Raw genomic sequence first — 57671 nt, 5'->3', positions numbered from 1 at the left:
TCGACTCCTTGAGCCGCTGCACGAAGGTGATGCCCATGTGGTTGACCAGGTCGTTGGCGATCTGGGTGCTGACGATTTCGCGCTTCAGGCGATGGCTGCGCATGGTCTTGGAGAACTTGGCGCCCAGCGACGGCGGGAATGCGGTTTCCATGTCACGCGCCAGGTAATCGTCATCCGGCACGCGGGACTCAAGCAATGCTTCGTTGAGGTCGATCTTGCTGTACGAAATCAGCACCGACAGCTCCGCACGGCTCAGACCCTGGCCTTGGGCAACCCGCTCGGCGATCTGTTCTTCGCCAGGCAGGAACTCGATGGCACGGTCCAGCTTGCCGCGCGCCTCCAGATCGTTCATCAGACGCTTGTATTCGGCGATCCGGTCGTAGGCACGCCGCGCCGCCAGCGACAGCGCCTGGGTCTGCTTGTAGTTGTTGCCCAGCACCAGGTTGCCGACTTCGTCGGTCATGCTTTCCAGCAGCTGGTTACGCTGCTTTTCGGTCATGTCGCCGGCCTGCACCACTTCGTTGAGCAGGATCTTGATGTTCACTTCGTGGTCGGAGCAATCGACACCGGCCGCGTTGTCGATGAAGTCAGTGTTGGTGGCGCCGCCATTGAGGCCGAACTCGACACGGCCCAGCTGGGTCATCCCCAGGTTGCCGCCCTCGCCCACCACCTTGCAGCGCAACTCATTGCCGTTGACGCGATGCGCGTCGTTGGCCTTGTCGCCCACATCCGCGTGGCTTTCTTCACTGGACTTGACGTAAGTCCCGATACCGCCGTTCCACAACAGATCCACCGGCGCCTTGAGCAGTGCGTTGAGCAACTCGGTCGGCGTCAGTTTGTCGGCCTTGATGTCGAAGCGCTCTTTCATCTGCGGGCTGATGGCGATGCTCTTCGCGCTGCGCGGGAAGATGCCGCCACCGGCGGACATGATGCTGGTGTCGTAGTCGGTCCAGGCCGAGCGCGGCAGGTCGAACAGGCGCTTACGCTCGGCGAAGCTGGTGGCCGGGTCCGGGTTGGGATCGACGAAAATATGCAGGTGGTTGAACGCCGCCACCAGTTGCAACTTGTCGGACATCAACAGACCGTTGCCGAATACGTCACCGGCCATGTCGCCGATGCCAACCACGCTGATGCTGTCTTGCTGGACGTTGATTTCGCGTTCACGGAAGTGACGCTGTACGCCCACCCACGCGCCTTTGGCGGTAATGCCCATTTTCTTGTGGTCGTAACCGGCCGAACCACCGGAAGCGAACGCATCGCCGAGCCAGAAGCCGTAGTCGATGGCGATGCCGTTGGCGATATCGGAGAAGGTCGCGGTCCCTTTGTCCGCTGCCACGACCAGGTAAGGGTCGTCGTCATCATGGCGTACCACGTTGGCCGGCGGCACGAGCACGCCTTCCTTGAGGTTGTCGGTAATGTCCAGCAGCCCGGAAATGAAGATCCGGTAGCACGCGACGCCTTCGGCATGGATATCATCGCGGCTGCCGCCCAATGGCAGGCGTCGTGGCAGGAAACCACCCTTGGCGCCGACCGGTACGATAACCGAGTTTTTCACATGCTGGGCTTTTACCAGGCCCAGCACTTCGGTGCGGTAGTCCTCTTCACGATCCGACCAGCGCAGGCCGCCCCGCGCCACATTGCCAAAGCGCAGGTGCACGCCTTCGACCCGCGGCGAGTAAACGAAGATTTCGAACTTGGGCACCGGCTTGGGCAGCTCGGGGATCAGGCGCGGGTTGAACTTGAAGCTGAAGTAGCTCTTGTTCTGCCCGTTGGCGTCGGTCTGATAGAAGTTGGTACGCAGCGTCGCTTTGATCAGGTCCAGATAGCGCCGCAGGATGCGGTCTTCGTTGAGCACTTGAACGTCGTCCAGCGCCGTCAGGATGGCCTGCTCCAGACGCAGTTGCTTGTCGTCCAGATCATCGGAACCCAGCTTGCGCGCCAGATAGAAGCGGGTCTTGAACAACCGCGTCAGTTCTCGCGCGATATCGGTGTGGTTGTTCAGGGTGCTGGCGATGTAGCCCAGGTCGAAGCCCAGGCGGATCTGCTTGAGGTAACGGGCGTAGGCACGCAGCAATGCCACGTCGCGCCACGGCAGACCGGCGGTCAGCACCAGACGGTTGAACGCATCGTTTTCGGCATCGCCCTTGACGATATGGACGAATGCGTCCTGCAAGGTGTCGTTGAGCTGCTGGATATCCAGGTTCAGCCCTTCGCCGTAGGAGAAAGCGAAGTCGTGGATCCAGAACTCGCGACCGTTGGCGTGATGCAGGCGATACGGGAATTCACCCAGTACACGCAACCCGAGGTTTTCCAGGATCGGCAGCACGTCCGACAGCGCCAGCGGCGTATCGGCGTGATACAGCTTGCAGTGCAGTTGCTGACGGCCACCGGCCAGCGGCTGATAGAAGCTCATGACCAGCGGGTTGGTTTCACTCAGGCTCAGCAGGTGCTGCATGTCGACCACCGCCGAATGCGCGGCAAAGCGCTCGCGGTAGCCGGCCGGGAAGCCTTTCGGGAAGTCGGCCAGCACGTTGGTGCCGTGGGCCTCGCCGAAGCTTTCCACCACCAGACTGGCGTAGTCGTCTTTCCACGAACGGCAAGCCTGGATGACTTCGTTTTCCAGCTGGACCGGGTCGATATCCAGGTTGACCTTGGGATCGACGCGCAGGATCAACTGCACACGGGCCAGGACCGACTCGGAGAAGAAAGTCCAGAACTCGCAGTCGCTGGCCTTGAGGCGCTCCATCAGCACTTGCTGGATCTTCTGGCGCACTTCGGTGGAGTACACGTCGCGCGGTACGTAGGCCAGGCAGTAGCAGAAGCGGCCGTACGGGTCCTTGCGCAGGAACACGCGGATCTTGTTGCGTTCCTGGATCTGCACGATCGACATCACGGTGGTGAACAATTCATCCACCGGCGTCTGGAACAGGTCGTCACGAGGCAGCACTTCCACTACCTGCGCCAGTTCCTTGCCCAGGTGCGCCTTGGCGTCGAACCCGGAGCGGCGCTCGATTTCCGCGACCTTGCGACGGATGTACGGAATCTGCCGCACGCTCTCGCCATACACCGAGGAGGTGTACAGGCCCATGAAGCGGCTTTCCTTGATGACATTGCCGGCAGCGTCGATCTGGCGGATCGAGACGAAATCCGGATACGCCGGGCGATGCACGCGGCTTGGCTGCGCGGCCTTGGCGAAGGACAGCAGCGTCGGTTCCTTGAGGTAGTTCACCGCATAGTCTTCGATATGCAGTTCTTCGCGGGTCAGGCCGGGACGCAGCAGCCGGGCCAGGCCCAGGAACGAGGACTCGTCGTACACCAGCTCGCCGCCATCGGCACCGCTGTTGACCACGAACTCTTCGTAGCCCAGAAAGGTGAAATGGTTGTCCACCAGCCAGTGCAGGAAGGTCTTGATCTCGGCCTTCTCTTCCTCGGCGACCGCGTATTCGCTGGTGTCGATGCCGGCCAGCAGCTCGTGCAGGCGCGCTTTCATCGGCTCGAAGTCACCGACCGCCGCACGCACCTCGCCCAGCACCTGCTGAAGCTCGCGGGCCAGCACGTTCATTTCGGTGGCATTGGCGCAGCGGTCGATCTCCAGGTACATCAGGGATTCCTGGAGAATCCCCTCACCGGCGGTGCCCTTGGGCAGCAGTTCCTGCAACTGGCCGCCCGCGCCACGGCGCACACTCAATACGGTGGTCTGCAGGGTGTGGATGCTGTAGCCACGGCGGTTGAGTTCGGTCCGCACCGAATCCACCAGGAACGGCAGGTCGTGATGCAGCACTTCGACGGCGGTGTGAGTCGATTGCCATCCATGACGCTCGTAGTCAGGGTTGTAGACCCGGACCTGCGGGCTGGAGTGCTCGAAGCGCTCAAGCAGACGCCAGGCCGACAGGGTGCAGCCTGCCAGGTCGGACAGCCGACGCTGGGTCAGCTCGTCCAGGGAAATGATGCCGAAGAATTGTTCGGCGAACAGCGCCACTTGTGGCAGTGCCTGTTCGCTGATGTGCTGAGCCAGTGCCGCTTGCAGTTGATGCTGGAAGTCGGACTTGCTGGCTGCGGTGAAGAACGCCATCTGTGGTACTCCGCTTTGGCTTTTATTGGAGAGGCTTGGAGCAACTGCCTCGACCGGCTGTGCCAATGCATCCATCTGGCATGGACACGAGCCCATCGAGTGTAAAACCAAAATCCGTTCCCGGGTGTGTCCGGGTAAGCAGATTCGACTGTCGATGTGACCGTGGAAACCGGCAAAGCGCACAAACCAAGGCGTCGCCCACGACCGTTCATCACCGCCCAGCTTACGAGAGCGGCACCGGCACTACTTACGAGGCTGCGACATATTCGGTCATCGCCATGCAGGCGCAGCGGGACGATGGTGCCAATCTCCGACAAAAAAAACCGGACGGTGGCAGAATCCCAGCCTGCCTACCGCCCAGGAAATCTCACCATGCAAATCAAGACCGCGCTTCTGCTCGCCAATCCTTGCGACGACGAGAACGACGACATGGCGTTGCTGTGCTGCCATGACGAGAATCACGAGCTGTTTTCCCTGGCGCGTTTTCCGGATGAAGACGAAGTCGAGATCACGGTGTGCGACGACACGGTGTATGTCACGAGCCTGAAGGTGACCTTGAGCGCCACGCAACTGGTGGTGGAAATCTCGGCCGAAGATGCAGAAGCCCTGGGTGGCGATACCCGGTACGAGATTGTGCATGGCACCGATCCGGGCGAGTGGGCTGAACTCCAGGAAACGCTGCGGATCATTCTCGACAATGTCGGTACATATGTCTGTGAGATCAACTGAGCCGCGCGTATAGACTGAGCGCTCGCACCCAGGAGGCTCCCATGATTTCCATCTTCGATGCGCATTGCCACATCATCGACCCGCGCTTTCCGCTCAAGGCCAACGACGGCTACCTGCCCGAGCCGTTACCGGTGGTCGACTACCTCGCACAAGTCACCCCGCTGGGCATCGTCGGCGGCGCGGTGGTGTCCGGCTCGTTTCAGGGGTTCGACCAGGGCTACCTGCTCAACGCGCTGCGCCAGCTGGGGCCGGGCTTCGTCGGCGTGACCCAGCTGCCCGCCACCGTTACCGATGCCGAACTCGACACCCTCAATGGTTTCGGCGTCAGGGCACTGCGCTTCAACCTCCGGCGCGGCGGCTCCGAACAGCTGGATCAGCTGGAAACCCTGGCCCGACGCGTGCACGAACGGGTCGGCTGGCATTCGGAGCTGTATGTCGACTCACGGGAGCTGACGGATATCGAACAGCGCCTGCGTGACCTGCCGGCCATCAGCATCGACCATTTGGGCCTGAGCGCCGAGGGCCTGCCTGCCCTGCTGCGTCTTGCCGAGCACGGTGCGCGGATCAAGGCCTGCGGCTTTGGCCGGGTGGACTTCCCCATTGCCGAGACGTTGCGCAACATTCAAGCGGCCAATCCCGCTGCGCTGATGTTTGGCACCGACCTGCCTTCGACCCGCGCGCCTCGCCCCTTCCGGCCTCAGGATATCGTTCTGCTCATCGAGGCCCTGGGTGAAACGGGTGCGAAACGTGCCCTGTGGGACAACGCGGCAAAGTTCTACCGACTGTAGATCGCCATGCGCATGCGGTGCCGAACATCGCCTGCGATGACGGCGCCGGGCGAGACTTCCTACAGGCGATCTACAAAGCTTGTCAGACAATTCTTAAAAAACAGCGGTACAGGTCCTGAAATCCCACAAAAAAGCCCGTAGTCGTTAGTCGATCGTACCGGGATGGATTAAAGTATCGCCCCCAGCCTGACTGTCATCTGACACAGCTGATTACCTTGCCAGGAACCGTTACCGATGGAACATCGTGAAGCGTTGATCGCGCTGCGAACATTTCTTTCAACGCAAATCCTCGGCCAGGAAAAACTGATCGATCGCTTGCTGATCGCGCTGCTCGCCGACGGCCACATGCTGGTCGAAGGCGCTCCGGGGCTGGCCAAGACCAAGGCCATCAAGGAACTGGCCGAAGGCATCGAGGCGCAGTTCCACCGCATCCAGTTCACGCCCGACCTGCTGCCCGCCGACATCACCGGTACTGAAATCTATCGTCCGGAAACCGGCAGCTTCGTGTTCCAGCAAGGTCCGATTTTCCACAACCTGGTTTTAGCCGACGAAATCAACCGTGCCCCGGCCAAGGTTCAGTCGGCCTTGCTCGAAGCCATGGCCGAGCGCCAGGTGAGTGTCGGGCGCAGCACCTACGACCTTTCACCGCTGTTTCTGGTCATGGCGACCCAGAATCCGATCGAGCAGGAAGGTACGTATCCGCTGCCCGAAGCGCAGCTGGACCGGTTCCTGATGCACGTCAAGATCGGTTTCCCGGACGCCGCCGTCGAACGCAAGATCCTCCAGCAAGCCCGAGGCGAAGCCCTCAACGGCGAAACCAAGCCGGAGCGCCGCGTCAGCCAGCAGGCGATCTTCGCCGCACGCAAGGAAATCCTCGGCCTGTACATGGCCGACGCGGTGGAGGAATACCTGGTGCAGCTGGTCATGGCCACCCGCACGCCGGCCAAGTTCGATCCCGAGCTGGCCGAATGGATCGGTTACGGCGCCAGCCCACGGGGCTCCATATCCCTGGACCGCTGCGCCCGGGCCCACGCCTGGCTGGCGGGGCGCGATTTCGTCAGCCCGGAAGATATCCAGGCGGTGCTGTTCGACGTCCTGCGGCACCGGATCATCCTGTCGTTCGAGGCCGAGGCGGCCGGCGTCGACCAGGACCGTGTCATCCAGCGCATCCTCGACGTCGTCGCCGTCGCCTGACGCCATGCAACCCTACCTGATCTCACAGCCAGGCATTCGGGTCAGCCTCACCGAGCTGATCGAGATGCGCCATCGCGTCCGCGAAGTGCAGCTGTTCTCGTCGCCCGGCCGGCGCAGTTCCCTGATCGGCCTGCACCACTCCAAACTGCGCGGCCGCGGCGTGGATTTCGATCAGGTGCGGGTCTATCAGGCCGGCGACGACGTGCGCAGCATCGATTGGCGGGTGACCGCGCGCACCCAGGAACCGCACACCAAGCTGTTCCATGAAGAACGCGAACGGCCGATCTTCATCCTGGTGGAGCAGAGCCGCCGCTTGTTCTTCGGCTCCGGCCAGACGTTCAAGTCGGTGCTCGCTGCCCAGGCCGCGGCACTGATCGGCTGGGCGGCACTGGAGCATAACGACCGGGTCGGCGGTCTGGTATTCGGCGACAACGAGCATTACGAGATCAAACCGCGACGCAGTAAACAAAGCCTGCTGCAACTGCTCAACCGGCTGGTGCGGGTCAACCAGTCGCTGAACACGGAAATTCCGGCCGAACGTGACGCGTTCGGCACCGCACTGCGGCGTGCCCGGGAAGTGCTGCGCCCCGGCAGCCTGGTGATCGTGTTGTGCGACGAGCGAGCATTGAGCGACGGGGCCGAGCAGCAGCTGGCCCTGCTCTCCAAGCACTGCGACCTGTTGCTGCTGCCGTTGTCCGATCCGCTGGACCGCGCCCTGCCCGCCGCCGGCCTGCTGCGGTTCGCCGAGCGCGGCGCAGAACTGGAGCTAGACACCCTGGACCCCGAGCTGCGCCGCCAGTACCGCGCCCAGGGCGAAGCGCGCAGCGCACGCTGGGAGTTGCTGGCGCAAAAGCTGCGGGTGCTGTTGATGCCACTTGATACCCAGCAAGGCCTGGTCGAGCAGTTGCGTGACTACCTTAATGCCCAGCGCCCGGTAAAACCCAAATGAACCCGCTCGATCAATTGCAACCGCTGATCAGACCCGCGCCGGTGCAATGGTGGCCGCTCGCGCCGGGCTGGTGGTTGCTGTTGTTGCTGATCCCGCTGCTGGCCTGGGCCATCTGGCGGTTCCGCGGTGCGCTGCCGGTGGTCAAGGTCCGGCAGCGCCGCGACGAACAACCTCTGGACCCGGTACGCGTCGCGGCCCTGGCCGAACTCGCCAGCCTGCCCAAGCCCTACGACGGTGCGCCAGCCGGGGCCTGGCTGCAACAGATCAATGGGTTGCTCAAGCGCCTGTGCCGCAACCATTATCCCCACAGCCAGAGCCATACGCTCAACGGCCGCAAGTGGCTGGCATTTCTCGACAACCGCTGTCCGGCCGCCGGCCTGACCCGCTGGATGATCCTCGTCGAAGGCGCCTACAAACCCGAATGCAAGCTGGACGACAAGGCGATCACCGGCCTGACCCAGGCGGTCGACACCTGGATTCGCAAGCATGTTTGAATTCGTCTGGCCCTGGGTGTTCGCGCTGCTGCCGCTGCCGTGGATCATGCGCCTGGTGCTGCCTGCCGCCGACACGGGCGAAGCCGCGCTCAAGGTCAGTTTCCTCAATGAGCTCGAAGGGCTGAGCGGGCGTCGGGCCAGAGGGCATTTGCCGGCCTGGCGCCAGCGCGCACCGTTGCTGCTGATCTGGCTGTTGCTGCTGTTCGCCGCCGCCCGCCCGCAATGGCTCGGTGAGCCGTTGCCGGTCGCCGCCAGCGGCCGCGATTTGCTGGTGGCCGTGGACGTCTCCGGTTCCATGGACTACCCGGACATGCAGTGGAAGAACGATGAGGTCAGCCGACTGGTGCTGGTCCAGCACCTGCTGGGGGATTTTCTGGAAGGCCGCGAGGGTGATCGCGTCGGGCTGATCCTGTTCGGCAGCCAGGCATTCGTCCAGGCTCCGTTGACATTCGATCGGCGCACCGTGCGGGTGTGGCTGGATGAAGCGCGGATCGGCATTGCCGGCAAGAACTCCGCCATCGGCGATGCCATCGGGCTGGCCCTCAAACGCCTGCGTCTGCGGCCGGCCCACAGCCGGGTGCTGGTACTGGTCACCGACGGCGCCAACAACGGCGGGCAGATCGATCCGATTACCGCCGCCCGGCTGGCCGCCGAGGAAGGCGTGCGCATCTACCCCATCGGCATTGGCGCCGACCCGGCGGACAGTGGCCTGCAAGCCTTGCTCGGCCTCAATCCCAGCCTGGATCTGGACGAACCGACACTCAAGCAGATCGCCGAACTGAGCGCAGGCCGCTATTTCCGCGCGCGCGATGGCGATCAGCTGGAGCAGATCCGCAAGACCCTCGATGCCCTGGAGCCGGTGGCGCAACAGCCGACCCAGGCCCGCCCGGCAATTGCGCTTTACCATGCGCCGCTGTCGGCGGCCTTGTTGCTGAGCCTGATGCTGGTACTGCGCGATCTGTGGCCCAACCATGCCACGCAACGCCTGCTCGCCCGCATGCGCGCGCTGCCCTGGCGTGCGTCGCTGGAACGCCTGCGGAGGCCGAAATGATCGCGCTCTGGCCGCACTGGTTCCGCCCCTGGTGGCTGCTGATCGTGCCACTGCTGGCGCTGCTGCTCTGGCGCCTTTGGCATCGGCAGAGACGCACCGGCCGCTGGCAGTTGATCCTGCCGCCCGCCTTCCATTCGGTGCTGCTCGACGGCGGCAAGGGCAGCAACGGCAAATTGCCCTGGATCGCGCTGGGCCTGGCCTGGGCGCTGGCCCTGCTGGCATTGCTCGGCCCCAGCTGGCAGCGGGTCGAGCAAGTGAGCCAGAAACCGGTCGATCCGCTGGTGGTGCTGCTGGAACTGACGCCGCAGATGCTGGCGACCGACACGCCGCCCACCAGGCTGGAACAGGCGCGGCGCAAGCTTGTGGACCTGCTGCGTCTGCGCAGCGACTCGCAAACCGCGATCATTGTCTACGCCGGCAGCGCCCATACGCTGGTGCCGCTGTCCGACGACCTGGTCACCAGTCATAACCTGCTGGAGGCCATCAAGCCGTCGATCATGCCGCAGGCCGGGCAGCGTGCCGATCTGGCGGTCGGCAAGGCGCTGGACCTGCTCCGGCAGGCCGACCTCGGCCAGGGCCGAATCCTGTTGATCGGCTCGGCGCTCAACGAGCAGGAACGCCAGGGCATCCGCCAGTTGTTGCGGGGCGACACACCGCCATTGCGGATTCTGGGCATCGGCACCGCCGAAGGCGCGCCGGTGACCCGAGAAGACGGCAGCCTGCTCAAGGACGACCAGGGCGCGATTCTGGTGCCGCGTCTGGACAGCGCCAGCCTCAATGACTTTGCCGAGCAGATCGGCGCCGCGTATCGCCAGGCCAGTGCCGACGACGATGACCTGCGCAGCCTCGGCCTGCTGGCGCGCCCGCCGCAGGTGCGCAACGACGGCCAAGTCGTGCAACTGGATACCTGGGCCGATCAGGGCCACTGGCTGCTCCTGCCGTTGTTGCTGCTTGCCGCCTGCGCGGGCCGTCGTGGATGGCTGTTCTGCCTGCCGCTGCTGTTCATGGTTCCGCAACCCAGCCAGGCGTTCGAGCTACAGGACCTGTGGCTGCGCCCCGATCAGCAAGGCCAGCGCCTGCTGGAGCAACGCCGTCCGGCCGAAGCGGCACAGCGTTTCGAAGATCCGCGCTGGAAAGGCATCGCACTCTTTGAAGCCGGCGACTACGCCGGCGCCGCCCAACGCTTCGCCGAAGGCGACAGCGCCGCCGACCATTACAATCGCGCCACCGCCCTGGCCCGTGGCGGCGAACTGGACGCGGCGCTGGATGCCTTCGATCAGGCGCTGGAACGCCAGCCGGATTTCCCCGCGGCACAGTACAATCGCGAACTGGTCCAGAGCCTGCGTGAACAGACGCGCGACGAGGAAGACCAGGAGCCCGAGCCGGCAACTGACGACGCCGCGGATGAAGGCGGTGAGTCCGGTGAGTCGCAGCAGAGTCAGGCACACTCTTCATCCGAGGGCGATGAACAGGCCTCCGAGCCGGGCGAGCAAAGCGCCAGCGAAAGCCCGCCACCCGATTCCACCGGTCAGGCCGCCAGCGGCTCGTCCCTGGACGACGAGCTGACCACTCGCCCGCCGATCCGGCCCGCCGACAGCCAACTGACCGGCGAGCGGCGCCAGGAACTGGAGCAATGGCTGAGGAAGATCCCGGACGATCCGGGTGAACTGCTGCGGCGTAAATTCCGCTATGAACAGCAACATCAGGAAAAGACCCGATGAGTCGCGTGTACACCTTCATGAGCGGTCTGCTGCTGGCGCTGCTCACCCTGACGAGCCAGGCGGCCGATCTGAGCGCCAGCGTCGATCGCACGCGCCTGATCGCCGGCGAGACCGTCGAGCTGACTCTGGAAACCAGCGACTTTACCCAGTTCGGCAAACCCGACCTCAGCGCCCTGGAGGCTGATTTCGAGGTCCGCGACTCGCGCCAGCTCAACCGGCTGACCACGCTGGACGGTGCCACCGAGGCCACTACCCGCTGGATCATCACCCTGCTGCCGCGCAAGACCGGCAGCGTGGTGATTCCCGCGTTGCAGCTGGGCGAACTCAAGAGCCAGCCGGTCACCCTGCAAGTGGTCCAGGGCGGCAGCCAGGAGGCCGGCACCGAACTGGCGCCGGTGTTCATCGAGGCGACCCTGGATCACGAGTCCACCTACGTGCAGGCGCAGGCGGTGCTGACCCTGCGCATCTATCACTCGGTGTCGCTGTTCGACGACAGCAGCATGTCGCCGTTGCAGATACCGGAGGCGCGGATCGAAAAACTCGGCGATTCGCGCACTTATGAAAAGCTGATCAACGGTGTGCGCCACGGCGTGATCGAAATGCGCTACGCCATTTACCCACAGCAGAGCGGTGTGCTGGTGATCCCGGCGCAGGTGTTCACCGCGACGCTGGTCCAGACGCCCGGCGAAAACCCGCAACAGAATGCCAACCCGTTCGGGCCGCAACCGGGCAGGCTGGTGCGGGTCAACTCCGCGCAGGTGCCGCTGACGGTCAAGCCCAAGCCGGCGGATTACCCCGCCAACGTGCCCTGGTTGCCGGCCAGTAGCCTGACCCTGGAAGAAAGCTGGAGTCCGGAACCGGGCAACAGCCAGGTTGGCGATTCCCTGACCCGCACGCTGGTGCTCAAGGCCGAAGGCCAGGCCGGGTCGCAACTGCCGCCTTTGCCGGCCACCGACGTGGTCGGCCTGCGCCGCTATCCGGACCAGCCGCAACTGAACAACCTGACCAGCGAGCGCGGCCTGATCGGCACCCGCGAGGAACGCGAGGCACTGGTGCCCAATCGGGCCGGCGCCATCGAGTTGCCTGCCGTGGACGTGACCTGGTGGAACACCCGCGAAGACCATCTGGAGCACACCAGCCTTGCCGCGCGAACCCTGCAGGTCAGCGGCAATCCGGGGCTGGCGGTGGACACCCCGGTCGATGGCGAGAACGGACTGACAGTCATAGGCCCACCGGTCTGGCCGTGGCAGATGAGCACGCTGTTCTTCGCCTTCACCACCCTGGTCGTCACGATCCTGTGGTGGCGCGCCCGTGGTCAACCGGCGGTGGCGAAAACGGTGCAGGCCGGGCCCAGCCCGCGCACGGTGCTGGACGATCTCAAGCGTGCGAGCCTGGCCAACGATCCGCAGGCCACCCGCCAGGCGCTGGACGCCTGGGCGCGCCAGCAACCTGAAACCCTGGCCGACATGGCCGCGCGTTTCGTACCGCTGTCCGATGCGCTGGACGGCCTGAATGGAGCGCTGTACAGCGAAACCGGCCAGCTCTGGCTGGGCGAAGACCTGTGGCGCGCGATCCGCACCCTGCCCGCCGCCGAACGTATTCAAGACCAGACCGGCGACGCCGGCCTGCCGCCGTTGTATCCGAAGTGAGGCTTCTTCGCCTATAGGAGCCAGCTTGCTGGCGATGGCTAACTGTCAGACACCAAAGACAGTCGTCCCCACAGAGATATCGCTCCAACGGCTAATTCTTATCAAGGTAATCCAATGCGTCTGTTTCACACCTCCGACTGGCATCTGGGTCAGAACCTCCACGGTCAGGAGCGGGATTTCGAGCATGCCTGCTTCCTGACCTGGCTGCTGGCCCGCCTCGCGGAGCGGCAACCCGATGCGCTGCTCATCGCCGGCGATATCTTCGACACGGTCAACCCGCCGGTCAAAGCCCAGGAGCGGCTCTACGACTTCATCGTCAACGCCCATGAGCAGCAGCCGTCGCTGACCATCGTGATGATTGCCGGCAACCACGACTCCGGATCACGAATCGAATTGCCCGCCCCGCTGATGCGTCGCCTGCGCACCCACGCGCTGGGGCGTGTGCTGTGGCTGGATGACGGAACCCTGAACGTCGACCGCCTGCTGTTGCCGCTGCCCGATGCCCAAGGTGAGATTCGCGCCTGGTGCCTGGCGCTGCCGTTCCTGCGCCCTGCCGAGGTCACCGGCGCGGCACTGGGCGACGATTACCTGCGCGGTATCGGCCGGGTTCATGAAATGCTCATCGACGCCGCGAATCTCAAGCGCGAGCCGGGACAGGCCCTGATCGCCGTCAGCCATGCGCACATGGCCGGCGGTTCGGTCTCGGAAGACTCCGAACGCAGTCTGATCATCGGCAACGCCGAAGCACTGCCCGCCAGCCTGTTCGGCCCGAGCATCACCTACGTCGCCCTCGGTCACTTGCACAAACCGCAGCGGGTCAACGGCGAAGAACGCATCCGCTACAGTGGTTCGCCGATCCCGCTGTCCTTCTCGGAAATCGGCTATCAACACCAGATTCTGGAAATCAACTGCGACGGCGAACAGCTGACCAGTGTCGACACCTGCCTGATACCCCGCGCGGTCAACCTGCAACGCCTCGGCCCTGCGCCGTTGGCCGAACTGTTGCTGCAACTCAAGGACCTGCCGGACGTGGACCTGCTGGCCGACCCCGAGCGCCAGCCCTGGCTGGAAGTGCGCGTGCGGCTGGACGAGCCGCAACCGGACCTGCGCAATCAGATCGAAACCGCGTTGCAAGGCAAGGCGGTGCGTCTGGTGCGCATCGGCGCCGAATACGCCGGCAAAGGGGGCGCGGACGGCGAAGACGGCGAACAGGCGCTGATCGAACTCGACCAGCTCAGCCCCCAGGAACTGTTCAGCCGTGCCTGGCTGGACAACTACGGCAGCGAGGTGGATGAACAGACCCTGAGCGACTTCGCCGAATTGTTGCGTGACGTCCAGCAGGAGACCGAGCAGCCATGAAGATTCTTGCCATTCGCCTGAAGAACCTGGCATCCCTGGCCGGCCCATTCGAACTGGATTTCACCGCCGAACCCCTGGCCAGCGCCGGTCTGTTCGCCATCACCGGCCCCACCGGCGCCGGCAAGAGCACCTTGCTTGATGCGTTGTGTCTGGCGCTGTTCGGCGCCATCCCGCGCCTGAGCAATATCGGTCAGTCCAAGGTGCCGGACGTCGACGGCGACATCACCACCAGCGACCCGCGCACCCTGCTGCGGCGTGGTACCGGCAGCGGCTATGCCGAGGTGGATTTCGTCGGCATCGACCAGCGCCGCTATCGCGCTCGCTGGGAAACCAACCGCGCCCGGGACAACGCCGCCAAAAAACTCCAGGCCAGTCGCCAGACGCTGACCGATCTGGACAGCGAGCAGATCCTGAGCAACCAGAGCAAACGCGAATTCGAGCAACTGATCGAGGCGCGGCTGGGCCTGAATTTCGAACAGTTCACCCGAGCGGTGATGCTGGCCCAGAGCGAGTTCAGCGCCTTCCTCAAGGCCGACGACAAGGAACGCAGCGAGCTGCTGGAAAAACTCACCAACACCGCGATCTACAGCCAGTTGGGGCGACGGGCCTACAGCAAGAGCAAGGAAGCCGAAGAAGCGCTCAAGACCCTCAAGGATCAGGCTGGCAATCTGATGCCGCTGGAGCCTGAGCGACGCGCCGAGCTGGATGCAGCAATGGACGCGGCCCAGCAACAACTCAGACTGCATCAGGCGCAGCAGCGCCAGCTGGAGCTGCGCCAGCAATGGCTGACCGAACTGAACCGCTTGCACGATGAGCAACTCAGTGCCGCAGACAGCCTGGGCGCTGCCCAGCAGGACTGGGACAACCTCACGACCGAACGCCAGACCCTCGGCCAGCTGGAACGACTCGGCCCGCATCGCCATCGCTTCGCCCGCCGGCTGACGTTGCTGGCGCAGTTGACGCCGTTGGCCAAACAGATTCAGGCGCATCAGCAACAGCACATCCGCCTCGACGCCGAACGGCAACGTCTGGAAGCCGAGCGCAGCAACGCCCAGACCGCCCTGCTCGATGCCCAGCGCCAGCAGACAGAAGCCCGGCCGCTGTTGCAGCAGGCGTTCGACGCCCAGAGCACCCTGAACCGGCTGGCACAGGAGCTGGCCCGGCAAACCGAGCTGCACGGTCAGGCCGAGCAGCACAGCCGTGAAGGCCAGACCCGCGTGCAGACGTTGCTGGACCAGCAGCATCAGGTCGAGCAACGCCTGGAACGCATCACCCGGCAACTGGCCCAAAGCGAAGACCTTGCGCCACTGGCCCAGGGCTGGAGTGCCTGGCGTGACCGCCTCAAAACCCTGACCCTGACCACCAATCGCCTCAAGCTGGGGCAGCAGGAGTTGCCGGCGCTGGAACAGCGCGCCGCGGCCGCCGACCGGGAACTGGCCGAGCAGCGCAGTGCGCTGGAGCTGCTGTATCGCGAAGCGGATTGCGAAGTCGAAGCCGTAACCGAACAGCTGCAGATCCTCGGCAGCCTGTTGCAGGACAACCGCAAGCGGCATCGCGCCTACGAAGACCTCGCCCGACTTTGGGCCAGCTGGGAAGACGTCGACCGCCAGTTGCAAGCCCTCGGCCTGGAGCAGGAAAACGCCCGGCAGGAACGCGAACGCCTCAATGGCGAAGGCATCCGGGTCCGTGACGAGCTTAAAGTCGCTGAACAGACCCTGGCCGTCATCCAGCAATTGCTGGAACGCCAGCGCCTGGTGCGCAGCGCCAGTGTCGAAGAGCTGCGCAGCCAGTTGCAGGACGATCAGCCCTGCCCGGTCTGCGGCAGCGCCGACCATCCCTGGCACAAGCCCGAAGCGCTGCTGGTAAACCTGACTCGCCACGACGAGGACGAGCAGGCCGGTGCGTCGAAAGCAGTGGAAGTGCTCAAGGAGCACTACACGCAGCTGCGCGAACAAGTCGGCGGCGTCATCGCCCGTCAGAAAGAGCTGTTGCGCCAGCAGGAGCAGCTCAGCCGACAGCATCAGGCGCTGACTCCGGACCTGCAAGCCCATCCCCTCGCCGCCCAGTTGATGGACCGCGATCCGGCCCAGCGCCAGGGCTGGTTGCAGCAGCATTCGAGCCAGTTGATCGAAGTCATCAGTCGCGACGAACAGCGTCAGGAAGCCTTGCTGCGCCTGCAAAAAGACGCTGCGCGCCTGCAACAGCAGGTCCAGACAGCGCAGCAGGCCAGCCAGACGGCGACCCTGCATGTGGCTGATCAACTCAAGCAACTGGCCGCCGACCGTGCCCGCGTCGACGAAGAACTGGCCGCGTTTGCGCCGTTGGTCACCCTTGAGGTGCTCGAAGGTTTGCGCAACGACGGCGCGGCGGCGCTGATGCAACTGGAACAACGGGTGAGCCAGCGGCTGGACCAGCTCCAACAGCAGGCCGACGAGCAGCAGGAACACCGCGAGCGGCAGCCCAGGATTGTGCAGCAGCAGGCCGAACTCAACAGCCTTCTGAAAAGCCAGGCCCAGTTGCAGCAGCAGGTCACGACGCTAGCCGAACAACGACAAGCCAGCCAATCGGCATTGGGCGAGCTGTTGGGCACGCACGCCGATGCCCAGCAGTGGCAGCAGGCGCTGGAACAGGCCGTTGAGCAGGCCCGCCACGGGGAAGCCGCCGCCGGCAAGACGTTGCAGGACGTTCAGGCCAAGCTGATCCAGCTCGCCGCAGAACTCAAGGCGGCCCGGCAAGAAGAGCAGGCCCGGCAACTGGAACTGGACGAACTCGACGGCCAGATCAGTGAATGGCGCAGCAGCCACCGCGAACTGGACGATGCCGCGCTGGACACCCTGCTGACTTACGACGACGCGCGTATCGAGCAACTGCGTCAGCAGCTGCACGCCAGCGAGAAAGCCGTGGAACAGGCCAGGGTTTTGCTGCAGGAACGCCAGCAGCGACTGCAACAGCACCAGGCTCAGCACCGCGATGCTGTGGATCAAACGCAACTCAGTGAAGCCTTGGCCGACGGTGAGCAACGGTGTGCCGCCAGCGAACAGCAATGCGCCGACCTGCGCGCCCGCCAGAGCGAAGATCAACGTCGGCACGAGGCCAGCAGCGAGTTGCAGGGGCGCATCGCCCAGGCTACTGCCGACTATCAGCGCTGGGCCAGGCTGGCCACCCTGATCGGCTCGGCCGAAGGCGACAAGTTCCGCAAGATCGCCCAGGCCTACAACCTGGACTTGCTGGTCCACCATGCCAACGCGCAGCTTAGGCAACTGGTGCGCCGCTATCGCCTCAAGCGCGGCGGCAGCATGCTCGGTCTGTTGGTGCTGGACACGGAAATGGGCGACGAACTGCGTTCGGTGCATTCACTGTCCGGCGGCGAGACCTTTCTGGTGTCGCTGGCCCTGGCCTTGGGCCTGGCATCGATGGCATCCAGCACCTTGCGCATCGAGTCGCTGTTCATCGACGAAGGCTTCGGCAGCCTGGACCCCGAGTCCCTGCAACTGGCCATGGACGCGCTGGATGGCTTGCAGGCGCAGGGTCGCAAGGTGGGCGTCATCTCCCACGTCCAGGAAATGCACGAACGAATCCCGGTGCAGATCAGGGTCCGGCGCCAGGGCAACGGGTTGAGCACGATCGAAGTCGAGGGGTAGCGTTCATACGGGCGCGGCCTGTGGCAGCGGCGGTGACGGTCAATGGCCCGTCGCGGACAAGTCCGCTGCTGCACCCGGTTAAACCGCAGGGAGCGTGGTCGCCATCGACTTCTCTGCCTGGGAACGTTCGATAGCATGGGCGATTCCATGCCGGCACTCGATACTCCTGGCGATGCCGCCCGCTGAACTCTGGCCGGCACCCAACAAGGTGCTGCCATTGATCATCACGGCCAACCCGGCGGTGACCCAGATGCCCGGACCGCTCATGACGCACGCTCCTGCACCGGCTGAACGGATGCCAGCCCGGTTACGGATGGTTCTTGAGCCAGCGTCCTGAGTTGTGGATTCATGCTGGTGATGGTGACCACTGCGATGAACACGACGTAAAGGGAAATCGCGATATACGCGCCCTGCTTGATGGAATGAAGGATGGCAGTGGCCATGGTTGTAACTCCGTAACTGTTTTCCTGACCACAGAATGATGGAATAACGAAGTAGTGAGAAACCATGATTGCGCATAGCAGTTATCAGTTTGCTTGATTATTTAACGGCACTATCCGGTCAATAAATAATGAAATGGTCCAGACGCAAAAAACCCGTCACTGACCAGTAACGGGTTTTGACCGCAACCTGCGCTTTCGCGAGCAGGCTCACTGAACAGAAGATGCATGGCCTGCCACGTACCGGGCAGTGGGTCGCATCGACCTGTGTGGGCGAACATGCTCGCGAAAGCGCTATTGCGGGCCTTTCAAATGAATCCATTCGCCGTGATCGACGGTGATCGTTGACGGGGAATGGATTCAGTGGCATTCACTGTTGCGACTTGTGATCCAGCGCGGCGTAGAAGTTGGCACTTTGTTGCAAGTACTTGGACGTGTAGCTTTGCGTCGCCTGACTCTTGCGACCATTCAATTCGACACTGGCCTGGGCAGGTAAAGCTGCGGTAGCGGAAATAGCGGAAGCGGCAATGATGGAAAAGATGTTCAGGTTCATGTCGGTCACCTCGTAAGTTGTCTGTGGGTTTGGCATCAAGTCAGGGCCGTCTTGGCCGTGACTCAAACTTACGCCCGAGGCCCGATCTGCAGAAATCTTTTGTAGCACTAACTCATATCAACTGGATTGATAGTGCCTGCAACCCTTCATTTCAAAGAGCTGCAGGCAGGCGGACGTCATTCTTCCTTGAAGAAGTGCAGGTCGGAAGGCGAGTCGAGATCGAACTTCTGCACCGTGTCGCCGAGCATCCCGGTTTGCGGGTCACGGCGCACGGTCACGATCTGATTGCTCTTCTGGTTGGCGAACAGCATGAAATTGCCACTCGGATCGACGCTGAACTCACGGGGTTCCTTGCCTTCCACGGAACGGCGTTGAATCTCGTCGAGGTTGCCGGTAGTCGGGTCGATGCGGAATACCAACAGCTGGTTGGCGTCACCCCGATTGGCTACATACAGGAAGCGGCCATCCGGCGAGGTATGCAGGCCGCCGGCACCGTTCTTCTGCGTCACGCCCTGGTTCTTCAGATCCACGCGCTGGGTCTGCTTGAATTCACCGTCGTGGTATTCGAACACCACCACTTCGGCAGACATCTCCAGCACCAGCCAGGCGTGTTTGCCGGCCCGACTGAACAGCAGATGTCGCGGCCCGCTGCCGCCTGGTAGTTGCACGGTCGGCACCTTGGCCGGTTGCAACGGCTTGGCGCCGTCTTCCTCGTAGCGGTAGACGAACAGCTTGTCCGCCCCCAGATCCGCCGCGACCAGATACTTACCGTCGGGCGTCGGCAGCGCCGCATGCACGTGGGAAGAGGCCTGGCGTTCAGCATTGACCTTGCTGGCCGGGCCGAGAGGTAGCGTCTGGACCGGCTCAGCGAGCTTGCCGTTCTTGTCGACCGGCAGCACGGCCAGAACACCGCCCGGATCAGGGTTGACCGCATAGTTGGCCACGAACAGATAGCGTCCGTCCGGGCTCAGGCTCGAATGAGTCGGCTCATCGCCATGGCTTTTGACCTGACTCAAGGCGGTGATGCCATGGGTTTTCGGGTCGATGGCAAAACTGCTGACCTTGCCGACCACATCGCTCTGACCCGGGCCATTTTCATTGACGGCAAACAGGAAGCGCTGGTCTTTGGAAAGTGTCAGCCAAGACGGGTTTTCGGACTTGATTACCTGGCGAGGCGCAGGATCGATCTGGCCTGTCTCACGATTGAAGCCCAGGCGGTAAATGCCTTCGCTCTTGCCTTGAGTGTAGGTACCTACCAGCAGATCGACATCGGTCATGGGTTGCGCCTGAAGAGAGGCTGCACCGAGGGCGCTGGCCAGCGCCATCCATCGCAGCGATAAAGGGGACATAGGAGGCATTCCTCTGTTGTTCAAGTTATGGGCGCCGACTATTCGACATTCAGCGCCTTTGACACCGTGAGGGGCCCGGTAGTTTTGCGGCCATTGGTCGCAGTGGGCCGCCTATCCTTCCCCGGCAGGCATGGGCGTCTGAATGGCGACGTGCGATGTCTCCACCGCCGGATCAGGCTGCACGTCCAGGCTGGGGATCAGCCGAGACAAGAGCGCTTGATAATGAGGCGCACCCTGCCTGATCTGGCCAATGGGGTCGACCGAAATACCGGCCAGCAGCACGGCGATCATCAGCCCGGTAATGGAAACGCGGTCGCGCAGAGGCTTGAGCCCCTGGCGGGCCATCGGCAACAGCAGCACCACGCCGATCAGAAACCAGACGAACAGCCGGGGCATCAATTCCTGGCGATCCAGTCCAACTTCCCACAGCGCCCACACCGTGCAAATGAGCAGCAGCAGGGTGAACAGCCAGACGGCGAACCGCAGGCCCAGGATCAGTAACACGCCGATCGCCGCGAAACCGAATCCGCACAGCATGTAGTAGAACGAGCCGCCCAGACTGACCAGCCGAAAACTGCCGATCAGCATGACTACGCCCAGCACCAGCAGAACGACACCTATGAACGTCGGCAACAGTCGTGCACGACTCAACGCACCTTGAGTAGACATTGGATCTCCCTATCTTCATCGTTTGCTCGAATCCATGAGCAGAAAACTGGCTCGGCCAGTGAAATGTAAAACGTCGTTATGCCCTGCCGCGCAGTGCGTCAGGGGCATAAGAGAAGGCAAGCACGTCCGTGTGTAGTGAGCAAGCGCCGTCTGCGGGCCCATGGGCCAAAACGTGCGCGAGAACACCCTACCACCCGATGCAGGCGCTTTCGCTGAATGCTGCCTGCATGTAAAGGGCAATTTAATGCATGAGGGATTCAGGAAACCTGATCTGGATCAATCCGCCTCGGAATCGTCGTCATCGCTGGGGGTAAAAGCGTCCAGGCACACGATGCGATGATCGGCGCTGCCGTCGTTGATGACCCAGCTCTGCAGGGATTGATCGAACGCAGCCGCGTCGATCTGAGCCTTGGTAAAACGCCACACCTTGCGCTCGCGGCCGTCCATGCATTCGATGTTCAATTCCTCGCCCAGAGAGAATTCCCAGGCGTGCAGGCCGTCGATTTCCAGCATGGTGGAGGATTGCAGGGCTGCGAGCAGGGTGTCGGGAGTGGTGGTCATGAGCTTTGCCGATGTCTGTGTGAAAGCGCGAATGATAAGGCAAAACCCAATCCATAGGGCGCGACGCGGATCATCTGGGAGCAAGCTTGCTCGCGAAGGGGCGGCCCCGTCGCCAGCAAGCCACCCGATCTTACGAACCTCCAAACGCGACGTTGCTGGTACCCGGCCTATCTGTACACACAGTGCAACGGCGCTGCTGCCACTTAAAGTTTCCCGATTCCACCTGGCTCGAACACCGCTTCGCTGTGTGCCAAGCCATTGACCAATGGGCGGCCGAACTCGGGCTGGGTGACTTCGAACCGATCGCCCGGCTGGGTGCGGATGCCGTCGGCAAAGGAAAGCGTGGCGGTGCCGAAGAAGTGCACATGTACATCGCCCGGCCGCAGGAACTGGGCGTACTTGAAGTGGTGATACTCCAGGTTCTCCAGGCTGTGACACATGTTGGCTTCGCCGCTCAGAAATTCCTTTTCCCACAGCACCTGCCCGTCGCGCCAGATCCGGCTGGTGCCGGCCAGGTTCTGCGGCAGGTCACCGACGCGCAGTTCAGGTCCGAACGAACAGGCGCGCAGCTTGGAATGAGCCAGGTACAGGTAGTTGCGGCGCTCCATGACGTGGTCGGAGTACTCGTTGCCCACCGCAAACCCGAGCCGATAAGGCTTGCGGTCCGGACCGATGACATACAAACCGCTCATTTCCGGTTCTTCGCCACCGTCTTCAGCGAACGGCGGCAGCGAAAAGGCCGCGCCGGGACGCACGACAATGCTGCCGTCGCCCTTGTAGAACCACTCCGGCTGCACGCCTGCCTGACCCGCAGCCGGCTTGCCGCCCTCCACGCCCCATTTGAAGATGCGCATGGTGTCGGTCATCGCCGCTTCGTCACCGGCCTGCTGGTGCATCTTGTCCCGCGCAGAAGCGCTGCCCAGATGGGTCAAACCTGTGCCGGTGACCAACAGATGCGCCGGGTCCGGATGATCCAGCGGCGGCAGCACACGCATTTCTTCCAGCAAACGCGAATAATCGTGGCCGTCGCCCAACCCAACCCCTTGCACCTGATGCGCCAGGCTCGTGCCTGCATCGATGGCGGCCAGCGCCAGTTCCCGCACGCTCTGCGCGCCCTGCACTTCCCGCACCTGATCGCCGTCGACCACGCCGATCCGACGCTGACCGTTGTTCAATTCAAACTGGATGAGTCGCATTAAAGAGCTCCTTTCAATAGGGTTCGATCAACGGGTTTTGGCGCTGGCGGAAAACTCGGTTTCTGCCAGCACGTGCCGACGTTCCAGCAGGCGGTAGACGATGCCGGTCAGGATCAGGCCGAACACCATGACGCCGGACAGGAAATACAGGCCCGACGCCAGGCTGCCGGTGGCTTGCTTGAGAGAACCGATCACGAACGGGCCGATGTAGCCGCCCAGATTGCCGACCGAGTTGATCAGGGCAATCCCGGCCGCAGCGCTGGCGCCGGCGAAGAAACGGCCGGGCAAGGTCCAGAACACCGCCGTGCACGAGAACAGCGCGAATGCCACCAGACACAATGCGGCCAGTTGCGCCACCGGCAAGGTCAGCCAGGCACTGCAGAACAGACCGATGGCGCCCAGCACATACAGCACCGCCAGGTGTCCGTAACGGTCGTTGAGACGGTCGGAACTGCGCGGCACGATCAGCAGGCCGATGATGCCGAAGATGTACGGAATCGAAGAGACAAAACCGGTGGTCAGGTCGCTGCCGCCGAACTGTTTGATCAAGGTCGGCAGCCACAGGCCCAGGCCGTAGATGCTCAAGGTCACCGGCAAGTAATACAGGGCCAGCAGCAGAACGCGTTTGTCCTTCAGAGCATGCAGCGGGTTGCCGTGGCGGGTCTGGCCGTACTCTTGCAGGTCCTTTTTCAGCTCGCCGGTCAGCCAGTCCTTTTCCTCCTGACTCATCCAGTGGACCTGCCCGGGACCATCCGGCAACCAGCGCAGCACCGGCCAGGTCAGCAGGATCGCTGGCGCGCCGATGACGATGAACAGCCACTGCCAGCCGTGCAGCCCCAGTATGCCTTCCATGCCCAGCAGCCCGCCGGAAATCGGCCCGGTGATCATCATGGCGATGGGTTGCGACAGGATGAAAAAGCCCAGGATCTTGCCGCGATGGCGCACCGGAAACCACTGGGTAATGTAGTACAGCACGCCAGGGAAGAACCCCGCTTCGGCCGCGCCCAGCAGGAAACGCATGACGTAAAAGCTGTAAGGCCCCTGGACGAAGGCCATGCCGATGGTGATCGCGCCCCAGGTGATCATGATCCGCGCAAACCAGCGCCGGGCGCCGAAGCGTTCGAGCATCAGGTTGCTGGGGATCTCCAGCAGGAAGTAACCGACGAAGAACAACCCTGCGCCCAGCCCGTAAGCTGCATCGCCGATGCCGATGTCCGCGCCCATGTGCAGCTTGGCGAAACCGACGGCAGAGCGATCCACGTAGGCGATCAGGTACAACAGGATCAGGAAGGGAATGAGTTTCAGCGTGATGCGACGTATAAGCCGCAGTTCCTGGCTCATGAAGGCGGTCTCCAATTGTTTTTGTTATGGAACCTGGGGATCGCCTCCGGCTGAAAGTCAGGCAGGGTCGTCCCTCGATTAAGGGCGACTATATAGTAATACTATTTGAAGTGACAACTCTTCCAATCCCGGATTTTTAGGCTTACCTTAACCAGCAGCAACGCTATTAAGTCTTACAATAAGAGAGCCGATCATGTCTGATTCCGATAAAAAACCGACCCTGCGTTCTGCCCAATGGTTTGGCACCGCCGACAAGAACGGCTTCATGTATCGAAGCTGGATGAAGAACCAGGGCATCGCCGACCATCAGTTTCATGGCAAGCCCATCATCGGCATCTGCAACACCTGGTCGGAGCTGACCCCTTGCAACGCCCATTTCAGACAGATCGCCGAGCACGTCAAACGTGGCGTGATCGAGGCCGGCGGCTGGCCGGTGGAATTTCCGGTGTTTTCCAACGGCGAATCCAACCTGCGCCCCACCGCCATGTTTACCCGCAACCTGGCGAGCATGGATGTGGAAGAAGCGATTCGCGGCAACCCCATCGATGGTGTGGTGCTGCTCACCGGCTGCGACAAGACCACGCCGGCGCTGCTGATGGGCGCGGCCAGCTGTGACATCCCGGCCATCGTCGTCACCGGCGGGCCGATGCTCAACGGCAAGCACGCGGGCAAGGACATCGGCGCCGGCACCATCGTCTGGCAGATGCATGAATCCTACAAAGCCGGGACCATCAGCCTCGACGAATTCCTCTCCGCCGAAGCCGGCATGTCGCGCTCGGCGGGCACCTGCAACACCATGGGCACCGCCTCGACCATGGCCTGCATGGCCGAAGCCCTGGGCACATCGCTGCCGCACAACGCCGCGATACCGGCGGTGGATTCGCGCCGCTACGTGCTGGCGCACATGTCCGGGATGCGCGCGGTGGACATGGTTCGCGAAGACCTGCGCCTGTCGAAAATCCTCACCAAGGCGGCGTTCGAGAATGCCATCCGGGTCAACGCGGCCATCGGCGGCTCGACCAACGCGGTGATTCACTTGAAAGCCATTGCCGGACGCATCGGCGTGGACCTGGAACTGGACGACTGGACACGCGTCGGTCGCGGCACCCCGACCATCGTCGACCTGCAACCGTCCGGGCGTTTCCTGATGGAAGAGTTCTACTACGCCGGTGGCCTGCCCGCCGTGCTGCGGCGCATGAACGAAGCCGGCCTGCTGCCCAACCCGGACGCGCTGACCGCCAACGGCAAGAGCATCGGCGAGAATACCGCCGCCGCGCCGATCTACGGTGACGACCAAGTGATTCGCGCGCTGGACAATCCGATTCGCGCCGACGGCGGCATCTGCGTGCTGCGCGGCAACCTGGCGCCACTGGGCGCGGTGCTCAAGCCGTCTGCCGCCACCCCGGCGCTGATGCAGCATCGCGGCCGCGCCGTGGTGTTCGAGAATTTCGAGATGTACAAGGCGCGGATCAACGACCCGGACCTGGATGTGGATGCGAACTCGGTGATGGTCCTCAAGAACTGCGGGCCGAAGGGTTATCCGGGCATGGCGGAAGTCGGCAACATGGGCCTGCCTGCCAAGCTGCTGGCTCAGGGAGTGACCGATATGGTGCGGATTTCCGACGCGCGGATGAGCGGCACCGCTTACGGCACCGTGGTGCTGCATGTCGCGCCGGAAGCGGCGGCCGGCGGGCCGTTGGCGGTGGTGCGTGAAGGCGACTGGATCGAGCTGGACTGCGCCAGTGGCCGACTGCATCTGGATATCCCGGAAGCCGAACTGGCTGCCCGCCTCGCGGACTGGCAGGCGCCGGCGCCTCAGTTCCTGGCCGGTGGTTATCGTCAGCTGTATATCGATCATGTCATGCAGGCCGATCAGGGCTGTGACTTTGACTTCCTGGTCGGCTGCCGGGGCGCCGAGGTTCCGCGCCACTCGCACTGATCGGTCCGGTCACGAGCAACAGGGCGGGTGCCGGATGGTTCGGCACCCGCCGCACGCCCTGCGCAATGGTATGATGCGCGGCATTCATCGCCAGGATCGACTTGCGTTCCCATGGATTACCGAAAGCCTTCCGATCGTAAAAGCATGCACGCTCGTATCGTCCAGGAGCTGGGCATGCAGATTGTCTCCGGTCGTTTCAAACCCGACGAAAAACTGCCTGCCGAAGCCCTGCTCTGCGAAGAGTACGCGGTCAGCCGCCCGGTGCTCCGGGAAGCCACGCGGGTGCTGGTGGCCAAGGGTCTGGTCTATTCGCGGCCACGCGTCGGGTCGGTGGTCAAGGCCCGGCGCGAATGGCACCTGCTGGACCCGGATGTGCTGCACTGGGTCATGCAAAGCTCGCCGCAGAACGAGTTCTTCAATCTGTTGACCAGTGTGCGAGCGGTGATCGAACCGGCGGTCGCGGCCCTGGCCGCGCAACATGCCACGGACGAGGAAATCGAATCCATCGACGAGGCGTACCAGCGAATGGAGGCGGCGCAAACGCCGGAAGCCTTGCTTCAGCCGGACCTGGATTTCCACAGCCGCATTGCCGACGCGACCCACAACGACCTGCTGGCGCACCTGTGCAACATGCTGTCGCTGGCGTTGCGCGAAGCCCTCAAGCATTCCAACAAACGCCCCAACCTGCACGAACTGGCGCTGCCGCGGCACAAGGCCATCCTGACCGCCATCCAGAACCGCGACGCCCTCGGCGCCCGGCATGCCACGCTGGTGCAACTCGATGACGCGCGCAATGCGCTGAGTGTGGTGTTGGGCACCGGCGCAGTTCTGTAGGAGGGCGCTTGCTCGCGACTACGACATACTTGCTCCTACAACAGTGACTGACACACTGCAGTCGCCAGCAGGAAGGATCGCCGCCCGCTTCCTCCCACAGGTCATCGCAAGACAGTTGCTACACAATTGGTAGCGCAGGCCTCAATGCGAAAACAGCGAATTCCCCACCTGCCCGGCCATTTTCTCCGGTTTGATCAGGAACCGCGCCAGTGCCGGCAGCAGCCATAGGGCGCCGAACATGTTCCACAGCAGCATGAAGGTCAGCATCAGGCCCATGTCGGCCTGGAATTTGATCGCCGAGAAGATCCAGGTACACACGCCAATTGCCAGGCACAGGCCAGTGAACAATACCGCCTTGCCGGTGGATTTCAGGGTTTCGTAATAGGCTTCCTGCAACGGCAGCCCGGCGCGCAGGAAGGTTTCCAGGCGGCTGTAGATGTAGATGCCGTAATCCACGCCGATCCCCACCCCCAGCGCCACCACCGGCAAGGTCGCGACCTTGACGCCGATGCCCATGAACGCCATCAGCGCGTTGCCCAGCACCGAGGTCAGCACCAGCGGCAGCACGATGCACAAGGTCGCCGCCCACGAGCGAAAAGTGATCATGCACATGCCGGCGACGCAGATGTACACCAGCACCAGAATGATCAACTCCGACTGTCTGATGACCTCGTTGGTGGCCGCCTCGATCCCGGCGTTGCCGGCCGCCAGCAGAAATTGCAGCTCCGGCGTGTTGTTCTCGGCCGCGAAGCTCTGCACCGCCGCCACCGCCCGGTCGAGGGTTTCGGCCTTGTGATCGTTGAGGAACACCAGCAGCGGTGCCAGTGAGCAATCGTTGTTGTACAGGCCGTCGGCGCGGGCGATGGAGCTGTTGAGCACGTCCTTGTTGCGCGACAGGGCTTCCCACTTGAGGTTGCCCTCGTTCATGCCCTTGATCACCTGTTTGGAGACCGTCACCAGGGAAATCGCCGACTGCACGCCAGGCGTGTTTTCCATCTTCCAGGCCAGCTCGTTGATGGCCGACATGGTCGGATACGCCGAGCAGCCTTCGCGCGGCGTCTTGACCATGACCACCAGCACGTCGGAACTGGTGGAGTAGTGATTGATGATGAACGCGTTGTCCTGGTTGTAGCGCGAATCCGGGCGCAGCTCCGGCGCGCCCTGGTCGAGATCGCCGATCTTCAGATTCTGGCTGTACCAGAGCCCGCCGCCGAAGGCGATCAGAGCCAGGGTCACGGAAACCGGGGCGACACGGGGGCTGGCGAAGTTTGACAGCAGACGCCAGAACGGATGGTTGGTGACCGCACCACGCTTACTGCGCTTGATCGCCCTTTTGCTGATGCCAGCGTAGGAAATCGCCACCGGCAGCAATATGAGGTTGGTAAAGACAATCACCGCAACGCCGATGGACGCCCCGATCGCCAGCTCGCGGATCACGCCGATATCGATGATCAGCAAGGTGATGAAGCCCACCGCATCGGCGAGAATCGCGATCATGCCCGGCAGAAACAGCTGCCGAAACGTCCGGCGCGCGGCGGTCAGTGCATTGTCGGCATCGCCGGACTGCAGCGCGATGCCGTTGATCTTTTGCACGCCATGGGAAATGCCGATGGCGAAAATAAGAAACGGCACCAGCATCGAATAAGGATCGATCCCGAAGCCCACCACATGCATCAGCCCCAATTGCCAGATCACGGCGATCAGCGTGGTGCTCAGCACCGCGATGGTGCTGCGCAGGCAGCGGGTGAACCAGATCAGCAAGACCAGCGTAATCACAAACGCCACGCCGAAGAACATCACCACCATCAGCAGTCCGTCGATCAGGTCACCGACCTTCTTGGCGAAGCCGACGATGTGCACCTTGATGTTGGGGTTTTGCGCCTGATACTTGTCGCGGATTTTCTCTTCGAGCTGGTGAGAGAACTGCTGATAATCCAGGGCGATCAACTTGCCCTGATCGTTGGGGTCCGGATAGGCCTCCAGCAGCGGCACGTCAACGATGCTGGATTTGAAGTCGTTGGCCACCAGTCGTCCGATCTGCCCGGACTTGAGCACGTTATTGCGCAGTTGTTCCAGGCTCTGCTCGGAGCCGTCATAGCTCTGCGGGATGACTTCGCCGCCGGCGAAACCCTCTTCGGTCACTTCAGTCCAGCGCACGCTGGGGCTCCACAACGACTTGAGGCCGGAGCGGTCCACGCCCGGAATGTAGAACACCTCGTCGTTGATCTCGCGCAGGGTCTCCATGTATTGCCTGGAGAAGATATCGCCATCGAGGGCTTCCACGGATATCCGCACGGTGTTTCCCAGGTTCGCCAGGTCGTTGCGGTGGGTCATCATGTTCTGGATGAACGGATGATCCAGCGGGATCATCTTCTCGAAACTGGTGGACGGCCGAACCTGGGTCGCCTGCCAGAACAGGAATACGCTGGCGAGCAGACACAGGATAATGACCGCCGGGCGATTGTTGAAAATCAGCCGTTCCAGGAAAGTGGCCTTTTCGTCGTGGTGCTGCGTGTGTTGAAGATTGGTCATGGCCACTGTTTCCGCGCTGGAGTTTCTTATTGTTGTTGGGTCAGCTCGGCGCCCGTCGCCGAGGTCAGGCGCACGCCGCCCTGCCCGACCAGAATCAGATTGCCCAGCTGGTTGGCGGTAACGCCGGCGAGGGAAATCCGGTCCGGGCGGTTGAAGACCTGGAAAGTCAGGCCGTCATCGGTGCTGCGCAGCACGCTGCCGCCATTGCCCACCAGCACCAGCGAACCGTCGGCCAGCAGCGCGGCATTGGCCAAGCCGAATTCCAGCGGGCCGCGGGCGGCATTCAGCTCCACCTGGCTCCAGCTGTCGCCGAAGTCGGTGGAACGAAACAGATTGCCGCGCAGACCGTAAGCCAGCAATGTGGCCGGTTGGGCAGTGCCGATCACCCCGAACAGCGAGCCTTGGTACGGCCCTTCCAGGCGTTCCCAGCTTTGTCCGTCGTCACGGGAACGAAACATGCTTCCTGCCTCGCCAACGATGAACAGGCCGGCATCCTTGACCATCGCAATCGCGTTGAGATGGTACTGGTCCTCGTTGTCGAGGCGCTCGCCGATGTCCTGCCAATGCCGGCCGCCGTCTTGGGTGGTCAGTAACATACCGTAGGCGCCCACTGCGAACCCGGTACGGGTGTCCTTGAACCAGACGTCCAGCAAGGGCGCCTCACGGTCAAGGTCCTCGAATTGTTTGTTCCAGCGCTTGCCGCCATCGTCACTGGCGAGAATCTGCGCATCGTGGCCCACGGCCCAGCCGTGCTGCGGATCCACGAACTGCACCGAGGTCAGCAGTTGTCGCGTCGGCACGCTGGCCTGCGTCCAGGTCCGGCCTTGGTCGTCGGAATAGAGAATATGGCCGCGCTCCCCGACCGCGACCAGCCGTTCGCCTGCATGCACCACCTCAAGCAACAGGCTGCGGGAGGCTTTGTTCGACTCGATGGCCGGCAGGGAAGATGGGGGTGCCGTTTGCGCGGCAGGTTCCGGCGCTGCCTGCAACGAAACGCAGACCGCCAACAGCGCCACGCATGAACAAGCGCGCCGCAGGAATGGCTCACTCATGGATTTCTCCGTTCTTATTGTTATCGGCCCTGATGGCAAGGAGCCTTCTGGAAGCTGGCCCATCCTAGACAGCTTTGCAAACGCCTGACAATCGGCTTGTCGTTATCTTTTGTTAAGCGACCCTATGTGATTGGCGGGGTATCAGCGAACCTGATGACAACCGTCAGGAACTGTATAAGAGACCTTGGTCGCGAAGACGTTGGGGCAGGCAATACCCCTTCTGCGGGTGTGCCGGCCTCTTCGCGAGCAAGCTCGCTCCCACGGATTCATACAGCGCTCAATCAATCACCACATGCGGCAGGAACCGGCGGGTGTCCTTGGTGATCAGGCTGTCGTCCTCGCGGATGCCGGATGACCCAGGAGCCGACTAGACCGTCAGCAACTGCAGGAGCGACCTTGGTCGCGAAGACATTCGGGCAGGCAATACACCTCCTGCGGGTGTGCCGGCCTCTTCGCGAGCAAGCTCGCTCCCACGGATTCATACAGCGCTCAATCAATCACCACATGCGGCAGGAACCGGCGGGTGTCCTTGGTGATCAGGCTGTCGTCCTCGCGGATGCCGGATGACCCAGAAGCCGAATAGACCGTCAGCAACTGTAGGAGCGACCTTGGTCGCGAAGACATTAGGGCAGGCAATACACCTCCTGTGGGTATGCCGGCCTCTTCGCGAGCAAGCTCGCTCCCACGGATTCATACAGCGCTCAATCAATCACCACATGCGGCAGGAACCGGCTGGTGTCCTTGGTGATCAGGCTGTCGTCCTCGCGGATGCCGGATGACCCACGAGCCGACTGGACCGTCAGCAACTGTAGGAGCGACCTTGGTCGCGAAGACATTCGGGCAGGCAATACACCTCCTGTGGGTGTGCCGGCCTCTTCGCGAGCAAGCTCGCTCCCACGGATTCATACAGCGCTCAATCAATCACCACATGCGGCAGGAACCGGCGGGTGTCCTTGGTGATCAGGCTGTCGTCCTCGCGGATGCCGGATGACCCGTGAGCCGATTGGACCGTCAGCAACTGTAGGAGCGACCTTGGTCGCGAAGACGTTGGGGCAGGCAATACACCTCCTGCGGGTGTGCCGGCCTCTTCGCGAGCAAGCTCGCTCCCACGGATTCATACAGAGTTCAATCAATCACCACATGCGGCAGGAACCGGCTGGTGTCCTTGGTGATCAGGCTGTCGTCCTCGCGGATGCCGATGCCTGAAGCCAGGTCGCCGATGACCCAGGAGCCGACCAGGGTGTAGCTGTCACCGAAGCGCGGCAACGGCGAATACGCTTGCAGGATGTAGGGCGCGTCGGTGTAGGGGCCGTCTACGGCAATGACTTCGTCGCCTGGTGTGCGCATTTCGATGTTGGCGCCCTCGCGGGAAAAGTATGGCTTGCGCACCCACCCCTTGGGCAGCGGCTGGCGCGGGTCGGCATCGACATGGGCCGGCAACAGGTTGGGATGGCCTGGGTTCAGCTCCCATAACAGCGGCAGAATACCTTTGTTGCTGAGGATCGCCTTCCACGCCGGCTCGACGAACTGCGTGCCGCTGCCCGGAACATGCACCCCGAATGCCTCATGGAAAATATGTTCCCAGGCGTGCAGCTTGAACAAGCGCTCGATCCAGCGTCCGTCGAGGTCGACGAATCGGCCCGCGCTGTCCAGGCCGATGTCTTCGATGTCGATATGCCGGGCATCGATGCCGACATGAGCCGCCATGCGCCGCATGAAGTCGGTGGTGCCGCGATCTTCCACCGAACCGGACATGGCCGCGAAATAGAACGGGCTGGCACCGGGCATCGCCGCAAAGGCTCGCACCAGATCCTCGGCGATGGAGTTGAACTGCGTCGCCCGCTCAGGCAACACGCCGCGCTGCATCTGTTCTTCCAGCCACAACAACTGAAACGCGCCGGCTTCCATCAGGCTGGTGGGCGTGTCGGCGTTGATCTCGTACATCTTCGCCGGCCCGCTGCCGTCATACGCAAAGTCGAAACGAGCATAGAGATGCGGATGCCCTTCCCGCCACGATGAACGAACCAGATCGAAGAATGCTTCGGGAATCGCCAGACGAGTCAGCAACGCCTCGCTGTCCACAACCCGCGCCACCGCATCCAGGCACATCTGGTGCAACTCCTGGGTCGGCGCTTCGAGGTCGCGGGTGACCTGTTCCTCGGTGAACTGGTAGTAACCGCGTTCGTCCCAGTAACGCTCCCCGTCGATGGTATGAAAAGCAAAGCCCTCCCGCTCGGCGGTAAGGCGCCAGTCCGGGCGTTCCTCGATGCTGATCTTTTTCATGAACCTGATCCCTAGCCGCCGGAACTGAACCCGCCGCTGCTCTTGCCGCCCCAACCGCTGCGTGCGGAAGCCTGGCTGCCGAAACCACCGCGCGAGATGGTCGAAGACACCGAGGATTTGGAGCCCGAAGCTCCGAGGTTACGGCCCAGCGTGCTCTGACTGTAGCGGTTGTCCGAGCTGGTGCGGGCCTGGGTCGAGCGGCTGAAGGTCTTGCCGCGATTCATCTGGCCCGGCAACGAGGACGTGTAGTAACCGCCGCGGTCATCGCGGGTCTGGTAGATCGGCTGGGAATAGTAGCGATTGCCGCCGAAACCGTTGCTCATCAGGTTGCCGATCAACAGCCCGGTCAGCAGCCCTTCGGTACCGGAAAAGCCGCTGCCCGCCTGCGCGACTTCCGCGCGGGCCTTGTCCAGCGCTTCCTTGGGCACGTTGCCTTCGAAGCCGAGTTCGAACCCACCCAGCCTGGGCATGTACTTGCCGTCGGAGGTGACCTGGCAATAGTCGGGAACGAAATCGGCTTCGCAGGAGGACTTGTCGTCGTAGGTCGGCGCGATGCGTCGATGGTCGGACATGGCCTGCATATAGGCGTCCGAGCACGTGTCGACCGGCACCTTGGCTTCGACACATTCCTGGACCGACTTGAAGTTGGCCTGGGCGGTGAAATTCGGCGTGTCCTCCGAGGAACCACAGGCTGCCAAGGCCAGTGGCAAGGTACTGGCGAGCACCAGTTTTGCGGGGCTGCGTCTCATGATGATCTCCTTGACCGTGGCCGCTGTCAGACCGTCGGGGTCATGCAGGCGGCATTGAGCATGCCGACACTGATTGCCACGCTGGCGGCATAAATCGCCGCTGCGATTTCGCCCTTGGCGATGCGTGCGGACAGCCCCTTGAGCACCAGGCTGGTGACGCTGAACGCCAGCAACTGGACGACTGCCGCGATCAACGCCCAGACGATCACGTCCACGATGCTGACGCTGTAGGCGATGATGTTGCTGGCCGGCAATGCAAAGCCGATCAGCGAGCCGCCCAGCGCCAGTGCCGCCGCGCTGTTGTTCTCACGGATCAGAGCGAACTCCTTGTGCGGCGTCACCCGGCTGTAGATGAACTGGAACAGTGCGAACAGAATCGCCGCCACCAGAATGTACAGAATGAAGCCGAACACGGCCGTGGCGTTGAGCGACATACGCAGCGCGTCGATCATGAAGATTTCCTTGTCAGAGTACGTTGATATCAGTGGATTGCAGGGTGACGCCAACCGCCGTAGTCAGCGTGATGGCGCCTTCTTCGTCTTCCTCGACGGAGAACAGCAAAAACTCCCGGCGGTTGATCAGGCCGGTTTCGCGGGCATACAGCATGCTCAGGTGTTTGACGCGGTAGTGGCCGTCGGGGCTTGAGACGTCCTCGTCCAGCGGCGTCAGCTCGGTCTGTCCTTGTTCCGAGCCCCATTGGCGGAAGAACTCCTCGCCTTCATGCTCATAGACCGGCAAGCCGATCTGCGACTGCGGGCCGGTCAGGCGCAGCAGTTCATCCTTGCTGGTGATCGGCACCGCGCTGTAGTAGCCAAACAGAATGATGTCCTGAATGTCTTCGGCGGCCAGGCCATTGCTGACCACCTGCAGGAAATAATCGTCGTTATCGAGATAAAAGCGCTGAATGCTCATCGACTGGCCAAGGTCGATACGGCCCACGGCCCAGACCTTTTCGTCGCCGGGAATGACCACGTGGGAGTGGCCGTCCAGCAGCATTTTCAGCGACGAATCCAGACATAGCATGCGCCCGGAGGCAAGCCCCAGCGGACTGGCGACGGCCGCCGATGCGCCTTCGCGCCCGGACGGCTTGGGCGCTTCGAGGCCCATCGCACGTTTGAACCAATTCATAGCGCATCTCCTTGCAGGCGAGCGGACGCGATGTAGAAAATTTCGCCGCCCGCGACAGTCACGTCGTTGGCGGGATTGATGGTGAACTGACCCTGCGGCGACGCGCGGTAGCCGATCAGGGTGGCGTTGAACTCCTGGCGCAGACGCACGTAAAGCTCGCCGCACGAAGACTTGAAGCCGACCGGCAGCACATGACGGAACTGGGTCGCACCTTCGCCAATGCACAACAGTTCGGTGATGACCGAACTGGAGCCTGGGTCCTGGGACGAACGAACCAGCATCTCAATGGCCATGTTCGAGGTGCATTCCAGCTCTGGGGCGTAGGTGCGAGCCAGCGCGGCGCGCTCGGAGTTATTGAAGTGCGCAACCACGTGGCCTTTCGGCCCCAGGCTCTTGAGCGTCAGGACGATGGCCAGGGTCAGGCTGTCGGACTGGGTATGGACCAGAATCCGCTCGGCACCGATCACTCCGGCGCGCAACAAAACCGAGGGCGAATCCAGGGATTCGCCTCTGATGAACGAGGCCTGACCGGGCATCGGGTTCTCGACGGCGATGCAATCGCAGATGACCAGCCCGTCGCGCCGGGTGGCGCAATCCTGATTGAGCAGCTCGACGATACGTTCGCTCGCTTCGCCGTCCCAGCCGACCAGCACGGTATGACCGGTAAGCGCCGAGCAGTCGCCCTGTCCCTTCATGTTCCTTCTCCATATATCGCCGACGGAAGTCGAGGCCTTGCCGATCACCGTGGTCAGCAAGGCGATACCGCCCAGCATGATCCAGGTGGCCGTGATGATTTTGCCAAATGCGGATTTGGGCGATAGATCGCCGTAACCGACAGTCGTGGCGGTGGTCAGGTAGAAGTAGGTGAAGTCCGCACCTTGAAGCAGGTGCTCTTCGGCGGCCAGGGCCAGCAGAATCCAGGAAATGAGGTAATGCCCGGCCAGCAGCATGCCGATGCCGGCCCAGCCGAAGCGGTCGAAGAACACCGAGACGTGACGTCTGAGTAACAGGAACAAGGTCATTGCTTCAAATCCTTGATACAGCTTTCATCCGTTGATACCGACAACAACATTCACTGCGCTCAGCTGGCCACCAGCTTCCTGGAATGCATCAGCCGCGCTACGCAGATACCGGCCAGCGCACCGGCAATGTGCGACTCAAATGAAACACCCGCCGCCGGCAGGAACCCATAGATCAACCCGCTGTACAACGCCAGCGCGATCATCGCCAGCAGCAGGCTGGCGATACTGCGCTGATACCAGGCCCGCGCCAACAGGTAAGTCCATAGGCCGAAGATCAGGCCGCTGGCCCCGACATGCAGGCTGGTACGACCGACCAGCCAGACGATCAGACCGCCCAGCAGGCAGACCAGACCGACCACCCACGCATAACGCTTCACGCCTTCGGTCGCCACCAGCCAGCTCAGCGCCACGAATGGCACGAGGTTGCCCAACAGGTGCGCGAAGGAGCCATGAATGAACGGCGCGAGAATGATACCCCGCAACCCCTCGAGGGTGCGCGGGACAATGCCGAATGATACCAGCCAGTACCCGCTGAACGCGTTGACTGTTTGTACTGCCATCATCAGCAGCGACAAACCCAGCACCCACTTGAGCCGTATCGAAAAACCCATGTGCTTTCCCTGCGACCGCCCGTGGGGCCAGCGGCCTCGCCGCCCGCCCCCGGGACGGATTACTGACCTGAGGTCTGGCTCTTGGCTTTCAGGCGTGCCAGGACGTCTTCGGCACCGCCGGTCCTGGAGCCGATGCCCGCTTCCTGCAGCCGGCGTTCCAGATCGCTGCCGTTGGACTGGCTGGCCAGTTCCTCGGCGGCTTCGAGCTTGGCGTCCTGTTCATCCTGGCGCTGCTTGAGGCGAGCCAGTGAGCCGACCGCCGTTTCCACTGCACCGCTGGCACCACCGGTGGCATTGGCGGTAGCGACTCGGGCGCGCTGCACGGTTTCCCGGGCGCGGGCCATTTCCACCTGCTGCTTGAGCCCTTTGATGCGCGATTCAGCCTTGACCACCTGTTCCTGCAGCAGATCGACCTGCTTGGCGAACTGGTCGGCCAATGCCTGTTCCTGATCGCGCTGCGCTTCGATCTCGGCGATCTTGTTCGCGCATTCCACGGCCAGCGCTTCTTCACCCTTGTTCAGGGCCTGCATGGCGCGGCCTTCCCAGTTGGCGATGCTGGTGGCGTGTTCTTCAAGGCGCTGGGCGGACAGCTTGTGCTTGGCCTTGATGGTGATCAGACCGTCGCGGGCCTTGACCAGCGCGCTGTCGGCGTCACGAATTTCCTGATCCAGGATGCGCAGCGCGTTGGCGTCGACGATCGACTCGCCCACTTCGGAAGCGCCGCCGCGTACGGCCGTTACCAGTTTTTTCCAGATGCTCGTTGTCATGAATCTCTCCTTGCTGACAGCAATGTTCTTACAAACGTGTTCAGCGAATGAAATGGTCGTCGAACGCCTCGGCCGCACGGATCACGTTGTCCGCCAGGGTGAGGATTTCCTGAACGATCACGGTCAGGGACGACGCCGCGCTGAGGGCGCCGAACAGGCAGTAGACTTCCTGGCCGTCGGCCAGACGCTCGATGCCCACCGAAGACAGGGGAAACAGGTCGCGGCTGCGCAGCACCACTTCGTTGAACGCAACGGTGTCCTTGACCCGATCCACTTCGACCAGCGTGGTATCGGCCAGGATCTGGTCGCCCACCACTGCGATGTAGACCGGCAGGTCGCCGAATTCCTTCAAGGTCAGACGGATGCCCGGCTCGGCGCCGTCGGTGACGGACAGTTCGATATCGCCGCTGACCACCGCATCGAGCCCGGCAAGGGCGTTTTGCAAGGAGCTGGTCGTCCAGTTGGTGTTCTCGGTCATGAAATCCTCCAGTTTGATTCTCTGGCCCAGAAAGGGCTGCCGCAGGGCTTTTTCGATACCACGCAGGGCATCGACGTTCTCGGGCCGGATCCAGAATTCCCGCTTCACCAGCCCGGCTTCCTTGAGTCTTGAACGCATTTCACGCATGTAATCGGTGGAGCTTTTCGATACCTTGGCCGGGACTGCTTTGTCACCCGTGTTTCTACGAGGCATGGCGGTTCCTCTGTGTGCCGGGGATCAGGGGTGCACGCTAACAGATGTCATCGAGGATGGATATCCCTCACATGTGAGATTTTCCAACGCCCCGATCCGCTGTAGGAACGGTGCATAAAAAAGGTGCTAGCCGCCTAGCGGGTAGCACCTTCCTCAACCTCGCCGAGGTTACTCGGCCAGGCTCTTGCTCACCACTTCGAACACATCAGCGGACAGGTTGCCCGACGCGAGGATGCGTTCCAGTTCGGCTTTCATCAGCGCCTGACGGGCGCTGTCGTATTTGCGCCAGCGGGTCAGGGGTGCCAGTTGCCGCGATGCAATCTGCGGGTTGAAGCCGTTCAGCTCGATGACCAGATCCGCCAGGAAGCGGTAGCCGGAGCCGTCCGCCGCATGGAAGTTGATCAGGTTCTGGCCGGCGAAGGCACCAATCAGCGCACGAACCTTGTTCGGGTTCTTGATGTTGAACGCCGGGTGCTGCATCAGCGCCTTGACCCGCTCCAGACCACCCGGCAACGGGCTGCCGGCCTGGACGCTGAACCACTGATCCATGACCAGCGCATTGTCCTTGAAATTCTCGGCGAACACCGCCAACGCCTTGTCCCGCGCCTCGGTAAACGGCGAGTTGACCAGCACCGCCAGCGCCGTCAGGCGTTCGGTCATGTTGTCGCTGGTGTCGAACTGTTCGATGGTCGCTTCAAGCACTTGCGGTTTGGCACTGAGCATCAGGTACGACAGTGCGATGTTCTGCAGGGCGCGCCGGGCGAAATGTTCCGCTTCGGCCACATACGGCGTGGCTTTCGATACGCCGCGATTGACCTGATACCGTTCCCACAACGCATCGAACAGGCTGTCGGCCAGCTCACGACGGGCAAACTCACGAGCCGCGTGGATCGCATCAACGTCAGCCACTTCGCTGATTTCCGTCAGATACGCTTCGCTTGGCAACGAAAGCATTTCGGCAACCATCGCCTGATCCAGCTGCTTATCGGCCAGGACCGTGCCCAGCGCGGTGACCAGACGTTGGTCCATGACCAGCGCCTTGCCCTGCTGGTGCTGGCCAATCAGTTCCTGAAGCACCTGAACCGACAACTGCTGACCGGCATCCCAGCGGTTGAAACCGTCGCTGTCGTGCTGCATCAGAAACATCAGTTGATCGCGGTCGTAGGGGAAGCTCAGCTTGACCGGTGCCGAGAAGCCACGTAGCAGCGAGGGCAGCGGGCGTTCGGTGATGTCGACGAAGGTGAAGGTCTGCTCGGCGTCGGTCACCGACAGCACGCGGGTAGTGCCGGATGCCGCCGCTTCGCCGGCCAGACGCAGCGGGATTTCGCCACCACGGCTGTCCAGCAGCCCCAGCTCGACGGGAATCACGAACGGCTGTTTTTCCTGCTTGTCCGGGGTGACCGGATAGCTCTGGCGGAAGGTCAGGCTGTAGGTGCCGGCGGCGCTGTCGTAAGACTCGCTGACGGCCAGACGCGGCGTGCCGGCCTGGCTGTACCAGCGCTTGAACTGGTTCAGGTCCACGCCGTTGGCGTCTTCCATGGCTTTGATGAAATCGTCGCAGGTCACGGCCTGGCCGTCATGGCGCTCGAAATACAGGTCGCTGCCTTTGCGGAAGCCTTCGGCGCCCAGCAGCGTGTGGAGCATGCCGACCACTTCCGAGCCCTTTTCGTACACGGTCAGGGTGTAGAAGTTGGAAATCTCGATAAAGCTGTCCGGCCTTACGGCGTGGGCCATGGGGCCTGCGTCTTCGGCGAACTGGTGAGTGCGCAGGTAAGCCACATCCTGGATGCGCTTGACCGTCGCCGAGTTCATGTCGGCCGAGAAACCGGCGTCGCGAAACACGGTGAAGCCTTCCTTGAGCGACAGCTGGAACCAGTCGCGGCAGGTCACGCGGTTGCCCGACCAGTTGTGGAAATATTCGTGGGCAACGATTGCCTCGACCCGCTGGTGTGCGGCGTCGGTGGCAGTTTCGGCACGAGCCAGCACGGCGCTGGAGTTGAAGATGTTGAGGCCCTTGTTCTCCATCGCGCCCATGTTGAAGTCGTTGACGGCCACGATCATGAAGATGTCCAGATCGTACTCGCGGCCGTAGACCTCTTCGTCCCAGCGCATGGACTTCTTGAGGCTGGTCATGGCGTGCTGGCACTTGTCGATGTTTTCCGGCTCGACATAGATGCGCAGGGTCACGACCCGCTGGCTCATGGTGGTGAAGGTGTCTTCCACGCACCACAGATCACCCGCTACCAGCGCAAACAGATACGCCGGTTTCTTGAACGGATCTTCCCAGGTCGCCCAGTGCCGGCCGTTGTCTTCCTGGCCGCTGGCGATCGGGTTGCCGTTGGACAGCAGGATCGGGAATTGCTGTTTGTCGGCACTGACCGTCGTGGTGAAGACGCTCATCACGTCCGGGCGGTCGAGGTAATAGGTGATCTTGCGAAAGCCTTCGGCCTCGCACTGGGTGCAGAACATGCCACCGGACTTGTACAGGCCCTCCAGCGCGGTATTGGTTTCCGGGTGGATGCGCACGGTGCTGTCGACCGTAAAGCGCTCGGCCTTGGGATGCAGGGTCAGGTGGTCGGCGGTCAGCTGGTAGTCAGCCGCACTCAGCTCGGTGTCGTCCAGTTGCAGCGACACCAGTTCCAGCTGCTGGCCGTTGAGTTCCAGTGGCGGCAGGCCCGCGCCCCGCTCCGGGTTGCGGCGCATGACCAGTTGCGCGTGTACCAGCGAATGGTCATCGAACAGCTCGAAGGTCAGGTGCGTCTCGTCGATGAGGTACTCGGGCGCCTGGTAGTCCTTGAGGTAAATCATTTTCGGTTGTTCGGTGCGCATGCTCGAATCCTTACTGATGCACGGCCAGCTGATAGGCCGTGTATTTGCGAATGTTGATCACGCCGGTGTCGAAAATCAGGTACTGGCCCTTGATTCCCAGCAGCGTGCCCTCGGCAATCGGGTTCTTGTCCAGGTTGAAGCTGACGATCTTGGTGGGATACGCCTCGACCGGATAGCGAAACTCGAGAGGCTCGGCGTCATGCAGCAATTGGATGGCCTGCAGGCCGAATCGTTCTTGCAATCCAAGCAGGCCCGCGCCGCAGCTGTCGAACAGTTCCTGACGGATCGCCTTGAGATCGACCGGTTGCGCGTCACCCTTGAGCAGTGCGCGCCAGTTGGTGCGGTCGGCGACCTGACTGCGCAGCAGGTCTTCGACGAAGCCGGACTGCTGCCGCGTCGCAACCCGCAGGATGGGCAACGCCTGGCTGGCACCCTGATCGAGCCATCGAGTAGGCAGTTGGCTGGAACGGGTGATGCCCACCTTCACGCCCGACGAGTTGGCCAGGTAGACGATGTGGTCGGTCATGCAGAATTGCTCGCCCCACGCCGGATCGCGACAGGTGCCTTGATCGTGGTGACACTTTTCCGGGCTCATGATGCACACGTCGCACTGGGCGAGCTTGAGCATGCACGGGTAGCAGTAGCCCTGGCTGTAGCTGGATTTGGTCTTGCGACCGCAGTGGGAACAATGGATCGCCCCCAGAAATTCCAGACGCAGGGTTTTACCGATCAGCGGGTTGACCGGAATTTCACTGTCGCCCAGACGAAAGGCGTACTGCACCAACGACGCGTCTTCATGACGCACCGACATTTTGTTGACTGATCCGCGACCGAGTTCGATCAATGAATGGCATCCGACTTGAACAGAATATTGGGCACCGGCGCTGACTTGGACGCACATTCCTGCGGGCCCATGTAACCGATGCGCTGGTCCTCGGGCAGGTTCTGCGCTTCCCAGGCGATCAGCGCCTGCAACGACAGTTCACGCTGCTCCTGGGTCAACTTGCGCCCGTCGGACCATTTGCCGATTTCCACGGCAAGCTTGAGGCTCTCGTAGATATCCGGGGTGATGTTTTCGATCATTTCCACAAAAGATGACATGGCCTACTCCAGAAATTGGCGGGCAGTATTCTAGCCCTTCCTGCGGGCCAAGGCTCCGCCTGCAAGACCCGTGACACAACCGATGATCAGCCCGCCGACATGTGCGCCGTTGGCGATATCGCCAAAACCGAGCATGCTCACCACGCCGGACAGGCACAGCAACAGCCAGACGAGCATCATGACCAGCACGCCGCGCGGCAGGCGGTAGATCGGGTTGGGCGCCAGCAGCTGGAAGATCCAGCAGTGGCCCAGCAACCCGTACAGTACGCCGGACAGTCCACCGAACAGGCCGGGACCGCCAAACGTGTATTGAACATAGTTGGATACGGCGGCGAACAGCAGGGTCAGTGCCAGCAGATGCCCGCTGCCCTGGCGCAGTTCAATACGCCGCCCCAGCTCCCAGTACCACATGGCGTTCATGGCCAGGTGCAAGACACCGAAATGAATGAGCATCGGCGAAACCACCCGCCACCACTGCCCCGCCGCCAGACTGTCGGCCAGCGCAATGAACGTTGCGTAGTCGCCATGCACGCGAAAATCGAGAAACGTCAGCCAGCGCACGGCGTCCAGATTGTCGCCCAGCAACGTCACGCCGGCGACGATCAGGCTTGCCAGCAGCACCAGTGTCGTGACCGGGCTGTCACGCAGCTGGCCGAAGAACGAGCTGCGCCCCTTGTCGCCGCCCGCTCCGGCCGGCAGTTGGTAGGCGTCGTCTCCCTCTGGAAAACGTTGGTACAGCTCGCGCACTTCATCGGGCAGCTGGCCCGCATCGGGCACCCACAGGACCTGCTCGCCCACCTCTTCGCTGACGCGATGGGGCACTTGCAGGCGATGAAGAAGGCTGACGAAGCCACTCAGATCCGTGGTCAACGGCAGGCGCAGGACAGCAACTGGGGTCATTACGAATTCTCGGGGCGCTGGACGTCGACCCAGACGAACTTGTCTGGATCAATGCGGGTTTCTTGGTCCAGCCGGTAAGCAACCAGCTTTCCGTACAGCACAGCGCTGTAGTCCAGGCAGGCCAGGTTGGGACGAATGGGTGCGGGGATGCCGCTGCGCCAGTAATGGCCCACGAACAACATGGGTTCGTCGCTACCGTAGCGCAGCAGCGCGTTCTTTTCGCTGGTCGACAGCGGCGTCTTGGCCACGCCTTCGGGCAGCGCGTCAGGCTGGAAGACGATATCGCCGTAGGTTTGCGGGTCGTCTTCCCAGAATTTGGTGCGGAAGAACGCGCGGGTCAGGCCGTCGCCGCCGGTCAGCGTCAGGCCGTGGGGCAGGCGCATGTCGGTGCCGCGCAGCAGGCGGTTGAACACTCCGCTGGCGAAACTGCCTGGCACCGCCGAGGCCTGGACGAAATGCTTGTCGATGCAGCCGTTGCCATGCAGGCCGCGCAGCGGTTCGATCAGGGTCGGGTCCCAACAGGCATGCACCACTCGAAAACGCTCGGCGTCGATGAACAGCGGCAACTCGTAGAACCAGTCGACGAACTCGGCCCATTCCTGCGGATACGCCTCGAATTGCGCCAGTGTTTCGCCGATCAGCTTCGCGTGGCGCGGGCTGTGTTCGCGAACATACTGCTGGCCACTTTCCGGCAGCGCGGGTGTCATCCAGCCCAGGGCGTTGAACTCGTGATTGCCCATGATGCAATGGGCCTGCCCGGCCTGGACCATGTCGCGCACGATGTGCAGGGCTTCGCGAATGCGCGGTCCGCGGTCAATGATGTCACCGAGGAAAATCGCTATCCGCTCGGGATGGCGCCAGACGCCGGCCTGCAAGCGATAGCCGAGTCTTTCCAGCAAGTGCTCAAGGGTATGAGCACATCCATGCACGTCACCGATCAGATCAAAGCTACGCGCCGGATCGAGCATCAGTCGCCCCCAGCGCCGAGCCGACTGCCCCAGCCCAGCTTGGTGCGGCAGACTTCGTAGTAGTTGTGGTCCAGCGGGTGGATCAGGCGCAGTTTCTGCGACTTTTTGCTCACCGTGATGGTGTCGCCGGGCGCGCAGGTGAAGTGGTTCTGGCCATCGCAGGACACTTGCGGATAAATCGTCATGTCCTTGGAGACCACGATTTTCAGCTCGCTGTTCCCGTCGACCACGATCGGCCGTCCGGAAAGGGTATGCGGATACATCGGCACGATGACGATGGCGTCGAGTTTGGGATGCATGATCGGCCCACCCGCCGACAGCGCGTAGGCGGTCGAGCCAGTGGGGGTGGCGACGATCAGGCCGTCGGCCTTCTGGCTGCAGACGAACTGGCCGTCGATGTAGATTTCGAACTCGATCATCCGCGTGGATTTGCCCGGATGCAGCACCACGTCGTTGAGCGCGTCGCCCTGTCCGATGGCTTCCCCGTGACGGCGAACCTCGGCCTGGAGCAGGAAGCGGTTTTCGACCAGATAGTGGCCATCCAGCACTTCAGCGCATTTGACTTCCAGCTCGTCGGGGCGGATGTCGGTCAGGAAACCCAGGCTGCCGCGGTTGATGCCCAGCACCGGGACGTTATGTCGCGCGAGCGCACGGGCCGCGCCCAACAGGCTGCCATCGCCACCGACCACGATGACCATGTCGCACACCTCGCCGAGCATCTTGCGCGAGGACGTCTGCAGGCCGTGGCCCGGCAGCACTTCGGCGATGGTCTCTTCGAGAATCACATGCAGGTGGCGATCCAACAGGAATCGCTTGAGTCGGCGAACGGTATCGAGCACCTGGACACTGCCCAGGCGGCCAATGATGCCGATATTGCGAAATTGCTCCATGGGGCTCCTGCTGCGGATGCGATACGTCTTCAAAGGTGGGGATTATGGGCGAACGGCGGGGTAGCGGCAAACGCAGGATATATCGGTGCGCGACTTTCGGTGGGAGGAAACTTTTGAATGGTCGTCATACCCGTTGCGCAAGGGCGCCAACTGTCTTTGACTTCTCACCGGCTCAGGACTCGCCGCCCGCCGCCAACAACGGCTATCCTCGGTGCATGACTCTTTTCCCCAGCCTTGTCGACCTTCCCCGCCAACTGCGCCATCCCGAAGTCCGGGATCTGGCGTGGGTCATTCTGGCGCCGCCCATGCTGGCCGCAACACCCTGGCCGCAGCGTCATCCGCTGACCGGCAGCGACTGGGTGCAGGCGCCGCAGCAGCTGGCGGAATTCCTGCTGGACCTGGATCAGGACAGCCGTGCGCTGGAACACTGGCTGGCGCAAGCGGCGACGCGCCGCCTTGGCTTGTATTACGAACGCCTGTGGCAATTCGCCGTGCGTCATGCGCCGGGCGTGGAGATCATTGCCGCCAATCTGCCGATTCGCCAGGGAGGTCATACCCTGGGCGAGCTGGACATGCTATTGCGCGACCGGGACGGCGTGCACCACGTGGAACTGGCGATCAAACTCTACCTGGGGCCGCAGGACGGTAACGGCAGCGATTCGGCGCAGTGGCTGGGGCCGGGGTGTCACGACCGGCTGGATCGCAAATTGACGCACTTGAGCCAGCATCAACTGCCGATGTCGGCGCGCCCGGAAAGTCAGCTCGCCCTCGCAGCCCACGGCATCGAAGGCTTCAGTGCCGAGCTCTGGCTGGGCGGCTACCTGCTGTATCCCTGGCCCGGACAGGCGCAATCGCCCAGCGGCGCACACGCCCAGCACCTCAAGGGGCGCTGGCTGCATCAGCGCGACTGGCCGCGGTTCGTTGCCCAGAGCGAAGCCGGGCGCTGGCAGCCATTGCCGCGTCACGCCTGGCTGGCCCCGGCCCGCTACGCCGACGCGTGGCCGGATACCCGGTTGCAGGACTGGCTGAACCAGCTCGACCCGCTGGCTCCGGCGCAATTGCTGGTGCGCCTGAACCCGGCGGACGACGGTCATTGGGTCGAGACCGAACGGCTGTTTCTGGTCTCGGACATGTGGCCGAATCTGGCAGACACCAGCCTGTCGTCCATCCCGGCCGTACTGCCTGCTTCACCGCTGTGAACGAGGCGGCGTCTTCATTTGGTGCGCGGCAACAGAATCGCCAGGATGCCCAGCAACGGCAGGTACGAGCACAGGTTATAGACGAACAGGATGCCGTGGCTGTCGGCCAGATAGCCCAGCAGCGCCGCGCCGATCCCGCCAAAGCCGAACATCAGGCCAAAGAAGATCCCGGCGATCATGCCCACGTTGCCCGGCACCAGTTCCTGCGCATAGACCACGATGGCTGAAAACGCCGAGGCCAGCACGAAGCCGATGACCACGCTCAGCACACTGGTCCAGAACAGATCGGCATACGGCAGTGCCAGGGTGAACGGCGCGGCGCCGAGGATCGAAAACCAGATCACTGCCTTGCGGCCGATCTTGTCGCCGATGGGTCCGCCGAAAAAGGTGCCCGCCGCTACCGCGCCCAGGAACAGGAACAGATGCAGTTGCGAGCTGGCCACCGACAGGTCGAACTTTTCGATCAGGTAGAAGGTGAAATAGCTGGTGAGGCTGGTCATGTAGAAGAACTTGGAGAACACCAGAAACGCCAGCACCGCCAAGGACACAATCACCCGGTTGCGGGACAGACCGTGGGTCGCCGCCTGGCCTGCCTTGAGCTTGAACAGGTTCAGGTGAGCGCGATACCAGCGGCTGATCACATACAGCAACCCAAGGGAAAACAGCGCGATCAATCCGACCCACGCCACATTGCCCTGGCCGAACGGAATGATGATCGCCGCCGCGAGCAGCGGCCCGATGGCTGAACCGGTATTGCCGCCGACCTGAAAGGTCGACTGCGCCAGGCCGAATCGCCCGCCCGACGCCAGTCGCGCGATGCGCGAGGCTTCCGGATGAAAGGTCGAGGAGCCGATGCCGATCAGCGCCGAGGCCAGCAGGATCATCGGAAAGCTGCCGACCATCGACATCATCACGATGCCGACCAACGTGCAGATCGAGCCCACCGGCAAGACCAGCGGATTGGGGTGACGGTCCGTGTAGTAACCCACCCAGGGCTGCAGCAGCGAGGCAGTGATCTGGAACGTCAACGTGATCAGGCCGATCTGGGTGAAGCTCAGGTCATAGCTGGCCTTGAGCATCGGATAGATCGACGGCAGTACCGCCTGGATCAGGTCGTTGATCAAATGCGCCAGCGCCACGGCGCCGATGATGCGCATGACCAACGGGCTGGATTGAGGGGTTGTCGAGGCCGCCGCCGCAGCAGGCTGAGCACTGGTCGCCATGGAATTCATCCGTAAAAAGGGTTTCAGGTCGCCCCGGACGGATGGTTACAAGATGTGTCACGCGTACCAGGGCGCGCCAATGTGCCATTTTTCGGGGCGCCCGTGCCACGTTTTGTTGCGTTTTTGCCAGACCGGTTCACGTCAGGCCACGGACGTGAGCGACGGCCCCTTCTGCGCAACCGGCACATCGTGCAGGGAGATCTTCGACATTTCCGGGAGCGCCAGCCCGCCGACCAGCGCCAGGATCGACACCGCAATCAGGTAGAACGCCGGCGACAGGTTGCTGCCGGTGGTAGTGATCAACCAGGTGGCTACCAGCGGCGCGGTGCCGCCAAACAGGGTGTAGGCCATGTTGTAGGTGATCGCCGAGGCGGTGTAGCGGGTGCGGGTCGGGAAGGTTTCCGAGAGCAGCGCCGCCGTCACCACGCCGCACAATACCGCGCCGACTGCCAGCAGCATGACGCCGACGACAGACGCCGCGAACGAGCCCGAACTGGCCATCAGGAACGAGGGAAACACCACCATCATCAACAGCATGCAGGCCGTGCCCATGGTGACGCGGCGTCCGACCTTGTCGGAAAACGCACCGGCCAACGGACAGATCGCGGCGGCAAACAGCAATGCGATCAAGGACACCAGCAGCGCCGTGGCCCGACTCAAACCGCCCGCCACTTGCAGGTAGGTCGCAAAATACGTGGTGAACATGTAGAACGACAGCGCCGTCAGCGAGACGAAGGCGCCCAGGCAGCAGATCGCCGCGCCGTGATGGCGCAAGGTTTCCTTGAGCGGAGAATGGGCCACATCATGTTCTTCGGTGACCGCCTGGAACGCCGGGGTTTCATCCAGTTTCCAGCGCAGGTAGAGCCCGACCAGCCCCAGCGGCGCGGCAATCAGGAACGGTAGGCGCCAGCCCCAGCTGCCCATGGCTTCGGCCGACAGTGAAGCCTCCAGCGCGTACGCCACCACAGCAGCTGCGGCGAACGCGGAAAAGGTCGAGACCGGCACGAAGCTGCCATACCAGGCTCGTTTGTTCTGCGGCGCGTGCTCCATCAGGTAGGCACAGGCCCCGGCATACTCGCCGCCGGCCGAGAATCCCTGGGCGCAGCGGATGATGGTCAGCAGGATCGGTGCCGTCACACCAATGGCGGCGTAAGTAGGCAACAGGCCGATCAGGGTGGTGGCGGCGGCCATCAGCAGAATGGTCATCGCCAGGGTGCGCTTGCGACCGATCCGGTCGCCGAGCATGCCAAAGAAAATCCCGCCCAATGGCCTGAAGGCAAAGGCCACGGCGAACACCGCAAAGGTTTTCAACAACGCGGCACTGGCGTCGCCACTGGGGAAGAACTGCAGGGCGATGGTGGTCGCCAGGAAGCCGTAGACGGCAAAGTCGAACCATTCGACGAAATTACCGATGGCGGCGGCGACGATGACTTTCTTCAGCGTGGCGGGATCGACTGGTGCAGTGGCGGTGGTTGTCATGCTGACCTCGGCGTCGGGATCGGAAAGGACCGATTATCGAGACCGCGACGGGTTGGCCTTAATCCAAAACAGTCACTCACATAGTCAGGGCCGACACCTGCAAGCCTAAAAGCGCAAAACATGTCCCAGAGCGTCTGGATCGGGCTTCAGAGCCCCATCGCCCGACGCCCTTGCAAGCCGCCGGTATGGACGAAGATCAAGCGACTGCCTGGCGGGAGTCGCCCGGCCAAGGCCTGCTCCCGCAAAGCCAGCAAGGCCTTGCCGGTGTACAGAGGCTCCAGTGGCACGTCGGACTCGGCTTCGGTCTCGTTGATGAAAGCCAGCAACTGCGGATCGGTTCGGGCGAAGGCACCGCGGCTGGCTTGCAGCAGGTGGCAGGCCGCGTCGTTCATTGCGCAACCAGCCTGATCCATTACTGCCGCGATATTCTGCGCCACGCCGTGATCGTCCGGCACCGCCAGCGCGCCATGCACCGGATGCGCCCCCGCCTCGGCCAGCATCAATCCCGCCAATGTGGTGCCGGTTCCGGCAGCCAGCCACCAGCCGTCGTAGTCGTCCCAACCCAGCGTGCTCAGTTGGCTGTGCACCATTTCCAGCAAGACACCGCACCCTAGCGCACCGGCCAGTGCGCCGCCGCCTTCGGGGATCGCTTGAAAATCCGGGTATCGCTCATGCCACGGCAGCCAGAAATCCGGCTCATGGCGAGCGCGATAACCGCCATAACCCAGCCAGTGTAGTTGCATGCCGAACGCCTGCAGGTCACGACGGGTGGGCGTCTCCTGGGGATGCCCGCGCAACAACCCGACCGTGGGAAAGCCGAAACGCTTGCCCGCCGCCGCCAGGGCATGCAGATGATTGGAATGCGCACCGCCCAGGCTGATCACACCATCGGCGCCCGCCGCCACGGCATGACGCAGATGCCCAGTCAGCTTGAACCACTTGTTGCCGCTGATCAGCGGATCGATGAGGTCCAAACGCAGAATCGCAACCTCAACCCCCGCGTCGCGTAGCCACGTCAGGGTCATGGGTTGCAAGGGCGCGGTCGGGTGCCAGGTGAGGGTGTCAGCGAGCATGGAAGGTCGAGCTCTGGAGGAGCGCGCCGGCGGCGTTGCGTCTTGCTGGCGATTGTGAAGTCTCAGTCGCTGATGTGAAATCAGATATGTCGCAGTCGCGAGCACCAAGGATCGCCGCACGCACGGCCCTAAAGGTGGTGATGTGTTTATTCATGTCATCCGTGGTTGGCATGTTCCGGTCAGGGTGGCAGTCTAGCACCGCCCTGACACGCCTTGGATCAGTCAGTCGCTTTGCTGGTCATTCGGTTTTAAAACCGGGTTTGCCGTTTTCAGCGCGCCATTGTTTGACTGTCTTGATCACCCCTTCAGGCGAGCAGTCTGCGCCGGGCAATGGGTAAAACAAAATATCAGTTCCACGTGGGTATTCCGTGACCTCTCTAAAATGTCTGACCCACGAATTATGCTCAGCCTCACTCCTTGAATTGACCAGAAAAATATCTTTGAGGAAGCTAGTGAATTCTAATTCAGTATAATCTTCAAATCGCTTCTTTAGCTCAGCCATGATTCACCCTTGCGTGTAATTTGATATATTCTTTAGGAGTCAGGATGATAAGGTTATCCATACTATAAACCGCCCCCCCCTTTAGAGATATGATTTATGTGGTGAATCTCTAACACCTCTCGCCTACCAACTCTTTGATCTTCAGTCACCACTGGAGAGTATCCGCGCCTCATACGATCCAAGTTAAGAATAGAGAATTGGGGCACCAGCATTTCATCAGCAGCCACCAACTTCCAGAAAACCCCTCTAAACTGGGAAAAGCTACTGAATGTTCTACCCCGCAACTGATCCGCTATCTGCTTCGGTATCGGAGCACCCTCTCCTTCGGTCAACCCTAGCCAACCAGTTAAAACATCCTGCCCTTCGCCGCTCGCCGCTCCTGGCATATCACGTCGACTTCGGAACACCACATAAAGCGGCGGCAGTCCGGAGTCGGCGGGGAAAACAAAAATGTAATCATCAATCCGCGCATCGGCAAGTTCCGGGTACGTGTCGATCCTGCCTTCAGACGGGACAAATGTGGCACCCTCGTACACCGGTGCAGGTGGGCTCTCGACAGGTAGCGCGGTCGAGCTGTCGCCTGGATGAACGATGGGCGTCCAGATCAGAGTGCGTTCAGGATCATCGGGCGTCGAGGCGGAGTAAACGTTCCGTGCGGCATCATAGGTAGCCGTGATGACCCGCACGGAGGACGAGACATGAACCCCGTCAGCCGGAATGGCGATGACCTCTGTTTGTTCATCAACCGATGGTCTGAAGCCTAAGCGAACGGGAACCTCAACCGTGCCTGTGTTCTGGGCACTGACTGACAGCTCCCCCAGCTCCGAGAGCGGTAGCGAGAGCGCGTAACGCTCCGGCAGTTCGCCGTTGCCCAGCTCGGATGAATAAACCAGGGCGCCTACGCCAACGAGAAATCCTGAAGCAACGCTTCCTAATGCGCCGACTGACGACCGGATCGCGGCCTGCAAGGTAAGCGCGCTGCCCTCTGCTGCGAGAATCCTGCCTGCCGTGGTCAGCAATTGGGCGCTCGGTGAGCCTGCGGTGCCACTAAACTGAAAAATGCCCTTGGCGACTTGCTTGAGTAGCTCTTCTTTTCCAGACCTCTCAGCTTCCGCTGCTTCTGCTTGAGCTTGTTCCGCCTCCGCTCGGGCTGCCGCTTCCGCCTGAGCTCGTTCTGCCTACGCTCGGGCCGCCGCTTCGGCCTGAGCTCGTTCTGCCTCCGCTCGGGCCGCCGCTTCGGCTTGAGCTCGTTGCGCCGCTGCTCGGGCCGCCGCTTCGGCTTGAGCTCGTTGCGCCGCTGCTCGGGCTGCCGCTTCGGCTTGGGCTCGTTGCGCCGCTGCTCGGGCCGCCGCTTCGGCTTGAGCTCGTTGGACGTTCGCCAGCCTTGCGCGTAATGCAGCTGTCTGTTGATTCAACCTTCCAAGTGCTTCGACTGGGAAACGACGTTTATAGGCGGCTTCGTGCGAAGCCTGTGCAAGCCTGTATATCTCCTCCTGATTGCGAGAGCGCCCCATGCGCAGGATCGCCTTGTTAACTTGCTGATGGAGCGTCAATGCCAGCGGATCCCCACCGTAAAATTGATCCGCAGCAGAAGAAAGCTGCTGAATTTCAGATCTTCTCCGTTCCGAAAGTTGGTGACGCAAATCTAACTCTCGTTGGATTCCCTCAACCGTACTAATGTTTTCAGGGCGACCACCACGAGCCGCACCAAGCTCTTGACTGAGACTTGAATCAATTAAGGAGAGGCCATTCTTGAATTGAGCATCCCACTCGGTGACAGCCCGCATTATAAAGGGACCGAACTGCATCATTTCACCCATCCCTGGCAGCCTCCCTGTAGACCATCCTCCGAGGGTAAAATTAGTGCTGATCGGCTCCGCCCCCACATAAACGGGAGGGAGTGTTATTTGATTCTGTGGCATATGATCATCCTGAATTCAGCGCGCCAATATCCAGACAGCAGAACACCGGCCACGCACAAATAGCGCATCCAATTGCGACTATTGGCATTAAAAAAAACAATGAACAGACGAATATAATCCGCTAAACAAGATTGGTTTAAACAGCTTCAATCAGGATTTACCAGCCCCAAACACTAAAATGCACAACACAACCTATTACAAAAAGTAACTTGCCGAAACAGCCTAACACCCGCGAACAAACACAGCAGGATTAAAGCCATTTACCTGTAGGGCCTTGCTTCAAATTCCAGAGAAAACCCCAAAAACAAAAAAGGCGCCTAAGCGCCTTCCTTCATTCAAGAATCTTCCAGTTAAAATTTACAACGTAGCCGCCAACCTCGATCCCTGATTGATCGCCCGCTTGGCATCCAGCTCGGCAGCTACATCCGCGCCGCCGATCAAATGCACTGATTGCCCCGCTTCCACCAGTTCGTCATACAGCTCACGCAGTGGGTCTTGCCCGGCGCAGATGACGATGTTGTCCACCGGCAGCAGTTTTTCTTCGCCTTCCCCGATACGGATGTGCAGGCCGCCGTCGTCGATTTTCAGGTACTGGACGCTGTTGAGCATCTGCACCTGTTTGTTTTTCAGGCCGGTGCGATGGATCCAGCCGGTGGTCTTGCCCAGGCCGTCGCCGACCTTGGTGTCCTTGCGCTGCAGCAGGAACACCTGGCGTGCCGGGGCGTGGAGGTGCGGTCTGATGCCGGCGACGCCGCCCCGGGCCTGCAGGCTGGTGTCGATGCCCCACTCGCGCCAGAACGCATCGCGGTCCAGGCTGGTGGCGACGCCTTCGTGTACCAGGAATTCCGACACGTCGAAGCCGATACCGCCGGCGCCGATTACTGCCACGCTTTTGCCTACCGGCTTGCGGCCCTGGATGACATCCAGATAACTGAGCACCTTGGGATGCTCGATGCCGGGGATGGCGGGAAGACGCGGTGCGATGCCGGTGGCGAGGATCACTTCGTCATAGCCGTCGGCCACCAGATCGCGAGCTGCGACCCGGGTTTGCAGGTGCACCTCGACGCCGGTACGTTTCAGCTTGTGCTGGAAGTAGCGCAGGGTTTCGAAGAATTCTTCCTTGCCGGGAATGCGCTTGGCGATGTTGAACTGGCCGCCGATCTCGGCGGCCGAGTCGAACAGCGTCACCTGGTGACCGCGTTCCGCCGCGACGGTGGCGGCGGCAAGCCCGGCAGGGCCTGCGCCGACCACGGCGATTTTCTTGATCTGGGCAGTCGGCAGATAATTGAGTTCGGTTTCGTGACAGGCCCGCGGGTTGACCAGGCAACTGGTGAGCTTGCCACTGAAGGTGTGGTCCAGGCAGGCCTGGTTGCAGCCGATGCAGGTGTTGATCTCGTCGGCCCGGCCTTCGGCAGCCTTATTGACGAATTCAGGGTCGGCCAGGAACGGGCGCGCCATGGACACCATGTCGGCGTCGCCTTCGGCGAGAATCTGCTCGGCGACTTCCGGGGTGTTGATCCGGTTGGTGGTGATCAGCGGAATGCTTACCGAACCGCGCAGCTTGGCGGTCACCCGGCTGAAGGCGCCACGCGGCACTTTGGTGGCGATGGTCGGAATCCGCGCTTCATGCCAGCCGATGCCGGTATTGATCAGGGTCGCGCCCGCTTTCTCGATGGCCTGGGCCAGCTGAACGATTTCTTCCCAACTGCTGCCGCCTTCCACAAGGTCCAGCATCGACAGGCGAAAGATGATGATGAAGTGCGGGCCGACCGCTTCGCGTACCCGCGTGACAATCTCGATCGCCAGGCGCATGCGGTTCTCGTAGCTGCCGCCCCAACGGTCGGTGCGATGATTGGTGTGGGCCACCAGGAACTGATTGATGAAGTAGCCTTCCGATCCCATGATTTCGACGCCGTCGTACTCGGCGAGCTGTGCCAGGGTCGCGCAGTTGACGAAGTCCTGAATCTGCTTTTCGATGCCCGCCTCGTCCAACTCTCGCGGTTTGAACGGGTTGATCGGCGCCTGGATCGCGCTGGGCGCCACCTGATGACTGCTGTAGGCGTAGCGGCCGGCATGCAGGATCTGCAGACAGATCTTGCCGCCGGCTTCATGCACGGCGCGGGTGACGAGACGATGGGGCTGCGCTTCTTCGACGCTGGTCAGTTTTGCCGCGCCGTCGTAAACGCCGCCCTCAGGGTTAGGTGCGATCCCGCCGGTGACCATCAGGCCAACTCCGCCCCGCGCCCGCTCGGCAAAATACGCGGCCATGCGCTCGAATCCGCCGGGGCGTTCTTCCAGTCCGGTGTGCATCGAGCCCATCAGCGTGCGATTGCGCAAGGTGGTGAAGCCCAGGTCCAGCGGGGCCAGCAGGTGCGGATAATGGGCAGCGGTCATGGTGAAGCTCCATCGGGTCAATCACGGGGAATCGAAAGCCTCTGCGGGCGCTCTTCTTGTACGGCATGCAGCCCGGATTGACGGGCTGTTCATGGCGCCACAGTAAAGAGCGCTACGGCCACACTCAATGACTGAAAATGACAGATTATTGATCCAAATGTGCAGGCGCCCTTGGCAAGCGCGGAGCCCGGCCCTACCCTAGCCGACAAATTACCCAACGCTGTCGGCACCTCTTATGCGTAAATTCCTGATTGTCTGCCTGCTGGTGGTCAGCGTAGCCGCGCTGGCCAGTTACGGCCTGTGGACCGGACAACGCCCGATGGGCCATTATCTGTCCGATCTGCGCGCTCGGCTGGTAATCGACAGCGGACAACCCGGCAAGCGTGGCAACCTGCTGGGCATCGAACCTGAGCTGTTCCCCACCGACTATCAGGATTTGGGGCGCCTGCATCGCAAGCTCGCCGCCTATCTGGAGCAAGCCCGCGATCAGGGCCTGCTCAGCTCCAGGACCGTGGTCGTGCTGCCGGAACATATCGGCACCTGGCTGTTCGCCACAGGTGAAAAGAATCAGTTCTACAGCGCCGAAACCGTCGAACAGGCCATGGACTGGCTGGCCTGGAGCAATCCGCTCAAGTTCCTCGGCGCACTGCTCGGCACCGAAGGCGACAACCGCCTGGATGATGCCCGCATGCGCATGAAAGCGCGCTCCATGGCCGAGGATTATCAGCGGCTGTTTGGCGGCCTGGCCCGGGAGTTCGGCGTCACGCTGGTGGCCGGCTCCATCGTGCTGCCCGATCCAAGCCTGATAGACGGCCGACTGCGCAGCGGCCGTGGCGCGCTGTACAACGTGAGCCTTACCTTCGGCAGTGATGGTCGACCGCTGAGCCAGCCGCAACGGCAGATCTACCCCAGCCACCATCGCCGCCGCTATGTCAGTCCGGACAGCCACGCGCCACTGCACGTCATCGACACCCCCGCCGGACGACTGGCCGTATTGATCGGCAGTGACAGCTGGTACCCAGGCAACTATGCCCGCCTGAACGAAAGCGGCGCCGAGCTGATCGCGGTTCCGGCGTTCGTGACCGGCAAGGCCGGCTGGTCGGGCCCCTGGCGCGGCTATCGCGACCAGAGCGCCCGGGCGAACATCGATCTGCCGGACGACACCCTCACGGAAGAACAGGCCTGGCACCGGTTGACCCTGACGGGCCGCGTGCCGCAAAGCACCGCTCGGGCGAGTATCAGCGTGTTCATGCATGGGCAGTTCTGGAACCAGGGCAGCTCCGGCCAGAGTTTCGTCAGTCAGGCAGGCCGAACCGTGGTTCAACCGGCAACCCAGGCGCTCGCCCCAACCGGTGCGCGCTTGATCAACGTCTGGCTCTGAGCATGCCCGGCCTGAGCATACGCCTTGGGGACCTTTCAGTAGGTTTCGTGCAAAACCTTGCCGACGCAATCCGCAGTTTCGGTGAAGATCCTGATCCGCTGCTGAAGCAATACGGCCTGGATGCCTTGCGCCTGAGCGAAGCTGGCGCACGCCTGTCGATTCCGCGCTACATGCGCCTGGGTCACGCCGCCGTGCAACTGACCGGTCAACCGGCGTTGGGCCTGCGCATGGGCCGGCTCAGCCGTCTGGCTCAGGCCGGCCTGGCTGGTGTCACCGCCGCCCAGGCACCCAACGTGCGCGAGGCGGCGCGGGTCTTGACCCGATTCGAACCGCTGTACGGCGCCAACTACCGTGGCCAGTCGAGTTTGCACGAAGATGCCGGCGGCGCCTGGCTGCGCTTTTACTCGATCAGCCCGTACAACGCCTACAACCGCTTCGTAGTGGATTCGATTCTGTCTGGCTGGATCGTGCAGTTGTCCGCCCTGGCCCAGGCGCCGATCAAGGCCCACAGGGTCGAGATCGAATTCGACGCACCTGACTATGCGGCGGACTACAGCTTTCTCAGTGAACAGCAGCCGGTGTTCGGCGCCACGACCAATCAGCTGCGCCTGGATCATGCAAGCCTGGCCCTGCGCAATCCGGACCATTGTCCGAGCACCTGGAAGCATCTGTTGCAGCTGTGTGAAAAGGAACTGGACCAACTGACCCGCACCCGCAGCCTGCGTGAGCGCATCATCCAGTTGCTGGGGCCGCTGTTGAGCGGAGGCCGGGAACCGGACCTGGAGGAAGTGGCGGCCAGACTCAAGCTGCCGACCTGGACACTGCGCCGCAAGTTGGCAGAGGAAGGAACCCAGTATCGTGCGGTGCTCAACGACACCCGCCGTGATCTGGCAATGACGTATATCCGCGATACCGAACTGGCTTTCGGAGAGATTGCCTATTTATTGGGATTCGCCTCGGCCGAGGCGTTTCAACGTGCCTTCAAACGCTGGAATGGCCAGACTCCCGGAGAGTTCCGCCGCAGCCAGCGTCAGGGCAGCTGAACCGTCACAACTCGGTGGCGTCGTCGGCAGGCTCTACCGGATCGTGTTCGGATGCGCGGTATTCGAGCCATTCTTCTTGATAGTCATCCATGGGTGCACCCTCTTGGCTCATGTACGTTTGTGTTGGTTGAAGTCGGAATCAATGACCGTCTTATCGACTGTAAAGTGCCGAGATGAAGGAAAAATGTCGGTCTCGAGAAGGAAACGAGACGCCGGTCAAGGGATTTACCTTTGGCTGCCGACAACGACCCGATACGACTGACGGCTTGACTTGATCGCCCTGCTCGCCATAACCTCCAGCCCATGCACATATCCAAGCAAAACATCGGCCAGATTATTATTACCGTCATTCCAGTCATGGCGGGTTAGCCGACGTTTGCAAAAAACCCGCCCTGGAGGCGGGTTTCTTCTGTCTCCCGGGCTACTTTCAGAACCAGGAGTCAGACATGATCGCTATCCTCCGCTCTATCTCTCGTTTCGCCACCCTTCAGCTGTTCGTCCACGCCGCGCAACAGCCATTGCATAAGGCGACGACGCGATGAGCCACGGCCAGACCGATCTGCTGAACCACTACGCACGCAAGATCCTCACCTCCCGTGTCTACGACGTTGCCGTGGAAACCCCGCTGCACGGCGCCCGCCAGCTGTCCGAGCGGCTGGGCAACCAGGTGCTGCTCAAGCGCGAAGACCTGCAACCGGTGTTTTCCTTCAAGATTCGCGGCGCCTACAACAAGCTGGCGCAACTGTCTGCCGAGGAACTGGCGCGGGGCGTGGTCACGGCTTCAGCGGGCAACCACGCCCAGGGCCTGGCGCTGGCGGCCCGGGAACTGGGTATCGCGGCGACCATCGTGATGCCCAAGACCACGCCGGAAATCAAGGTCGAGGGCGTGCGTTCACGGGGCGCGCAGGTGCTGTTGCACGGCGATTCGTTTCCCGAAGCGCTGGCGTACTCGCTGAAACTGGTGGATGAGCAAGGGCTGGTCTACATCCACCCGTATGACGACCCCGACACCATCGCCGGGCAAGGCACGGTCGCCATGGAAATCCTGCGCCAGCAGCCGGGCGCGCTGGACGCGATTTTTGTGCCGGTGGGCGGCGGCGGCTTGATCGCCGGGATCGCGGCCTACGTGAAATACCTGCGCCCGGAGATCAAGGTGATCGGCGTGGAGCCGGATGACTCCAATTGTCTACAGGCGGCCATGGCCGCCGGCGAGCGGGTGGTGCTGAATCAGGTCGGGCTGTTCGCCGACGGCGTGGCGGTGGCGCAGATCGGTCATCACACCTTCGAAGTCTGCCGGCACTACGTGGACGAGGTGATCACGGTCAATACCGACGAAATCTGCGCGGCGATCAAGGACATCTACGACGACACCCGTTCGATCACCGAACCGGCCGGCGCGCTGG

At 62.2% G+C, this 57671-nt stretch carries 48 protein-coding genes and 2 pseudogenes (1 of these 50 running past the window's edge); 17 read left to right on the top strand and 33 right to left on the bottom strand.

Annotated elements, in window-relative coordinates:
- Positions 1–4072, bottom strand: partial view of an NAD-glutamate dehydrogenase gene (locus tag EGJ27_RS17215; protein WP_125831945.1) — the 5' portion only. 785 nt of this gene lie to the left of the window's left edge; only the first 4072 of its 4857 coding nucleotides appear in the window; its start codon is at positions 4070–4072; the stop codon falls past the left edge of the window.
- 372 nt (positions 4073–4444) lie between these two features.
- On the opposite strand from EGJ27_RS17215, the gene EGJ27_RS17210 reads away from it, so the two are divergent.
- From EGJ27_RS17210 to EGJ27_RS17165, 11 genes and pseudogenes are all read left to right on the top strand, one after another.
- Positions 4445–4801: a hypothetical protein gene (locus EGJ27_RS17210; protein ID WP_125831944.1), complete on the top strand. Its 357-nt coding sequence runs from the start codon at positions 4445–4447 to the stop codon at positions 4799–4801.
- Positions 4802–4842: 41 nt separating this feature from the next.
- Positions 4843–5589, top strand: a complete 747-nt coding sequence (locus EGJ27_RS17205) for an amidohydrolase (RefSeq protein ID WP_125831943.1) — start codon at positions 4843–4845, stop codon at positions 5587–5589.
- Positions 5590–5823: 234 nt separating this feature from the next.
- Positions 5824–6783: a MoxR family ATPase gene (locus EGJ27_RS17200; protein ID WP_125831942.1), complete on the top strand. Its 960-nt coding sequence runs from the start codon at positions 5824–5826 to the stop codon at positions 6781–6783.
- A gap of 4 nt (positions 6784–6787) precedes the next feature.
- Positions 6788–7732 carry a DUF58 domain-containing protein gene (locus EGJ27_RS17195; protein ID WP_125831941.1) on the top strand — a complete coding sequence of 315 codons (945 nt, stop codon included), beginning with the start codon at positions 6788–6790 and terminating at the stop codon, positions 7730–7732.
- Positions 7729–8226: a DUF4381 domain-containing protein gene (locus EGJ27_RS17190; RefSeq protein ID WP_125831940.1), complete on the top strand. Its 498-nt coding sequence runs from the start codon at positions 7729–7731 to the stop codon at positions 8224–8226. The genes EGJ27_RS17195 and EGJ27_RS17190 overlap by 4 nt, the downstream gene beginning before the upstream one ends.
- Positions 8219–9277, top strand: coding sequence for a VWA domain-containing protein (locus EGJ27_RS17185; RefSeq protein WP_125831939.1), 1059 nt, complete (start codon positions 8219–8221; stop codon positions 9275–9277). The genes EGJ27_RS17190 and EGJ27_RS17185 overlap by 8 nt, the downstream gene beginning before the upstream one ends.
- Positions 9274–10624: pseudogene (locus EGJ27_RS17180) on the top strand (VWA domain-containing protein); the annotation flags it as partial. The gene EGJ27_RS17185 and the pseudogene EGJ27_RS17180, both read left to right, overlap by 4 nt.
- 146 nt (positions 10625–10770) lie before the next feature.
- Positions 10771–10998, top strand: a pseudogene (locus EGJ27_RS25340) (hypothetical protein); the annotation flags it as partial.
- On the top strand, positions 10995–12647 hold the full coding sequence (locus tag EGJ27_RS17175) for a BatD family protein (protein WP_125831937.1): 1653 nt from the start codon (positions 10995–10997) through the stop codon (positions 12645–12647). The pseudogene EGJ27_RS25340 and the gene EGJ27_RS17175, both read left to right, overlap by 4 nt.
- Before the next feature lie 114 nt (positions 12648–12761).
- On the top strand, positions 12762–14006 hold the full coding sequence (locus EGJ27_RS17170) for an exonuclease SbcCD subunit D C-terminal domain-containing protein (protein WP_125831936.1): 1245 nt from the start codon (positions 12762–12764) through the stop codon (positions 14004–14006).
- A complete protein-coding gene (locus tag EGJ27_RS17165; protein ID WP_125831935.1) occupies positions 14003–17647 on the top strand; it encodes an AAA family ATPase in 3645 nt (1214 codons plus the stop codon). The genes EGJ27_RS17170 and EGJ27_RS17165 overlap by 4 nt, the downstream gene beginning before the upstream one ends.
- A 78-nt stretch (positions 17648–17725) precedes the next feature.
- Here EGJ27_RS17165 and EGJ27_RS17160 read toward each other — a convergent pair whose 3' ends face one another.
- The 8 genes from EGJ27_RS17160 to EGJ27_RS17125 all read right to left on the bottom strand — a co-directional run bounded on the left by EGJ27_RS17160 (position 17726) and on the right by EGJ27_RS17125 (position 23756).
- On the bottom strand, positions 17726–17914 hold the full coding sequence (locus tag EGJ27_RS17160; protein ID WP_125831934.1) for a hypothetical protein: 189 nt from the start codon (positions 17912–17914) through the stop codon (positions 17726–17728).
- Positions 17911–18090 carry a hypothetical protein gene (locus EGJ27_RS17155; RefSeq protein WP_125831933.1) on the bottom strand — a complete coding sequence of 60 codons (180 nt, stop codon included), beginning with the start codon at positions 18088–18090 and terminating at the stop codon, positions 17911–17913. Before EGJ27_RS17155 ends, EGJ27_RS17160 begins: the two co-directional genes overlap by 4 nt.
- A 367-nt stretch (positions 18091–18457) precedes the next feature.
- Complete coding sequence (locus EGJ27_RS17150) at positions 18458–18640, bottom strand: hypothetical protein (protein WP_125831932.1); 183 nt, start codon at positions 18638–18640, stop codon at positions 18458–18460.
- Positions 18641–18816: 176 nt separating this feature from the next.
- Positions 18817–19989 (bottom strand): lactonase family protein, encoded by a 1173-nt coding sequence (locus EGJ27_RS17145; protein WP_125831931.1) that lies wholly within the window; start codon positions 19987–19989, stop codon positions 18817–18819.
- Between the two features lie 111 nt (positions 19990–20100).
- Positions 20101–20658, bottom strand: coding sequence for a hypothetical protein (locus tag EGJ27_RS17140; protein WP_125831930.1), 558 nt, complete (start codon positions 20656–20658; stop codon positions 20101–20103).
- 276 nt (positions 20659–20934) lie between these two features.
- Entirely contained in the window at positions 20935–21219 is a 285-nt protein-coding gene (locus EGJ27_RS17135; protein ID WP_125831929.1) for a DUF5629 family protein, read from the bottom strand.
- A 203-nt stretch (positions 21220–21422) separates the two neighbouring features.
- Complete coding sequence (araD1, locus tag EGJ27_RS17130) at positions 21423–22415, bottom strand: AraD1 family protein (RefSeq protein WP_125831928.1); 993 nt, start codon at positions 22413–22415, stop codon at positions 21423–21425.
- A 27-nt stretch (positions 22416–22442) separates the two neighbouring features.
- Positions 22443–23756 carry an MFS transporter gene (locus EGJ27_RS17125; RefSeq protein ID WP_125831927.1) on the bottom strand — a complete coding sequence of 438 codons (1314 nt, stop codon included), beginning with the start codon at positions 23754–23756 and terminating at the stop codon, positions 22443–22445.
- A gap of 193 nt (positions 23757–23949) precedes the next feature.
- Between EGJ27_RS17125 and EGJ27_RS17120 the strand changes: the two genes are divergently transcribed.
- Complete coding sequence (locus EGJ27_RS17120; RefSeq protein ID WP_125831926.1) at positions 23950–25695, top strand: IlvD/Edd family dehydratase; 1746 nt, start codon at positions 23950–23952, stop codon at positions 25693–25695.
- 111 nt (positions 25696–25806) lie between these two features.
- The gene (locus tag EGJ27_RS17115) at positions 25807–26529 is read left to right on the top strand and encodes a FadR/GntR family transcriptional regulator (RefSeq protein ID WP_125831925.1); all 723 of its coding nucleotides are present in this window, start codon (positions 25807–25809) and stop codon (positions 26527–26529) included.
- Between the two features lie 141 nt (positions 26530–26670).
- Here EGJ27_RS17115 and EGJ27_RS17110 read toward each other — a convergent pair whose 3' ends face one another.
- The 17 genes from EGJ27_RS17110 to EGJ27_RS17035 all read right to left on the bottom strand — a co-directional run bounded on the left by EGJ27_RS17110 (position 26671) and on the right by EGJ27_RS17035 (position 44052).
- Positions 26671–29061, bottom strand: coding sequence for an RND family transporter (locus tag EGJ27_RS17110; RefSeq protein WP_125831924.1), 2391 nt, complete (start codon positions 29059–29061; stop codon positions 26671–26673).
- Between the two features lie 26 nt (positions 29062–29087).
- Entirely contained in the window at positions 29088–30113 is a 1026-nt protein-coding gene (locus EGJ27_RS17105) for a YCF48-related protein (RefSeq protein WP_125831923.1), read from the bottom strand.
- Between the two features lie 701 nt (positions 30114–30814).
- Positions 30815–30961: a glutathionylspermidine synthase family protein gene (locus EGJ27_RS24735; protein WP_148100593.1), complete on the bottom strand. Its 147-nt coding sequence runs from the start codon at positions 30959–30961 to the stop codon at positions 30815–30817.
- A 277-nt stretch (positions 30962–31238) separates the two neighbouring features.
- The gene (locus tag EGJ27_RS17100; protein WP_125831922.1) at positions 31239–32396 is read right to left on the bottom strand and encodes a glutathionylspermidine synthase family protein; all 1158 of its coding nucleotides are present in this window, start codon (positions 32394–32396) and stop codon (positions 31239–31241) included.
- Between the two features lie 11 nt (positions 32397–32407).
- A complete protein-coding gene (locus EGJ27_RS17095; protein WP_125831921.1) occupies positions 32408–33145 on the bottom strand; it encodes a DUF1190 domain-containing protein in 738 nt (245 codons plus the stop codon).
- A gap of 26 nt (positions 33146–33171) precedes the next feature.
- Complete coding sequence (locus tag EGJ27_RS17090) at positions 33172–33597, bottom strand: DUF350 domain-containing protein (RefSeq protein ID WP_125831920.1); 426 nt, start codon at positions 33595–33597, stop codon at positions 33172–33174.
- A gap of 13 nt (positions 33598–33610) precedes the next feature.
- Positions 33611–34273, bottom strand: coding sequence for a YjfK family protein (locus EGJ27_RS17085; protein WP_125831919.1), 663 nt, complete (start codon positions 34271–34273; stop codon positions 33611–33613).
- Entirely contained in the window at positions 34270–35295 is a 1026-nt protein-coding gene (locus EGJ27_RS17080) for an ion channel (RefSeq protein WP_125831918.1), read from the bottom strand. Before EGJ27_RS17080 ends, EGJ27_RS17085 begins: the two co-directional genes overlap by 4 nt.
- A 59-nt stretch (positions 35296–35354) precedes the next feature.
- Positions 35355–35906 carry a rhomboid family intramembrane serine protease gene (locus EGJ27_RS17075; protein WP_125831917.1) on the bottom strand — a complete coding sequence of 184 codons (552 nt, stop codon included), beginning with the start codon at positions 35904–35906 and terminating at the stop codon, positions 35355–35357.
- A 59-nt stretch (positions 35907–35965) separates the two neighbouring features.
- Positions 35966–36673 (bottom strand): PspA/IM30 family protein, encoded by a 708-nt coding sequence (locus EGJ27_RS17070; protein ID WP_125831916.1) that lies wholly within the window; start codon positions 36671–36673, stop codon positions 35966–35968.
- Positions 36674–36713: 40 nt separating this feature from the next.
- A complete protein-coding gene (locus tag EGJ27_RS17065) occupies positions 36714–37364 on the bottom strand; it encodes a YjfI family protein (RefSeq protein ID WP_125831915.1) in 651 nt (216 codons plus the stop codon).
- A gap of 168 nt (positions 37365–37532) precedes the next feature.
- Positions 37533–40193 carry an aminopeptidase N gene (pepN, locus tag EGJ27_RS17060; RefSeq protein ID WP_125831914.1) on the bottom strand — a complete coding sequence of 887 codons (2661 nt, stop codon included), beginning with the start codon at positions 40191–40193 and terminating at the stop codon, positions 37533–37535.
- A 10-nt stretch (positions 40194–40203) separates the two neighbouring features.
- Positions 40204–41037 (bottom strand): DUF2797 domain-containing protein, encoded by an 834-nt coding sequence (locus EGJ27_RS17055; RefSeq protein WP_177523052.1) that lies wholly within the window; start codon positions 41035–41037, stop codon positions 40204–40206.
- A complete protein-coding gene (locus tag EGJ27_RS17050) occupies positions 41034–41294 on the bottom strand; it encodes a YeaC family protein (protein WP_125831912.1) in 261 nt (86 codons plus the stop codon). Before EGJ27_RS17050 ends, EGJ27_RS17055 begins: the two co-directional genes overlap by 4 nt.
- Before the next feature lie 30 nt (positions 41295–41324).
- Positions 41325–42194 carry a rhomboid family intramembrane serine protease gene (locus EGJ27_RS17045; RefSeq protein WP_125831911.1) on the bottom strand — a complete coding sequence of 290 codons (870 nt, stop codon included), beginning with the start codon at positions 42192–42194 and terminating at the stop codon, positions 41325–41327.
- The gene (locus EGJ27_RS17040; RefSeq protein ID WP_125831910.1) at positions 42194–43162 is read right to left on the bottom strand and encodes a metallophosphoesterase; all 969 of its coding nucleotides are present in this window, start codon (positions 43160–43162) and stop codon (positions 42194–42196) included. The genes EGJ27_RS17045 and EGJ27_RS17040 overlap by 1 nt, the downstream gene beginning before the upstream one ends.
- Entirely contained in the window at positions 43162–44052 is an 891-nt protein-coding gene (locus tag EGJ27_RS17035; protein ID WP_125831909.1) for an NAD(+) kinase, read from the bottom strand. Before EGJ27_RS17035 ends, EGJ27_RS17040 begins: the two co-directional genes overlap by 1 nt.
- A 215-nt stretch (positions 44053–44267) precedes the next feature.
- Here EGJ27_RS17035 and EGJ27_RS17030 point away from each other — a divergent pair, with 215 nt between their 5' ends.
- A complete protein-coding gene (locus EGJ27_RS17030) occupies positions 44268–45251 on the top strand; it encodes a DUF1853 family protein (protein WP_125831908.1) in 984 nt (327 codons plus the stop codon).
- A 14-nt stretch (positions 45252–45265) separates the two neighbouring features.
- Here EGJ27_RS17030 and EGJ27_RS17025 read toward each other — a convergent pair whose 3' ends face one another.
- The 7 genes from EGJ27_RS17025 to EGJ27_RS16995 all read right to left on the bottom strand — a co-directional run bounded on the left by EGJ27_RS17025 (position 45266) and on the right by EGJ27_RS16995 (position 53844).
- A complete protein-coding gene (locus tag EGJ27_RS17025; RefSeq protein ID WP_125831907.1) occupies positions 45266–46474 on the bottom strand; it encodes an MFS transporter in 1209 nt (402 codons plus the stop codon).
- A 141-nt stretch (positions 46475–46615) separates the two neighbouring features.
- Complete coding sequence (locus EGJ27_RS17020) at positions 46616–47953, bottom strand: MFS transporter (RefSeq protein ID WP_125831906.1); 1338 nt, start codon at positions 47951–47953, stop codon at positions 46616–46618.
- Between the two features lie 146 nt (positions 47954–48099).
- On the bottom strand, positions 48100–49026 hold the full coding sequence (locus EGJ27_RS17015; protein WP_125831905.1) for a 1-aminocyclopropane-1-carboxylate deaminase/D-cysteine desulfhydrase: 927 nt from the start codon (positions 49024–49026) through the stop codon (positions 48100–48102).
- 238 nt (positions 49027–49264) lie between these two features.
- Positions 49265–49528: a bacteriocin immunity protein gene (locus EGJ27_RS17010; protein ID WP_125831904.1), complete on the bottom strand. Its 264-nt coding sequence runs from the start codon at positions 49526–49528 to the stop codon at positions 49265–49267.
- A 62-nt stretch (positions 49529–49590) separates the two neighbouring features.
- A complete protein-coding gene (locus tag EGJ27_RS17005) occupies positions 49591–50547 on the bottom strand; it encodes an S-type pyocin domain-containing protein (protein WP_125831903.1) in 957 nt (318 codons plus the stop codon).
- 159 nt (positions 50548–50706) lie between these two features.
- The gene (locus EGJ27_RS17000) at positions 50707–51348 is read right to left on the bottom strand and encodes a hypothetical protein (protein WP_125831902.1); all 642 of its coding nucleotides are present in this window, start codon (positions 51346–51348) and stop codon (positions 50707–50709) included.
- 459 nt (positions 51349–51807) lie between these two features.
- The gene (locus tag EGJ27_RS16995; protein ID WP_125831901.1) at positions 51808–53844 is read right to left on the bottom strand and encodes an NADPH-dependent 2,4-dienoyl-CoA reductase; all 2037 of its coding nucleotides are present in this window, start codon (positions 53842–53844) and stop codon (positions 51808–51810) included.
- A gap of 235 nt (positions 53845–54079) precedes the next feature.
- Here EGJ27_RS16995 and EGJ27_RS16990 point away from each other — a divergent pair, with 235 nt between their 5' ends.
- The 3 genes from EGJ27_RS16990 to ilvA all read left to right on the top strand — a co-directional run.
- The gene (locus EGJ27_RS16990; RefSeq protein WP_125831900.1) at positions 54080–55225 is read left to right on the top strand and encodes a nitrilase-related carbon-nitrogen hydrolase; all 1146 of its coding nucleotides are present in this window, start codon (positions 54080–54082) and stop codon (positions 55223–55225) included.
- A 2-nt stretch (positions 55226–55227) separates the two neighbouring features.
- Positions 55228–56268, top strand: coding sequence for an AraC family transcriptional regulator (locus EGJ27_RS16985; protein WP_125831899.1), 1041 nt, complete (start codon positions 55228–55230; stop codon positions 56266–56268).
- Positions 56269–56806: 538 nt separating this feature from the next.
- Positions 56807–57671 (top strand): threonine ammonia-lyase, biosynthetic (ilvA, locus tag EGJ27_RS16975; RefSeq protein WP_125831898.1); only part of this gene is annotated, 865 nt, incomplete at its 3' end.

The sequence above is a fragment of the Pseudomonas sp. v388 genome (assembly GCF_003935425.1).
GTDB lineage: Bacteria > Pseudomonadota > Gammaproteobacteria > Pseudomonadales > Pseudomonadaceae > Aquipseudomonas.
The sequence above is the reverse complement of the archived record's forward strand: the minus strand, read 5'-3'. Positions and strand labels throughout refer to the sequence as shown.

Bases quoted from the DNA above. Each gene is read 5' to 3' on its own strand.
- EGJ27_RS17210 (WP_125831944.1), top strand. From the start codon at position 4,445: ATGCAAATCAAGACCGCGCTTCTGCTCGCCAATCCTTGCGACGACGAG.
- EGJ27_RS17070 (WP_125831916.1), bottom strand. From the start codon at position 36,673: ATGACAACGAGCATCTGGAAAAAACTGGTAACGGCCGTACGCGGCGGC.
- pepN (WP_125831914.1), bottom strand. From the start codon at position 40,193: ATGCGCACCGAACAACCGAAAATGATTTACCTCAAGGACTACCAGGCG.
- EGJ27_RS17120 (WP_125831926.1), top strand. From the start codon at position 23,950: ATGTCTGATTCCGATAAAAAACCGACCCTGCGTTCTGCCCAATGGTTT.
- EGJ27_RS17050 (WP_125831912.1), bottom strand. From the start codon at position 41,294: ATGTCATCTTTTGTGGAAATGATCGAAAACATCACCCCGGATATCTAC.
- EGJ27_RS17075 (WP_125831917.1), bottom strand. From the start codon at position 35,906: ATGGGTTTTTCGATACGGCTCAAGTGGGTGCTGGGTTTGTCGCTGCTG.
- EGJ27_RS17150 (WP_125831932.1), bottom strand. From the start codon at position 18,640: ATGAACCTGAACATCTTTTCCATCATTGCCGCTTCCGCTATTTCCGCT.
- EGJ27_RS17135 (WP_125831929.1), bottom strand. From the start codon at position 21,219: ATGACCACCACTCCCGACACCCTGCTCGCAGCCCTGCAATCCTCCACC.
- EGJ27_RS16995 (WP_125831901.1), bottom strand. From the start codon at position 53,844: ATGACCGCTGCCCATTATCCGCACCTGCTGGCCCCGCTGGACCTGGGC.
- EGJ27_RS17160 (WP_125831934.1), bottom strand. From the start codon at position 17,914: ATGAGCGGTCCGGGCATCTGGGTCACCGCCGGGTTGGCCGTGATGATC.
- EGJ27_RS17030 (WP_125831908.1), top strand. From the start codon at position 44,268: ATGACTCTTTTCCCCAGCCTTGTCGACCTTCCCCGCCAACTGCGCCAT.
- EGJ27_RS17200 (WP_125831942.1), top strand. From the start codon at position 5,824: ATGGAACATCGTGAAGCGTTGATCGCGCTGCGAACATTTCTTTCAACG.
- EGJ27_RS17185 (WP_125831939.1), top strand. From the start codon at position 8,219: ATGTTTGAATTCGTCTGGCCCTGGGTGTTCGCGCTGCTGCCGCTGCCG.
- EGJ27_RS17085 (WP_125831919.1), bottom strand. From the start codon at position 34,273: ATGAATTGGTTCAAACGTGCGATGGGCCTCGAAGCGCCCAAGCCGTCC.
- araD1 (WP_125831928.1), bottom strand. From the start codon at position 22,415: ATGCGACTCATCCAGTTTGAATTGAACAACGGTCAGCGTCGGATCGGC.
- EGJ27_RS17140 (WP_125831930.1), bottom strand. From the start codon at position 20,658: ATGTCTACTCAAGGTGCGTTGAGTCGTGCACGACTGTTGCCGACGTTC.
- EGJ27_RS17115 (WP_125831925.1), top strand. From the start codon at position 25,807: ATGGATTACCGAAAGCCTTCCGATCGTAAAAGCATGCACGCTCGTATC.
- EGJ27_RS17010 (WP_125831904.1), bottom strand. From the start codon at position 49,528: ATGGCTGAGCTAAAGAAGCGATTTGAAGATTATACTGAATTAGAATTC.
- EGJ27_RS17110 (WP_125831924.1), bottom strand. From the start codon at position 29,061: ATGACCAATCTTCAACACACGCAGCACCACGACGAAAAGGCCACTTTC.
- EGJ27_RS17175 (WP_125831937.1), top strand. From the start codon at position 10,995: ATGAGTCGCGTGTACACCTTCATGAGCGGTCTGCTGCTGGCGCTGCTC.
- EGJ27_RS17105 (WP_125831923.1), bottom strand. From the start codon at position 30,113: ATGAGTGAGCCATTCCTGCGGCGCGCTTGTTCATGCGTGGCGCTGTTG.
- EGJ27_RS17145 (WP_125831931.1), bottom strand. From the start codon at position 19,989: ATGTCCCCTTTATCGCTGCGATGGATGGCGCTGGCCAGCGCCCTCGGT.
- EGJ27_RS17205 (WP_125831943.1), top strand. From the start codon at position 4,843: ATGATTTCCATCTTCGATGCGCATTGCCACATCATCGACCCGCGCTTT.
- EGJ27_RS17080 (WP_125831918.1), bottom strand. From the start codon at position 35,295: ATGACCTTGTTCCTGTTACTCAGACGTCACGTCTCGGTGTTCTTCGAC.
- EGJ27_RS17090 (WP_125831920.1), bottom strand. From the start codon at position 33,597: ATGATCGACGCGCTGCGTATGTCGCTCAACGCCACGGCCGTGTTCGGC.
- EGJ27_RS17015 (WP_125831905.1), bottom strand. From the start codon at position 49,026: ATGCTCGCTGACACCCTCACCTGGCACCCGACCGCGCCCTTGCAACCC.
- EGJ27_RS16990 (WP_125831900.1), top strand. From the start codon at position 54,080: ATGCGTAAATTCCTGATTGTCTGCCTGCTGGTGGTCAGCGTAGCCGCG.
- EGJ27_RS17100 (WP_125831922.1), bottom strand. From the start codon at position 32,396: ATGAAAAAGATCAGCATCGAGGAACGCCCGGACTGGCGCCTTACCGCC.
- EGJ27_RS17125 (WP_125831927.1), bottom strand. From the start codon at position 23,756: ATGAGCCAGGAACTGCGGCTTATACGTCGCATCACGCTGAAACTCATT.
- EGJ27_RS17035 (WP_125831909.1), bottom strand. From the start codon at position 44,052: ATGGAGCAATTTCGCAATATCGGCATCATTGGCCGCCTGGGCAGTGTC.
- EGJ27_RS17165 (WP_125831935.1), top strand. From the start codon at position 14,003: ATGAAGATTCTTGCCATTCGCCTGAAGAACCTGGCATCCCTGGCCGGC.
- EGJ27_RS17045 (WP_125831911.1), bottom strand. From the start codon at position 42,194: ATGACCCCAGTTGCTGTCCTGCGCCTGCCGTTGACCACGGATCTGAGT.
- EGJ27_RS17025 (WP_125831907.1), bottom strand. From the start codon at position 46,474: ATGGCGACCAGTGCTCAGCCTGCTGCGGCGGCGGCCTCGACAACCCCT.
- EGJ27_RS17095 (WP_125831921.1), bottom strand. From the start codon at position 33,145: ATGAGACGCAGCCCCGCAAAACTGGTGCTCGCCAGTACCTTGCCACTG.
- EGJ27_RS17195 (WP_125831941.1), top strand. From the start codon at position 6,788: ATGCAACCCTACCTGATCTCACAGCCAGGCATTCGGGTCAGCCTCACC.
- EGJ27_RS17155 (WP_125831933.1), bottom strand. From the start codon at position 18,090: ATGGCCACTGCCATCCTTCATTCCATCAAGCAGGGCGCGTATATCGCG.
- EGJ27_RS17040 (WP_125831910.1), bottom strand. From the start codon at position 43,162: ATGCTCGATCCGGCGCGTAGCTTTGATCTGATCGGTGACGTGCATGGA.
- EGJ27_RS16985 (WP_125831899.1), top strand. From the start codon at position 55,228: ATGCCCGGCCTGAGCATACGCCTTGGGGACCTTTCAGTAGGTTTCGTG.
- EGJ27_RS17020 (WP_125831906.1), bottom strand. From the start codon at position 47,953: ATGACAACCACCGCCACTGCACCAGTCGATCCCGCCACGCTGAAGAAA.
- EGJ27_RS17170 (WP_125831936.1), top strand. From the start codon at position 12,762: ATGCGTCTGTTTCACACCTCCGACTGGCATCTGGGTCAGAACCTCCAC.
- EGJ27_RS17065 (WP_125831915.1), bottom strand. From the start codon at position 37,364: ATGCCTCGTAGAAACACGGGTGACAAAGCAGTCCCGGCCAAGGTATCG.
- EGJ27_RS17000 (WP_125831902.1), bottom strand. From the start codon at position 51,348: ATGGGTGAAATGATGCAGTTCGGTCCCTTTATAATGCGGGCTGTCACC.
- EGJ27_RS17190 (WP_125831940.1), top strand. From the start codon at position 7,729: ATGAACCCGCTCGATCAATTGCAACCGCTGATCAGACCCGCGCCGGTG.